Consider the following 55,500-nt stretch of genomic DNA (forward strand, 5'->3'; position numbering starts at 1 on the left):
TGCAGGAGCAGGAGCAGGTGCAGGAGCAGGTGCAGTGGTGGTCGAACTGGAGTAATCACACACCTTGACCTGATTCGGAAGGGGATCGCCACCGAAAGCTTCATTGCCGCAGCCGATACTGTCGGTGGCGGTGCGGTACAGCCAAGTTCCATCACCGCCATAGCGAACCTGACGGGTGCCGCTAAAGGTGCAAGTATTGTATTCACTTGCGCAGCGAGTCCAGCTCGTCGTGTTTTTAACGACTTTGCGTGCCGCCACTTGGGACTGCGAATCTGCCGATCCAGCGTCCGTCAAGGCATCTCCGGATCCGCCACCGCAGGCTGCGACCAGAACTGAAGCACATATAGTTGATATTGTCGGCATGGGCGCACGACGAAGATAGTGTTTTAACATCGCAGACTTCCTAAAATGGTCCCACTGTTTCCAATTGGTAAGACCTTGGAGAAGGCTGCTAACTGAAAGTTCCTGGTCGCAACAAGAATTATTTCCTCAATTCAATTAAGCGCTATCGATAGTGAAAAACAATGTCTAGCCATGGCCATTTTGGCTGCTATGGTTTGTCTTTTTCTGTTCCTGTAGTTGCGTCCCGTGCATATCGGCACACAAATCACAACACGCGATGATGTTTTTCGTGCAAATCGTGCTGCCGTTACATAAGAAAAATATGAGCGACGATGGGCCTCGATATGGTGCCGCTTTCAAAGTTCTGTCCGTTGCGCTTTATCAAAATGAAAACGTAACAGGCAGCAATACTTAGGCCCTGACAGCGATCTTGCGCTTGATATTTCCATTTCGTAATTCGTAATTCGATCGGGTCGGAGTGTCGGAGGGCCACTTGGTCATCCCGCAAAATCATGCAATTTGAATAAGAACCATATAGGCTCTCGACGATATTTATGGGCTTAGCACCCTACTTAGTCCGATCATTTGGCGATTTAGTCGCGTCTCGCGACAAGAGTGGCGGTCGTGTATGCATCATCAATTACCACCGGATACTGAGCGCGCCGGACCCTTTCTTTGAAAGCGAACCGGATGTGAAAACCTTTCGCTGGCACATGGAATTGTTGGCGAACTGCTTTAACGTGCTCCCGTTGGACGTTGCTTTGAAAGCCCTATCTTCTGGAGACGTGCCTCCTCGTGCTGTTTGCATCACGTTCGATGACGGCTACCGCAGTATCCATGATTTCGCGCTTCCGATTCTGCGTGAATTCGGATTGCCGGCAACCGTGTTTGTTACTACCGGAACAGTGGATGGCGGCACCATGTGGAACGATACGATTACAGAGGCAATTCGCCGCTTCCCTGGCAAGCAACTGGATTTGCGTGATATTGGCTTAGGGCAATATTCGGTTGCGACTGTCCATGAACGCAAGCACGTCGTTGGCGAGGTCACTAGGCATTCCAAATATTTATGCCCGCAGGAGCGTCTTAGCATTACCGGGAAGTTGGAAAACTTGGCAAACGCACCTCTTCCGAATGTGATGCTCTCCCGTGAAATGATCTTCAATCTCGCGCAGAACGGTATTGAGATTGGTGGCCATACTATTTCTCACCCGATTCTCACGAAAGTTGATAACGAGCAAGCCAGAGAAGAAATACGAGAAGGCAAACAGCAGCTTGAAGCAATCACACGAAAAAGTGTGCGATTTTTTGCTTACCCAAATGGCAAGCCCAAGGTCGATTTCGACCATCATCATGTTCAAATGGTCAAGGACGCCGGCTATAGCGCTGCCTTTACCACCGTAATTGGGCCTGCTACCGCAAGTCATGATCGATTTCATCTGCCACGAAGTCGGCCGTGGGACACGAACCCGCTAATGTTTTCGTCACGGCTATTAGCTTGGCTTGCAGGAAAGGCAATTTAATGTCCGCCTTACTCTTATTAATAGAGAAAAATCCTGCTTTGGTTGCGCGGATGACGTCGCTTCAACGAATTGATTCTGGATTGGCATTTGCCAATTTTCTTTACCTATTATAGGAGCTGCGCATGGCCAGCATGACATTAAGAGGTGAACTGGTTCCGGCTTCGCCACAGTTTAGCGTCGTGATCATCGCGTACAACAGCGAACCTTTCTTGATCGAAACGGTGCAGTCAGCACTCTCGCAGGATTTGCCAGATGTTGAAGTCATTGTGGTGGATGATGGATCGCGACGACCAGTCACTGAAACGTTGTCGCATGCAACACTCTCGCGTTGCATCGTGATTCAAAAAGAGAATGGAGGTATTGCCGCTGCGCGCAATACCGGTATTCGTGCTTGTCGCAGTCCATATGTCGCATTGCTAGATGGTGACGATTGTATGTTGCCGCACCATTGTCGCACTGCGTTGCAATGCTTTCGCGCTAATCCTGATATCGATGTAGTCGTCCCTGACGCCTATATTCTTGCGACAAATGTTGCACGGTGTACTGTGAAGCATTCTTCCCGTTATCCACGAACGAAGCCGATTACATTTAATAATTTTGTAACGGGAGTTAGCCCTTTGGCTGGCTGGTCGTCGATGCGACGCAACTGCTTCGACCGGTTTTGTTATCTGGATGATGAATTCCGTAATGGTGGGGAAGATTTTCACCATTTTGCAAAGCTGCTTGCGATGGGCGCTAATTTCGCCTATCTCCCAGAACCAACCTACGAGTATCGGCGTCATGATGGATCGATAACATTCTCGCAGCCGATCCACATGGCAAAGTGTATCTTGCGGGCGATTGAGAAGCTGGTAGTTGAGCCGATCTTTACCAACGAAATGCTGGAACTGCTTAGCGATTACCGATTTAAGACAACGCAATTACTTGCTTGGTATCATTTTCGGGAAAGCTTTTCAAAACGCGACTTCAGTGTCGCAGCAAAATGGCTTCCATCCATTCAGAGTCGATTCCTTCCCAGCCATGCATCACGGGTCAAATTTTTTTGTGCAGTGCTGTTTATGAAAGTTTTTCTGCGCGTTGGATCGCGGGGATGAATTGCCATTGGCAGAGATGAGAAAAGATGGAGAAGAAAAGGGTAGTGCTGAGTTGCTCCAAGAGAATTATTTTGGCAGGAGAGCCGGAAAAAATGTTTGTACCTTAAGAACAATCTGCTAAATATCCAATCGACGGACAGAGATATGGTATGCCTCGACCCCGAAAACTCATGAGTCTTTGTTGGCCACAGCCCAATACATTGTGAGTATCGAGAAGCAGCAATGACTCAGGGGGCGATTGTTCCGAAGAGATCGCATTCCTCAAGAATTATATTAATTCGGAACAACTTGAGACGCTTGCTCAGCCTTTGTTTTTGTATAAGAAGGACTACGGAAAATATCTAATGCAGATATTGGCCGACAGGGTTTTCTAGGGCCTAGCGCGCTGGCAGACTGTGCAACCACTCCAAGGTGATGCCTATTACCTGTTCCCGCCAGTCTCGGCGCGCGAATGTGTGATTTGCCCCCCGCAGATCGAACCGCTGCACACGCGATGCATGCATCAACTTGCGCCAAGAAGACGTACCCTGTGCTAGTTCTCTGAACTCTTGCGCAGTCAGGTCGTTCTCGCTCAGGATAATCAGCACTTTCCCTGAAAACTGCGTCAATCCGTAATGGAGCCGATCCGGAAGCGACATGCCTCCATTAGTATCCGTGCTTGCATTCGATGTGCTGAAGGCGCAATGGACCATTGTTCGCAGTGAGTGCATTGCTGCATAGGTCTGGAACTCACCGCGCATAATTTTCCTCCATAGCGCGGGGTCCGTCAGGCGTGTGCGGTAGTAATGCTTGAGATGCGCCTTTGCTGCGCCTTGCTCCGTATGCGCCCAGGGATTCACCAGCACCATCCCGCTGACACGCGCATCGCGGTATGCATAGAATAGCGATGCAGAGGCACCGTCGCATAAACCCCACATAACGACTTCGCAAATCGATGGGATGGCTGCCAGAAGTTGGTCAACCGCGACGCGCAGGTCATCGTCCACCCGCTCGAAATTGCGAGGCTCGCCCTCACTGTCGCCCATGCCGCGATAATCGAACCGCAGCACGGGATATCCATGTGATGCGAGTGCGCGTGCAAGCAGAACAAACTGCCGATGACTACCGGCCCGATATTGTGGGCCGCCCACGACAATGAGTACTGCGCGGGAGCGAGGTTGCCGCGGGACGCTGAGGATGCCATACAACGCAGCATCGTGGCAGGAAAAGCAGAGCGGGCGTTCTTCGACTGTCATGCTATTGCTTCCCGGAGCAGCTGCACGGACGTTGAAATCAATGCCGGGCATTCGACGACTTCCCGCGTTCCCCAGAAACTGGGGCCGGCAATGGATTGCACGCGCACATCGATCCCTCGGTCTATCCATGCGTTGACAGTGTCCATGCGCGCCGCAGGAATCGAAGCATTTTCGCTTCGCGTCATTTCGAGCCAATGCACCGGGCAGGGCAGCCCGTCTAGCGTGCCCAGGTCGATATGATCGAAATCTGCAACCAGCGCCGGGGGCAATTCATACCCGCCTACCTCGACTATTTTTCCTTCCTTGAGTGCTGTGCGCAACGTTTGTACTGTTCCGCCTTCCAGTGCCTCTGTAGCCACCATATCCGCTGCCTGGCGCATGCGCAGCAGCTGGGTGACGTACTGCTCGCCCGAAATTATCGGTTGCCAGGCAATGCAGCCCTCTACCGGATAAGGACTGCTGCGTGCAAGCTCAATGGCCAGCGTTGCGCCCAGTCGCAGCCCCCAAAGAATGATGCGTGACGATGCGTGATGACGCACCCACGCGATCGCGTGCACGAGGTCTTGCTTCCAGATTTCCCACTGTGCATCGCGCAAATCGCCGCTGCTGTCCCCGCATCCGAAAAGGTCGATTTGCAGCACGGCGAAGCCGATAGCGGTAAACGCTCTTGCCTGTTGCGCGGCCATGCGGCGCGACATGTTCATTTCTTCGCCGAACGGCGGCACATAAATGATCGCTCCGCGGCATTCAGTTTGTGGCGCCGGTGCATGGAAGAGCACAAATCGCCTGCCTGGAGAAGCGTCAAGAAAAAAGGGGCGCGCCGGTACTTGCAGTGCGCTCATTGCATGCATTTGCGCTCAATCACTGCGGACAAGGTTCCGACGGTTTCGAAGACGTCTGCATTGATGTCGTCATCCTCAAAAACGATGCCGAAGTGGTCTTCTATGGCGGTAATCACGCTGACGACGGCCATCGAGTCCAGTTCCGGCAGGCTGCCAAGTAATCGGGTATTTGCGGCCAGTGTGGCAGCGCGCTCTCCCAGACTTAATGCGTCGGCAAGGATAGCTTTGACTTGTTCGATTGATTGCATGGATGGCTCCGCAATGACGGCGTTAGCGTTGCATGCATTGGCCGGCGCAAAGCCAATTTCATAAACGCCGGGCAGCGAGCGGTGAATGAATGCGGTAAGCCAATGCAGTTGGGTATGTTGCCTCGAACAAAATTCCGTCCGTTGCGGTTTATCAAAACGTCAACATAACAGGCAGCAATACTTAGGCCCTGACAACGATCTTGTACAAAGCCTGTTACTGCCGAAGGAGAATCCCTTGCTTACCCGTGAATCGCTCTCGCCTGATATCCAGTCCGTCATCGACACCCAGTTGGCGCGTATCTCGCAATTGGACAATACCGCCGACGATGACGCTAAGGTTGTCGCCGTGGTCGGACTTGGGTATGTGGGGCTGCCCCTTGCGGTTGCCTTCGGCAAGCACGTGCACACGGTAGGTTTCGACTTGTCTGATTCTAAAGTCGAGAATTACCGTCGCTTTGTCGACCCGACGGGCGAAGTATCGACGGAGGAGTTGCGCGCCGCCCGCAAACTGGAGTGCAGCACCGATCCAGCCTGCCTGGCGCAAGCGGACTTCATCATCGTTGCCGTTCCAACTCCAGTCGATATCGCTCACCAGCCCGACTTTACGCCGCTTATCGGCGCCTCCCAGTCGGTCGGCAAGCACATGAAACGCGGAGCGATCGTGGTGTATGAATCGACCGTGTATCCAGGGGCCACGGAGGAAGTGTGCGTTCCTATCCTGGAAAAGTATTCTGGTATGCAATGGAAAAAAGATTTCCATGTCGGTTTTTCGCCAGAGCGTATCAATCCTGGCGACAAGGAACACACGCTGGCATCCATCGTCAAGATCGTCTCCGGAGACGATGAAGAAACACTGCAGCAGGTTGCCCGCCTGTACGAACGCGTGGTGGCAGCGGGCGTGCACCGTGCGTCCAGCATTAAGGTCGCTGAATCCGCGAAGGTGATCGAAAATACGCAGCGTGACCTTAACATCGCGCTGATGAACGAGCTCGCCATTATCTTCGACAAGCTCGGTATTGATACGTTGGAAGTACTCCAGGCAGCGGGCACCAAATGGAATTTCCTCAATTTTCGGCCCGGCCTCGTCGGAGGGCATTGCATCGGTGTCGACCCGTATTACCTGACGCACAAGGCGGAAATGATCGGCTACCACCCGCAAGTTATTCTCGCCGGGCGGCGCATCAACGACGGCATGGCGAAATTCGTCGCCGAGAAGACCGTGAAGGAACTGATTCGTGCCGGCTTCCCTGTCAAGGGGAGCAAGGTCAACGTGCTCGGCCTGACGTTCAAGGAAAATTGCCCTGATCTGCGCAACTCCAAGGTTGCCGACCTGGTGCAGGAGCTCAAATCCTACGGCGTCGAGGTGTATGTCCACGATCCGGTGGCCGCTCCGGAAGAAGCCGAGCACGAGTATGGCGTGAAATTGGTCGCTTGGGATGAACTGCCGCGCGCGGAGGCCGTCATCGCCGCGGTTGCCCATCGCGACTTGCTGGCGCGCCCGATCTCTGAAATCCATGCAAAGCTCGCAGACAAAGGCTGCTTCGTCGACGTGAAATCGCAGTTCGATTCGAAGACGCTCGAGAGTGCAGGTATTAGCGTGTGGAGACTTTGATGGAGTTTCCAAACAGTGCCGCATATCCCGCCCGCTACGAGCAGCTGCGTCGCCATTTGCAGTCGCACCGCTACCACTGGCTTGTCACTGGAGTAGCCGGCTTCATAGGCTCGTCCCTGCTGGAAGCCTTGCTGGGCCTGAACCAGAAAGTCACCGGCATCGACAATTTTTCGACCGGTTACCGGTATAACCTCGATCTGGTTCGCGAGTCGGTCGGGACGGATGCGTGGGAGAATTTTCAATTCATGCCCGGCGATATCCGAATGCTGGAGGATTGTGTTCGTGCATGCCAGGGCGTTGATTACGTATTGCATGAAGCTGCACTTGGCTCCGTGCCGCGCTCGCTTCACGATCCGATCCTGACGAACGCGAATAACGTCACCGGCTTCCTGAATGTGCTGGTGGCAGCGCGTGACGCGCGGGTGAAACGCTTTGTCTATGCGGCATCCAGCTCGACCTATGGCGATCATCCGGGTCTGCCCAAAGTGGAGTCGGCGATTGGCAAGCCGCTGTCGCCATATGCAGTGACCAAATACGTCAACGAGCTGTATGCCGACGTATTTGCGCGCTGCTACGAGGTCGAGTCGATCGGCCTACGCTACTTCAATGTCTTCGGTCCGCGTCAGGACCCCAACGGCGCTTATGCGTCGGTCATCCCGCAATGGATTGCTGCCCTGATCAATGAACAGCCGGTCAACATCAATGGCGACGGCCATACCAGCCGCGATTTCTGTTTTATCGACAATGTTGTTCAGGCGAATCTGCTCGCCGCATTGAGCGATAACCCGCGCGCGGTCAACCAAGTGTACAACGTGGCGCTGAACGATCGCACCAGCCTCAATGAGCTGTATGAAATGATGCGCGCGGAATTGATCGAATCCGTTCCAGGATTACGCGATCATCGTCCCCAATACCGGCCCTTCAGGGATGGCGACGTGAGGCATTCACAGGCGGATATTTCCAAGGCCAGGGAATTGCTCGGATTCGAGCCAACGGATCGCATCCGTGGCGGCCTGAAAAAGACCATTGCATGGTACAAGGAGCATCTCGCGGTGACTTGCTGAGCAGGAGATGGCGAATGGAACGCGTGGTGGTCTACGACAGTTTCGACAGCCTGCCCGCATCCTGCCAGACGCTGTTTCAGCGTAGTTGCGCGCAGGCAGGCGTTTTTCTGAGCCTGCCATGGTTTCGGACGCTTGCGGCCGGCGCTTTCAAAGAGTCTCTGGTTCGCATCTATGCGCTTCAATCCGACGCGAACCAGAGTGTTCATGCGCTGCTGCCGATGCGGGTCCTTATCTTAGCCGGCCGGTTTTTTTCTGTGCGACAGCTTACTGCGGCGGCGAATTTCTACACGCCGCTCTTTGGCCCATTGGTCGCCGGCTCCGTGCCTGTGCCGAGCAGTTTGAGGCGGTTGGCCAGGGAAATGGCGGCCGACCCGGGATGCTGGGATACCGTGGCGATATATCCGATGGATCGCGACAGCACGGTCTATGCTGCAATGCAGTCGGCCTTTCGGAGAGCAGGCATGGCTGTCCAGTCATACCGGTGCTTCGCCAACTGGTACCTGAAGGTAGACGGGCGTTCATATGACGAATATGCCGCGAGCCTGCCGCCACAACTTCGCAATACACTGAAACGCAAGGCGAAGCAGCTTCCTGCCGATCGGTTTTACATGGAAATCATCACTGACGGCAACGATCTGGAACGCGGCATACGCGCTTACCATGCCGTCTATCAGGCTAGCTGGAAGCAGCCGGAAGCCTTCCCGCAGTTCATGCCCGGGCTTATCCGCACCTGTGCCAGTGAGGGATGGCTGCGGCTGGGCGTTGCCTATATCGATGGACAACCGGCGGCCGCTCAAGTATGGATCGTCGCTGGCGGCGTGGCATCGATTTACAAGCTGGCATACGACCAAGATTTTGCAAAGTATTCCGTTGGAACATTGTTAACTGCGCATCTGATGCGGCACGTGATCGACCTCGATCGCGTGCGGGAAGTAGATTTCCTGTCCGGCGATGATGCCTACAAGAGCGATTGGATGTCGCACCGGCGGGAGCGCTGGGGCCTCATGGCGTTCAATCTGCGTAGCTTCAAGGGCATAATACTTGCCGTTGTGCATCTCGCTGGACGTCCTTCGAAGAACTTTCTGTTACGCCCGCTAAAATGGGGAAGGGCGGTGGGTAATCGGATATTTTCCGGGAAATTCTTTTCAGGCAAGCGCGATTCGCTTCAAGCTTGAGCCGCTGCAGTCATCTGAATGGCACAAGGGGAACCAGCAGACGGACAAGGCTATAATTCTGCAGGCGCGAAACTGTGCTCCCCATGAAATACGCATATCTGGCTGCCTTGCGGCCGGCCTTATTCGACGAACCGCTTTTGTGAAACTGCGCCAGACCGCTACCCATGTTGTGTTGGCCCTGTTGCTGCTGCTGTCGCAGCAGTTGGGGATAGCGCACGCGGTTTCCCACCTAACGACGCAGAGTACCTCCGGCGTTGCACAGCAAAAGCAGCTGCCGCCGGAATTGCAATGCGATCAATGTCTCGCATTCGCGGCCATCGGCTCGGCTGTCAATGCGGCACCGCATGCATTTTTCATCGGCCTTGCCGCCAACCCATTTGAGGTTGGTCTCGCGCCTTTCAGGCTGCTTCCTCCCACCATCCGCGCCTTCGATTCGCGCGCTCCACCTGTCGTCGTTCGTTAAGCGCTATTGAAGATCGGGCCCGCGCGCCATGCCGCGCAGGTTCTGCTTTGCTTTTCACCGACAGGAATTCAACATGTTGAAACACACCGTACTGGCGGCGGCGCTGGCTGCGGCCTTTGGCGCGCCATTCTCCGCCCGTGCCGCGGGCGACAAGGAACTGGCGCAACTGCGCGAAGAAATCCGGCAGATGAAGCAGGATTACGAAGCGCGCATCCAAGCACTGGAAAATAGGCTGCAGGCGGCCGAAGCGCAAGCCGTGCCGACGCCGGCCGGGCAGCCACCGGCGCCGGCTGCTGGCGCCACGGCAAATGCCAATGCCTTCAATCCTGAAATGTCCCTCATTCTTGGCGGTACCTATGCCAACTTGCAGCAAGATCCAAGGCAGTTCCGCATCCAGGGCTTCGTGCCGGGTGGGGAAGACATCGGGCCGGGCGCGCGCAGCTTCAACCTCGGCGAATCGGAGCTGACGCTGCGCGCCAACATCGATCCGCAGTTCGCCGGGCAGATGACCTTCGCGCTGGCAGCCGACAACAGTGTCGGCGTCGAGGAGGCATTTTTCCGCACGCGGGGGCTGTCGAACGGCCTCAACTTGAAGGGCGGCCGCTTCCTGTCGGCGATCGGCTACCTCAACAGCCAGCACGCGCATGCCTGGGATTTCGTCGATGCGCCGCTGGCATACCAGGCGTTTTTCGGCGGCCAGTTCAGGCCCGATGGCGTGCAGCTGACGTGGCTGGCGCCGGCCGAGCGCTTCGTCGAGCTGGGCGTCGAAGCCGGCAACGGCGCGGCCTTCCCCGGTAGCGACCGCAACAAGAACGGGATCGGCTCGTCGGCGTTGTTCGCCCATGTCGGCGACGACATCGGCGACAGCGCGAGCTGGCGGCTGGGCGCATCCTTGCTGCATACGAGCGCGGCGCAGCGCAGCTTTGACGACGGCGGCGTGACCAGCGCCTTCAGCGGCCGCTCCAATACCTGGATCGTCGATGGCATCTACAAGTGGGCGCCGAACGGCAACGCCGCGCAGACCAATTTCAAGCTGCAGGGCGAGTATTTCCGGCGCCGGGAAACGGGCACGCTGGACTTCGCTTCGACATCGCCGGCGGCCGTGACGGATGCCTATGCAAGCGCGCAATCCGGCTGGTACCTGCAGGGCGTCTATCAGTTCCGGCCGCTGTGGCGCGTCGGCCTGCGCTACGACAAGCTGTACTCCGGCACGCCGGACCTCGGCGCCACGCTCGATCGCGCCAGCTTGCCGCTGCTGACGTCCTACAACCCGTCGCGCAGCACCGTCATGCTCGATTATTCGCCGTCCGAATTCAGCCGCTTGCGCCTGCAGGTCGCGCGCGACAAGTCGCGCCCGGGCGCGAGCGACAACCAGATCTTCCTGCAGTACATCATGAGCCTCGGCGCGCACGGCGCGCATACGTTCTAAGGAGCCGCAAATGAAAAAGACATTATCCGTTGTGATCGCTTCGATCGCGATCCTGCTGGCGTTGCCGTCCCGTGCCGCCGTCAACGTGCTGGCGTGCGAGCCGGAATGGGCGGCGCTGGCGGTCGAAATCGGCGGCGACAAGGTCAAGGCGTCGAGCGCCACGACCGCGCTGCAGGACCCGCACCGCATCGAGGCTCGCCCCAGCCTGATCGCCAGAACGCGCAATGCCGACCTCTTGGTGTGCACCGGGCTGGACCTGGAAGCGGGATGGCTGCCGATCCTGCGCCAGCAATCGGGCAACCCGAAAATCGAGCCGGGCCAGCCGGGCAACCTCGAAGTCGGCAGCTTGGTGCCGCGCCTGGAAGTGCCGGCCCGCCTGGACCGTGCGGAAGGCGACGTGCACGCCGCCGGCAACCCGCACATCCAGCAGGACCCGCGCAATATCGCCAAGGCGGCCGATGCGCTGGCGCAGCGCCTGGCGCAGATCGACCACGCCAATGCCGCCTACTACCAGGCGCGTTACAAGGACTTCGCGGCGCGCTGGAATGCGGCCATCCAGAAGTGGGAACGGCAGGCTGCGCCATTGAAAGGTGCGGCCGTGGTCGCGCACCACAAGAACATGGAATACTTGCTGAACTGGCTGGGCATGCGCAGCGTCGGGATGCTCGAGCCGAAGCCGGGCGTGGAGCCGAGCGCTGCGCACCTGGCGGAGCTGGCCGCCCAGTTGCAGCGCCAGCCGGCGAAGATGGTGCTGCGCGCAGCCTATCAGGATGGGCGCGCGTCGCAATGGCTGTCTGAGCATGCGCACATTCCCGCCGTCGTGCTGCCGTTTACGGTGGGTGGCGACGATCAGGCGAAAGACTTGTTCAGCTTGTTCGACGACACCGTGCAACGCTTGCTGGACGGTGCGAAATGAACACCGACGCGATCGATCTCTCCATCATCGCGCCGGCCTTCGCGGCCGGTCTGCTGGTGCTCGCCACGCACGTGCCGCTCGGCGCGCAAGTGCTCAAGCGCGGCATCGTCTTCATCGACCTGGCGATTGCGCAGATCGCGGCGCTGGGCGTGATCGTGGCTGGCTTTGCCGGCATCGAGCAGGGCTGGCCGGTGCAGCTGGCTGCGGGAGCCGCCGCGGTGCTGGGCGCGTTCCTGCTGACCTGGACCGAACAGCGCTGGCCGGATGTGCAGGAAGCGCAGATCGGCGCGCTGTTCGTGCTGGCCGCCACCGGCGGCCTGCTGCTCTTGGCGCACAACCCGCACGGCGGAGAACACTTGCGCGACCTGCTCGCCGGGCAGATCCTGTGGGTGCGCTATGAGCAGCTGGGCGTGCCGCTGATTGCCACCATCGTCATCGCGGCGGCGATCTTCCTGTGCAAGGACCGGCTGGGGCGGCTGGCGTTCTACCTGCTGTTTGCGCTGGCCGTGACGGTATCGGTGCAGCTCGTCGGCGTGTACCTGGTGTTCGCCAGCCTGATCGTTCCTGCGCTCGGCGTGCGCAACCACCCGGAGCGCAGGCGCCTGCCGCTGGCGTATGCGATTGGAATGGCGGGTTATGCGCTCGGCCTGCTGCTGTCGATGGTGTTCGACCTGCCTTCCGGCGCGCTTGTCGTGTGGTGCCTCGCGCTGCTGGCGGTGGCCGCGCATGCGCTCGGGCCGGCGCGGCCGGCGCCATGAACCGGGGCGGGCTGCACGTCAGCTCACCGCGCCGTGCCACACCGTCTTGATATTGACGAACTCCCGGATTCCGAACGAAGACAGCTCTCGCCCGTAGCCTGAGTGCTTGACGCCGCCGAACGGCAGGCGCGCGTCCGACTTCACGAAGGCGTTCACGAACACGCTTCCTGCCTCGATGTCGCGCGCGATGCGATCGGCGCGCGCAGCGTCGCCGGTGAAGACCGCCGCGCCCAGGCCGTACTGCGACTGGTTCGCCAGCGCGACCGCCTGCTGCTCGCCGGGTGCCTCGATGATGGCCGCGACCGGGCCGAATATCTCTTCATCGAAGGCCGCCATGCCGGGCTTCACATCGGCCAGCACCGTGGCTGGATAGCAGGCGCTGCGCCCGGCGGGAATCTGGCCGCCGGCCAGCAGACGCGCGCCCTGCTGCACCGACTTTTGCACCTGGCCGTGCACGCCGTCGCGCAGGTCGTGACGTGCCAGCGGCCCGATATCGGTCTCGCCGTCTTTCGGGTCGCCGCAGCAAATCGCGTTGAATTCTTCCACGTAGCGCTGCACGAACTGCCCGTACAGGGCGGAGACCACGATGAAGCGCTTGGCCGCGATGCAGCTTTGCCCGGCATTGATCAGCCGGCTCTGCGCGCAGGTCCTGACCGCCAGTCCGAGGTCTGCGTCCTCCAGCACGACATAGGCATCGCTGCCGCCCAGTTCCAGCACCGTCTTCTTCAGTTCCGAGCCGGCGATGCCCGCCACCGACCTGCCGGCCGGCGTGCTGCCGGTGAGCGTGACGGCGCGCACCAGCGGATGGTGGATGATTTTTTCGACGCGCGCGCTCTCGACCAGCAGCGTGCCGAACACAGATTGCGCAAAGCCGGCCTGCTGAAATATTTCCTGGATGGCGAGCGCGCAGCCCGAGACATTCGACGCATGCTTGAGCACGGCGACATTGCCCGCCATCAGCGACGGGGCGGCAAAGCGGAACACTTGCCAGAACGGGAAATTCCACGGCATCACTGCCAGGATCACGCCGAGCGGATCGAAGGCGACATAGCTGTTGGCGGCATCGCTGTCGACGTGCTGGTTCGCAAGGAACGCTGGTGCATTGTTGGCGTAAAAGTCGCAGCAGGACGCGCACTTCTCGATTTCGCTCACGCCATCGCGCAGCACCTTGCCCATTTCATCGGCCATCAGGTCCGCCAGTTCGCGCTTGCGGTCGCGCAGCACGGCAGCCGCGGAATGCATGAGCCGCGCACGCTCCGCAAATGGCGTCTGGCGCCAGTCACGGAATGCCCGGTCGGCTGCGCGGATGCGCTGGTCGACCTGCTCGTCGCTTTCGGAAGGGTAAGTGCGGATTGTTTCTCCCGTGTAAGGGTTGACGCTTTGCATGGCGCCTCCTTGGCTGGGTTAAATGTGGTGGTGGAACATCACGGCATGCTGAAGCCGCCATTCATAGCTACGACTGCCTTGCCTGCGCGCCGTTCCGTCGCGCGTGGCGTTGAACCAAACACGGCGCGATTTATCACATGGCTCATGCTGTTTTGCCAGCAGCACCTGCATGAATAATTGCTGCAGGCGAAGAAAGACGGCATGTCCGCAACCTGGAGCTACGCCGATGAGCACCACTACCCGCCAAGCGATCGATGTCTTTTCACCCTACGCCATGGGGCCGCTGCAGCTGAAGAACCGGATGGTGATGGCGCCGTTGACCAGAAGCCGCGCCGGTGCGGGAAACGTGCCGTCGGACATGGCGCCGACCTATTACAGCCAGCGCGCCGGGGCCGGGCTGATCATTACCGAGGCCACGCAGGCCGGCGCCGGTGGCCAGGGCTATATCGCCACGCCCGGCATCCATAGCGAGGCGCAAGTGGCGCAATGGAAGAAGGTCACTGATGCGGTGCATCAGCAGGGCGGGCTGATTTTCGTGCAGCTGTGGCATGTGGGGCGCATCTCGCATCCGGATTTTCGCGGCGGTCAATTGCCGGTGGCCCCGTCCGCCATTGCCCCACGCGGCGTGCAGACCTATACCGCGCAAGGCTTGCAACCGATCCCGGCGCCGCGCGCGCTGCAACCAGATGAAATCCCCGGCATCGTCGCCGAATTCAGGCTGGCGGCAAAAAATGCGCAGGCCGCCGGCTTCGACGGTGTTGAAGTGCATGGTGCAAACGGCTACCTGCTCGACCAGTTTCTTGAAGACGGCACCAACCGGCGCACGGACGATTATGGCGGCAGCGTGGAAAATCGCGCGCGCCTGCTGTTCGAGGTGATCGACGCAGTGACCCAGGTCTGCGGCAGCGAGCGGGTCGGCGTGCGGCTGTCGCCGGGCGGCACCTTCAACGACATGTGCGATTGCCATCCGCAGGACACCTTCGGCTATGTCGTGCGGCGCCTTGCAACGCTGAACCTGGCCTACCTGCATCTGATCGAGCCGGCCCAGCCGCAGGGCGAGCATCCGATGCCAGACTTGAGTGCCCGCTTTTTCCGGCCGCTCTATCCGCGCACGCTGATCGTCGCCGGCGGCTACACGCTGGAGCGGGCAAACGCGGTGTTGCGCGATGGACTGGCCGACTTGGTCGCATTCGGTCAGCTATTTCTCGCCAACCCGGACCTGGTGGAGCGCTTCCGGCGCGGCGTGCCGCTCAACACGCCCGATTCGCAAACGTTCTACGGCGGCGGCGCCGAGGGATACATCGATTATCCGACCCTGGATCAGGCTGCTTGATGCGCCTGGCCAATGCAGGCGGTCAGCTCGTAGGAGCGCAGGCGCGCGGCGTGATCGAAAATCTGCGACGTGATCATCAGCTCGTCCGCGCCGGTGCGGCCAATGAATGACTGCAGTTCGCGCGCGACCGTGTCGGGCGCGCCGATGGCCGAGCAGGACAGCACGTGTTCCAGCAAGGCGCGCTCCTGCGGCCCGAGCTGGTCGCGGTAGCCGGCGAGCGGCGGCGGCAGGCGCGAAGGGCGGCCGCTGCGCAGATTGACGAAGGCTTGCTGCACCGAGCTGGCGAGGCACTGCGCTTCGTCGTCGCTGTCGGCTGCGATGACGTTAAAGCCAAGCATGACATACGGCTGTTGCAGCTGCGCCGACGGGCGGAAGGCCGCGCGGTACAGCGCGATGGCCTGCATCATCTGGGCCGGCGCGAAATGCGATGCGAATGCATACGGCAGGCCGAGCGCGGCCGCCAGTTGCGCGCCGAACAGGCTCGATCCCAGGATCCAGATCGGCACGTTCAGGCCGGCGCCGGGCACCGCGCGCACCGGCCGCCTGCCTTGCGCTGCAAAGTAATCCATCAGCTCGGCCACGTCTTGCGGGAATTCGTCCGGATCGGAATCGAGGTTGCGCCGCAGGGCGCGCGCCGTGGCCGGATCGGAACCGGGGGCGCGTCCCAGCCCGAGGTCGATGCGGCCCGGGTAGAGCGATTCGAGCGTGCCGAATTGTTCGGCAATCACGAGCGGCGAATGATTCGGCAACATGATGCCGCCGGCGCCGACCCGGATCTGCGAGGTGCCGCCGGCCACGTGGCCGATCAGCACGGCCGTCGCCGCGCTGGCGATGCCCGGCATGCCGTGGTGTTCGGCCAGCCAGTAGCGGCGGTAGCCCCAGCGCTCTGCATGCTGCGCCAGGTCCAGCGTATTGCGGAACGATTGCGCCGCGTCGCTGCCTTCGGCAATCGGGGAAAGGTCGAGGACGGAAAACGGGATCATGGCATCTTTCAACGATCAGCTGCGGCCGAGCCCGGTCAGCAGGTCCGGCTGGACGATTTCGATCCAGTATCCATCCGGGTCCTTGATGAAGGCGACATCCTTCATCTTGCCCTGCTCGGGGCGCTTGACGAACGCGACCTGGTTGTTGTCGAACCAGCGCACGGCGGCTGCCAGGTCCGGTACCGAAAAACAGATATGGCCGAAGCCCTGCGGCTGGGCGTTGCCGTCGTGGTAGCGGAAATCGGGATCGTTTTCAGTGCCCCAGTTATGGGTGAGCTCCAGGATGCCGCGCTGGCTGAAGGTCCAGGCGGTACGCTCGCCCGCCTCGTCCGGTGCAGCGGCGTCGTCATCCTTCATCAGGAAGTACAGCGAAAACTTCATTTCCGGGAAATCGAGCTTGCGCAGCACGCGCATGCCGAGCACGCCGGTGTAAAACGCGAGCGACACGGCCGGGTCCTTGACGCGCAGCATGCTGTGATTCAGCACGAAGCCGCGTGTGGCGGCGGGCATTTCGGCGCGCACGCCCGGGTGCGATTCTGTGGTGAAAGTCATCGTGAAAGATTCCTTGCAAATGAGTACGGGTCGCTTCGCTGTCAGACTGCGCAGCGACGAAAAAATGCCCGGCAGCGCGACCGCCGGGGCATGTCGCGCTGCCGGCCAAGGCAGCCATGCGCTGCTGCGCGTTACTCCGGGTTTTCCTCTTCGCCCGGCAGCGGGATCCAGTGGCCGAGCCGCGCCGCCTTGGTGCCAAGATAGCGCTCGTTGAACGGGTTGCGGTTGACGATGAGCGGCATGCGTTGCGCCACCGGGATGTGCGCGTCCTCCAGCGCCTTCATCTTGCGCGGATTGTTGGTCATCAGCTTGAGCGACTTGATGCCGAGCTGTTCCAGCATCGGCTTGACCAGCCGGTAGTCGCGCATGTCGGGCGCAAAGCCGAGCGCATGGTTGGCCTCGACCGTGTCGGCGCCGGCTTCCTGCAATTGGTACGCCCGGATCTTGTTGACCAGGCCGATGCCGCGCCCTTCCTGGCGTAGGTAGAGCACTGCGCCGCGGCCTTCCGCGGCGATGCGCTGCAGCGCCGTTTCCAGCTGCGCGCCGCAGTCGCAGCGCTGGCTGAAGAGCGCGTCGCCGGTCAGGCATTCGGAATGGATGCGCGCGAGCACCGGCTCGTCGCCACCGAGCTCGCCCAGCGTGATCGCCAGGTGTTCCTTGCCGGTAGCCTGCTCGACGAACGCATGCAGCGCGAACGTCGCCCAGGGCGTCGGCAGCTGGCACGGCGGGATGTACTGCAATTCGGTTTGCGCGTCCGCCGCTTGGTCGGACGTCGGAGTCGGCAGCGTGTCCAGTTCGTTCATGTCAAAGTGCCCATGGTGTAAAAGTGTTGATGAAGCCAAAGTCAATCCGGTCGCGGCTTCAGTGCCGGATACCCAGCAATGCGTATGTTGCGTCCAGCGCATCCTCCAGCGGCTGGCGCGTGCGGTGCACCTTGCCGAGGACGGTCGCGCCCAGCCACATCTGGTACAGCACCTGCGCAGTCTTTTGCGCGTCCAGCGCCGGCGCGATGGAGCCTTCCGCGATCCCGCGCCCGATGCAGGTCGCCAGCACGGCGGTCACGCGCGACGTGCCTTGCTGCAATGTGGCGCGCATCGTGTCCGACAGGTCGGCGACTTCGGCACCGAGCTTGACGACGACGCACTTGCCTTCGACCTCATGGCAGGACTGGGTGTCGATCCATTCCTTGAAAAAGCGCAACAGCTGCGCGCTCGCCGGCGCAGCGCCGGCCCGCAGCGCCAGCTCCAGGCGCGCCAGATACCTGTCGAAGTAATCCTGCAACAGCGTATTGCCGAAATCTTCCTTCGACTTGAAATAGTGATAGAAAGAACCTTTCGGCACGCCGGCCGATGTCAGGATTTCATTCAGGCCGACGGCGGCAAAACCCTTGCCGAGGATGATGGCGCGCGCCGTATTGAGAATATGCTGCCGGGTGTCGGGGAATTCCTTGTCCATGCAGCGCAGTATAGCAGGATTAGACCGGTCGTCTAGAAAGGCCGGATTTGCTGTGGGGCCATATTGCACCGAACGGTGCGGCAGGGGGCAGAGAGAAGCCGTTGCAGGGTTCCTATTGCACCATATCGCCACCATATTCCGCTTCTTCCTGTTTTTTCGAAGTAACCATGCGAGAGCAATCGGTTAATTCAAGCTCTTGTAACGCGTAAAATGGCCCCAAATTCTAGGCAAGCGCCTTTTCTTTCGGGGAAAGGCAATCTCCTCCGCGGTCTACCAAAGGAATCCTGGTGAATCCCAAGCACATCCGTCTCATTCTCTCCGCAGTCGCTGCATTTCTCCTTTTTTCCATGCTCAGCCAGCAGTTTCATCTGGGCGGGCAAGATACCTCCACATCGATCGCGTACTCGGACTTTTTGAGCCAAGTGAAGGCGAAATCGATTCGCGAGGTGGTCATCGAAGGCACCCGCGTTTCTGCGGAGACGACCGATGGCAAGAAGCTGACGACGAACACGACGCTGCTCGACCGCGGCCTCGTCAACGACCTGATCGGCAACGGCATCAAATTCGACGTGCGCAATCCGGAAGGCCCGTCCTTCCTTTCGCAGATCTTCGTGTCATGGTTCCCGATGCTGCTGCTGATCGGCGTCTGGGTATGGTTCATGAAGCGCCAGCAGGGCGGCAAGGGCGGCATGTTTTCGTTCGGTAAATCGAAGGCGCGCTTGCAGGATGCGGGCTCCAACACCATCACCTTCGCCGATGTGGCCGGCTGCGAAGAGGCGCGTGAAGAGGTCGACGAGATCGTCGAATTCTTGCGCGAGCCGCGCAAGTTTCAGCAGCTTGGCGGCCATGTGCCCAAGGGCGTGCTGCTGGTCGGCCCGCCGGGAACCGGCAAGACGCTGCTCGCACGCGCGATGGCCGGCGAAGCGGGCGTGCCGTTTTTCACCATCTCCGGCTCGGACTTTGTCGAAATGTTTGTCGGCGTGGGCGCTTCGCGTGTGCGCGACTTGTTCGAAACGGCCAAGAAACATGCGCCTTGCATCATCTTCATCGACGAAATCGACGCGGTCGGCCGCGCCCGGGGCACGGGCATGGGTGGCGGCAACGACGAGCGCGAGCAGACGCTGAACCAGATGCTGGTCGAAATGGACGGCTTCGAGCCGAATTCCGGCATCATCGTCGTCGCCGCGACCAATCGTGCCGACGTGCTGGACAAGGCGCTGTTACGGCCGGGCCGCTTCGACCGCCAGGTGATGGTCGGCTTGCCGGACATTCGCGGCCGCGAAAAGATCCTGCAAGTTCACATGCGCAAGGTGCCGATCTCGCCCGATGTGCGGCCCGACCTCCTCGCGCGCGGCACGCCCGGCTTTTCCGGTGCCGAATTAGCCAACCTGGTCAACGAAGCGGCATTGTTCGCCGCCCGGCGCAACAAGCGGGTGGTGGACATGCAGGATTTCGAGGATGCGAAGGACAAGATCATCATGGGCCCGGAGCGCAAGTCGGCCGTCATGCGCGAGGAAGAGCGCCGCAACACCGCGTACCACGAGTCCGGTCATGCGGTGGTGGCCAAGCTGCTGCCCAAGGCCGACCCCGTGCACAAGGTCACCATCATGCCGCGCGGTTATGCGCTTGGCCTGACCTGGCAACTGCCCGAGCATGATCGCGTGAACATGTACAAGGACAAGATGCTCGAAGATATCGCCATCCTGTTCGGCGGACGCATTGCCGAAGAAATGTTCATGCACCAGCAGTCGACGGGCGCATCGAACGACTTCGAGCGCGCGACCAAGCTGGCACGGGCGATGGTGACCCGTTTCGGCATGTCCGAGACGCTGGGCACGATGGTGTATACGGACGAGCAGGACGGCTTTGGCATGAGTTCGCGTACGGTGTCCGAAGAAACCCAGCAGAAGGTGGACGATGAAATCCGCCGTATCCTTGACGGCCAGTATGCACTGGCGCGTCAGCTGCTCGAGGATAATCAGGACAAAGTCGAGGTGATGGCGCAGGCGCTGCTTGATTGGGAAACGCTGGATGCGGACCAGGTGGACGACATCATGGCCGGCAGCGCGCCGCGTGCCCCCAAGTACCAGACCGAAAGGAAGCACACCCGTGGCGGTGGCGCGGGACCGGTCGTGCCGGCGGTGGCATAACTGCGCCGGTTGCCGCCCTCCTTGCCGGCCATGCTGTACAGCAGGCCGTGAAGCATGGCTATGCCGGATGGACGCTGCAGACATGGATGCCGGCCTGTTCGTCGAAGGCGAAGTGCACCGGCAGGAACGCTGATATCACATCTGCATTGGTCCGGGTGTGCTGTGACACCTGGATGGTGGTGAAGCGTCCGCCGCCGGCCAGCGCAAGCGGAATCATGAGCTGGTCGGCCAGATGTTCGCCGACGGCGGCATCGCCGCGCAGGTAGTGCTGCGCCTCCCGGATAGCCTGCAGCGCAACCTCTTCGGCGCGACGCCTTTTCTCGCCGATGGCGCTGAACACCTCGGTGACATGGCGGTATTCCAGCGTGATCAGCAGCGCGTTGCCCGGCCCCTGGTCGGGCGGCGCGGCGATCGCCCGCAGCTGTGCGTCGCTCCATCCCATTGCGCGGCGTACGCAGTCGAGCTCGCGCTGTGCGACCTGGGGCGGAATGCCAGCCACGATGCTTTCCGCATACTGCGCCACCGGTTCGCCGCGCTGCATCAGCTCGACCGGCTGCAAGCGGGAACAGGGCTGTATCTGCGCCCACAGTTCACCGCCGCCGGCGGGATAGAAGCCGAAGCGGCGCACCCGCAGCTCCACGCATGCACCCATTAGAACAAGCAAGCGCGCGTAGGCGCGCTGCAGGAATTGCGCAGGCGGCGCCATCGGATTGTGCGTGCCGCCAATGACGCGCACCGTTGACGGCCTATCCGCGTGCCACAGCGCCGGCAGCAGTGTTTGCAGTACCAGCGTGCTGCTGCCGGCAGTGCCAATGTCGAAATCGTAATGCCCGCCGGTGATTCTGCCCGGCGCAAACTCGAGCGTGCGCGAGCCGACCGCCATGTCGCCAAGATCGGCGCCACACACGCGTGCGGCTGCCTGCACCGCCACCAGGTGCTGGCGCCGCAGGCCCGGCTGCGTGCGGTTGGCGCGGATATGGACAATGCGAAAAGGGCGCCCGGTGATCATGGACAGTGTCAGCGCGGTGCGCAGGATCTGGCCGCCGCCTTCGCCTTGCGAGCCATCCAGTTCGATCATGGCGCTTGTCTCGACGTCAGCCCATCATGCCGTCAGCCCTTCACGCACACCACCTGCTTCAAGGTATGCACCACTTCCACCAGGTCCTGCTGCGCCTGCATCACCGCGTCGATATCCTTGTATGCCATCGGGATTTCATCGATCACGCCGGCATCCTTGCGGCATTCGACGCCTTGTGTCGCCCGGACCTGGTCGTCGACCGTGTAGCGCCGTTTCGCTTCGCTGCGGCTCATGGTGCGGCCGGCGCCGTGGCTGCAGCTGTGGAAGCTGTCCGGGTTGCCCTTGCCGCGCACGATGTAGCTTTTCGCGCCCATCGAGCCGGGGATGATGCCTAGCTCGCCGGCGCGCGCCGACACCGCGCCCTTGCGCGTGACAAGCACTTCGCGGCCGAAATGCGTTTCCTTCTGCACGTAGTTGTGATGGCAGTTGACCGCTTCCACGTGCGCGTCGAACGGTTTGGCGATCACGCCGCGCACGGCGGCCACGAGGTTCTGCATCATCACCTTGCGATTCATGCGCGCGAACTTCTGCGCCCAGCCGACCGCCTGCACATAGTCGTCGTAGTGCCGCGTTCCTTCCGACAGGTACGCGAGATCCTGGTCCGGCAGGTTGACCTGGTGCACGCGCATGTCTTGCCGGGCCAGCTCGATGAAGTGGGAGCCGATCGCATTGCCCACGCCGCGCGAGCCGGAATGCAGCATCAGCCACACGAAGCCGGCCTCGTCCAGGCAGATCTCGACGAAATGGTTGCCGCTGCCGAGCGTGCCGAGGTGGCGGTAGTTGTTGGTGTGCCTGAGCTTCGGCGTCTTGGCGCAGATGACGTCGAATTCCTCCTTCAGTTGCGCCCAGGCGGCGTCCACCGAGCGCGGCGGCGCGTCCCACGAACCCTCGTCGCCGCCCTTGCGTCTGCGGCCTTTCGACAGGCCGTGCGGGATTGCGCGCTCGATCGCACCGCGCAGCTTGCCGAGGTTGTCCGGCAGGTCGCGCGCGGTCAGCGTGGTCCTGGCCGCCATCATGCCGCAACCGATGTCGACGCCGACGGCGGCCGGAATGATGGCGCCGACGGTCGGGATCACGCTGCCGATGGTCGAGCCCTTGCCGAGATGCACATCCGGCATTGCCGCGATGTGCTTGTAAATGAAGGGCATCTGCGCGGTATTGGCCAGCTGGCGCTTCGCCGCCTCTTCCACCGGCACCCCGCGGGTCCACATCTTGACCGGCCGTCCACCGTCGACGGCCAGCACATCGTATTGCTCGTGCTTCATGATTTTCTTTCAAGCGGCATCAGATTGCTTCATGCAATAGACCGCCATTCGCGCCATAAATTGCATGGCGCGCCGGCCCTCGTCAGTCTTGCGCGTCGCGCGCCTGGTGCTTGAGTTCGGTGTATTTCTTCGCCGAGCCGTACGACTGCTCGACTGGATAGCGCAGCGCGTTCTTCCGGATCTTGTCCTGCGCTGCCGCGATCAGGTCGAAGCCGTTGTCTTCCGCAATCAGCAGCAGGTAATGCAGCACGTCGGCGCATTCTTCGCGCAGCTGCTGCCGGAATTTTTCCTCCGACTGCAGCGCTGCCAGCTCGGCGTCGCTCTTCCATTGCGTCAGCTCCAGCAGCTCGGCGGCTTCCAGGTTGAGGGAAATGATGAGGTTTTTCAGCGTGTGGAACTGCTTCCAGTTCCGCTCGTCGCGGAACCGGATCAGCAAGTCCCTGATCGTGTTGAGGTCGGACATCGGGCGCGCCTGGCGAATGCGGGGCTGCCAGTATAGCGCCGCGCTGTCAATTCCCGCGCAGGGCGGCCGGTCGTGCGGCCTCCTCGGCCCGGGGCGCTGCGCCGGCATGGCCGAAGCGGTAGTCCGGCAGGCGCACCCGCTTCATGCGCGCCCAGTACGAGAATGTGAACCCCGGCCACAGCGTGACATTCTTTCCGCTGGCATCCAGGTACCAGCTCTTGCAGCCTGTGGCCCACACCGTCTTGTGCATGCGCTGCTGCAGCCGCGCATTGAATTGTGCCTGCGCCTGCTGATCCACCTCGATCGAGGTCATGCCGTTTTTGTGCATGAGCTTCAGGCATTTCATCGCGTGGTTGATCTGCTGCTCGGCCATGAACACGACCGAATTGTGGCCAAGGCCGGTGTTCGGCCCCAGCAGCATGAACAGGTTGGGGTAGCCGGCCGCCATCAGGCCGCAATATGCCTGCACGCCGCCGCGCCAGGCATCGTTCAGGTCGACGCCGCCGCGCCCGACGAAACGCACCGGCGAAAGCAGGTCGGTGACGCGAAACCCGGTGCCGTAGATGATGGCGTCGGCCGCATGCCTGACGCCACGGCTGTCGACGATGCCGTCGTCGGTGACTTCGGCGATGGCGTCGGTGACGACGGCGACATTCGGCCGCGCCAGCGCCGGGTAGTAATCGTTCGACAGCAGGATGCGCTTGCAGCCGATGGTGTAGCGCGGCGTGAGCTTGTCGCGCAGCGCCGGGTCAGCGATGTGCTTGGCGATATGCTTGCGGCCCATCTTTTCGGCCAGCGCCATCAGTTTCGGATGCAGGAAGGCCAGCCCGCCCAGTTCCTGCCGCCAATACACAAAGCTGCGGAACAGGCCCATGGCGCCGGGCACGCGGCGCAGAATCGCCTGCGCGCGCCGGCCGATCGGATGGTCCATCTTCGGCAGCACCCACGCGGGCGTGCGCTGGAACAACGTCAGTTGCGCGGCGCGGGATGCGATCTGCGGCACGAACTGGATGGCGCTGGCGCCGGTGCCGATGACCGTCACGCGCTTGCCGGAAAAGTCATATCCGTGGTCCCACTCGGCCGAGTGAAACGCCACGCCGCGAAAACGCTCGATGCCGGGCAGTTGCGGGTAGGCCGGGCGATGCAATGCGCCCATGGCCGACACCACGATGCGCGCCGTCAGTAACCTGCCGTCGGCGGTACGCACGCGCCACAGATCGCTCGTCTCGTCGAATACCGCGTCCCGCATTTCGGCACCGAAGCAGATATGCGGCGCAAGCCGATACTTGTCGACGCAATGCTTCAGGTAGGCGAGGATTTCGGCCTGGCCGGAATACATGCGGCTCCAGTCGGCCTTGCGCTCGAATGAAAACGAATACATGTGCGACGGCACGTCGCATGCGCACCCCGGATAGGTGTTCTCGCGCCAGGTGCCGCCGATCTTGGTCGACTTTTCCAGCAGCAGGAAGGAGGCGATACCGGCCTGCTTGAGCCTGATCGCCATGCCCAGGCCGGAGAACCCGGTGCCGATGATGAGCGCATCGAAGTCCGGCCGCGCCGCATTGCCGGCGCTAGTGACCGCAGACGTGCGCGGACCGTCGGCGGCGAAGGCTGCCGTCTTTTTCAGGAAGACCGTCGCGGCTGCGAGCGATTCGCGCCCCTCCGGGATCAGCCAGTGGAACAGCTGCCACACATGCGGCACCGCCGGCCACAGGCGCAGGTCGACGGCTACGCCGGCCGCCTGCGCGCGCTGCGCCAGCTCGGTCGAATCGTCGCGCAAGACTTCGTCGGTGCCGACGTGGATCAACAGCGGCGGCAGGCCGCGCAGGTCGGCGCGCACCGGCGACGCCAGCGGCGAGCGCGGGTCGGCGCCGGCCAGATAAGCTTCGGCCGCCAGCGGCATGCGTTCGCCGATGAACATCGCGCAACGGCTGCTGTTGTGCATGCGCGAGGGCAGGGTGTTTTCCATGTCGGTCAGCGGCGAGAACAGGGCGGCCGCCGCCGGCATCGGCATGCGGTCGTCGCGCAGGCGCAGCAGCAGCGCCAGCGCCAGGCCGCCGCCGGCCGAATCGCCCGCCACCATCAGTCGCGTCGGGTCGCATCCGGCGCTCAGCAGCGCCGCGTACACCGATTCCGCATCCTCGATGGCGGCCGGGAACGGGAACTCGGGTGCCAGGCGGTAGTCCGGCACGAACACGCGCATGCCCTGCCGCGCAAAGAACGTCGTGACGGCGCGGTGGGTGCGCGGCGAACACGCAAAGTAGCCGCCGCCGTGCAGGTACAGCAGCGTGATGCTGCCGCTGCCGGCGCGCGACTCGACCCATTCTCCGGGCACGCCGCCCAGCGTGTGCGGTGTGACGATGACGTCCTTCGGGGTACGGTAGAGCACGCCACCCAGCACGCGGCGCGCGCTGGTGGCATCGGCGCACGTCGCCAGCCGGCGCTTGAATGTCTTGCGCAGCATCGCGCTGACGAAGCGTGCCTGCCAGCTGCTCATGACGGCCTCTTTTCATTGAGCGGGACCGGCGCGTTGGTCAGGCCGTGCGTTTCGAACAGGCGCCTGATGAGCGCCCAGTAGCCCAGCGGCGCCAGGCGCGACAGCCAGTCGAGCACGCGCGCATCCGGCCCGATCAGGATGCGCGGCGCGCGCCGCTCGATGCCGCGCACGATGCACAGCGCCGCCTGCTCGGGCGTGGTGCGCACCTCGCTGAAGAACTTGTCCGCCAGCTGCTGCGCCTCGCTGTCGCTGAACTGCGCGGTGCGCCGCGCCCGGTGCGCGATGCGCGTCTTGATGCCGCCCGGGTGCACCACCGACACGGTGAGCGCGCTGCCCGCCAGCTCGTGGCGCAGCGCATCGGTAAAGCCGCGCACGGCAAACTTGCTGGCGCAGTAGGGCCCTTGCCCGGCCGGCGCCACCAGGCCGAACACGCTCGACAGGTTCACCAGGTGCGATTGCGCCTCGCGCCGCAAAAGCGGCAGGAACGCCTTGGTGGTGCGCACCACGCCCCAGAAGTTGATGTCCATGAGCCATTCGATTTCTTCCAGCGCGAGCTGCTCGACGTTGCCCATCAGCGCCACGCCAGCGTTATTGATCAACAGGTTGACGCGCCCATGCTGGGCCAGGACGGACGCGGGCAGTGCGGCGACGGCGGCCGCGTCGGCAATGTCGAGCGGGTGCTCGCTCACGCGCACGCCAAGCGCGCGCACCGACTGCGCGGTGTGCGCCAGCTGCTGCGCATCGCGGTCCGCCAGCGCGACATGGCAGCCGCGGCGCCCCAGTTCGTGCGCCAGCGCGGCACCGATGCCGTGCGCCGCGCCAGTGACGACGGCAACGCTGTTCTTCAATTCGAATGCCATGCTGCTCCTCCGTCCATTTCAAATGGAAACATTTTTCTGCGGCTTGCCCGCGCAGCGTGCAACAATGACTTGCGCTGCGCCAGAATCTTTAGCGGGATTCAGTGTAAGGTGAATACCTTAGGATCATCAAAAGGATAATCATGACCTCAGAGGCCCTCAATACGCGCGAGCGAATTCTCGCAACATGTTTGCGCTTGTTCAATGAGTCCAACCCGGCGGCCGTCACCACCGCCGAAATCGCGCGCACCGTCGGCATCAACGAAGGCAACTTGTATTACTACTTCCGCAAGAAGGAAGACATCCTGGTCGCGCTGTTCGAGCAATTCGAGGCGGCGCTCGATGACGTGGCCAACGCGCCGCCGGCGGCGCACGATCTCGGGCCCGGCTATCTGGAGAAGTGGTTCAACCTGATGTGGGAGTGGCGCTTCTTTTACCGCGACACGGCCGCCATCAAGCGCATGGCGCCCGCGCTGCACGGCAAGGGCATGGCGCTGGCCGAGCGCGGGCAGGCCGACGTGCGGCGCGCGCTGCAGCAGATGGCCGACGCTGGCTTGCTCAAGGCGTCGCGCGGCGAGATCGAGCGGCTGGTGGTCAATGCCTGGATCGTGTCGAGCTACTGGCTGGACTACCTGCATTCGCGCCACAACGTCGAACGGGTCACGCGCGAGCACATCGGCTGGGGCTTTGCGCAAGTCATGAGCCTGTTCGAGCCGTATGCCGCCCGCACGACGGCAGCCGGCACGGCTCAAAAGAAATCGGCCTGAAGCCAGCGTACGCCGGCACCGGGGATTACACTATCGGGCCGACCGCCGCATGCCGCAAAGGAGTCTTCATGGCAACAACGATCACGCACAGAAACGTCCACATCGTCACGCTCGCCGCCGGTGAAACGATCGCCGACCAGTGCCGGCCGGGCGATATTGCCCTGGTGCAGGAAGGCGACGGCTGGTGGACCAATTTCGTCGGCGATGACGGCGCCGTCGACAGCTACGATGCGCCCTTCGACTCGTACAACGAAGCGCTGTGGGCGGCCAAGGCTGCCGCCGAATTCGGCGGCGGACTGGAGGAGTAAGCCGGCAGGGCCGTTCAGACGAAGCCGAACGCTCCCAACAGCGCGCCCGCGCCCAGCATCCACAGCAGGTGCAGGCGGGTGCGCCAGATGAGCAGGGTGACGGCAATCGTCAGCAGCCACTGGCGCCAGTTTTCCAGCGGATTGCCGTTGGCGCTGGCGAGAATCCAGCCGGTGGCAATCAGCAGCGCGACCACGATGGGCGCCATGCCCTGCTTGAAGGCGCGCACTGCGCGCAGGTCGCGGTTGCGCTGGCCCCAGCGCGCGGCGAGGTAGGTCAGCGTGGTGCTGGGAATCAGGATGCCGGCCATGGTTGCGCATACGCCGAGCAGCCCGTACCAGATGCCGCCGGCATTCATGCCGACGTTCCAGCCCATGAGCGCGACGAACAGCACGTTCGGGCCCGGCGCGGCCTGCGCGATCGCCACCGATGCATTGAACTGCGCGTCGGTGAGCCAGCGCTGCTCGCTCACCAGGTAGCGGTGCATTTCCGGCACCGTGGTAATGGCGCCGCCCACCGCCAAGAGCGACAGCGACAGGTAATGCAGGAAGAGGTGGAGCCAGTCGCTCCAGCCCAGGGAAAGGTGCAGCGTCTCGTTCATGGCGCCAGCTTCCGGTAGGCCAGCACGCAGGCGCCGCCGCCCAGCACCAGCAGCACGTACACGAGCGGCAAGCGCAGCAGCGCGATGGCCACCAGCGACAGGGTGAAAAAGACCAGGCAGGCAGCCATGCCGAGCACATTCTTCTTCAACGCGCCGAACAGCTTGAAGCCGGTGGCCGCGATCAGGCCGGCCGCCACCGAGCCCATGCCGCGCAGCGCGCCCGCCATGGCCGGGTGGGCCGCGTAGCGCGCGTACACCAGCGCCACCAGCAGCAGCACCGCCAGCGGCACCAGCAGCATGCCGGCCAACGCGGCCATGGCGCCGCGCAGACCGAAATGGCGCGCGCCGATCATCAGCGAAATATTCACCACGTTCGGCCCCGGCATGATCTGCGCCACCGCCCAGTCTTCCAGAAATTCTTCCTGCGTCAGCCAGCGGCGGCGCTCGACCAGCTCGCGCTGCACGATGGCCAGCACGCCGCCGAAGCCTTGCAGGGCAAGCAGCGTGAAGGCGACAAAGAGATGGGCAGGAGAGCGCGGGGCGGGGTGATCCGCGTCGGAACCGGGATTCATGGCGATGACAATACGTTAAGCCGCGGCCGGGCAGGGCCAGGACCGGGAATAAAAGATGCTTAAGGGAAATTGAGCCAAACAGCCTAACATATTTTGTCGGATTTATTGCGCCGCGAGCGCGGCGTAGGACGCTTGAGCAAAGGCAATCTTTTGCCTCTACAATCGCCTTACTACCGATTCCTGGCCTGACTTTCAAGCGATACCATGAACGATTTTCCCGAAGATATCTTTACCGAACCGTCCCAGATCGACGTCAACACTCTGCACAATCTGGGCCCCTTGCGCGGCATGGCCGGCGTGTGGCAGGGCACGCGCGGGCTGGATGTCAAGCCCAAGGCGGACGGCCCGCGCAAGCAAGCCTTTATCGAACGCATCGAGCTGCAGCCGATCGATCCGGTCACCAACGGGCCGCAACTGTTTTACGGCCTGCGTTATCACACCCATGTGACCAAGCCGGACCAGGTGAAGACCTATCACGACCAGGTCGGCTACTGGCTGTGGGAACCGGCCACCGGCACCGTGATCCAGACGCTGGCGATCCCGCGCGGGCAAATTGCCATGGCCAGCGGCAGCGCGCAGGCGGACGCCACCAGCTTCGAACTGGTCGCGCGCAAGGAATCGGACAACTGGGGCATCCGTTCCAACCCCTTCCTCGACTACGCGTTCAACACCGTGGAATACCGCATCAAGGTGACGATCAATGCCGACGGCAGCTGGTCGTACGACGAAGATACGGTGATGATGATCCGCGGCAAGGACGAGCCGTTCCACCATACCGATCGCAATACCCTCATCAAGCTGGCGGAACCCACGCCCAATCCGCTGGCCCGCTGAGCCGCGGGCCAACCGGTAGCCGTTAAGCCGGTAGCCGTTACTTGGCAGGCGCGGCTTCCTCGACCTTGCCGCTGGTGTAGGTCGTCGCCGCGCGTCGTTCATGCGGCGCCGGCTTGCCCGGCAGCGGCGGCAGCGCCTTGGCTTTTTCGAGGTCGATGCCGGCGGTTTGCGCCACGCGCCGGCCGTAGTCTTCATCGCAATGCCACAGGTGCCACACCATGCGCAGCTGGATCGGCTCCGGGCATTGGCGCAGGTCGCCGCCGATGTTGGCGATCAGCTCATCGCGTTCCCAATCCTGGAAGCTGCGGTAGCGCTCGCCGGCCTGCCGGTAGTCGTCTGCGGTGCGCGAGGTCTGGTAGCGCCCGAGGTGGCCTTCGACCCACTGGTGATATTCCTTGTCTGGCCTGGGTGCTTCCTGCAGACCGCCGACGGTGCTCGGCTCGTAGTTAATGTGCTTGTTGCCGGCATCCGCGTCGACGTAATACGCCATCTGGCCATCGCGCTGGTTGGTGTGCGCCTGCGCCTTTTCCTGCGGCGCGTTGACCGGCAGCTGCAGGTAGTTCGGGCCGACGCGGTAGCGCTGCGTGTCGGAATACGACAGCGTGCGCCCCTGCAGCATCTTGTCGTCCGAAAAATCCACGCCGTCGACCAAGACGCCGGTGCCGAAGGCCGATTGTTCCGTCTCGGTGAACACGTTGTCGGGATTGCGGTCGAGCACCATCCGGCCCACCGGCAGCAGCGGAAACTGGTCTTCCGGCCAGCGCTTGGTATCGTCCAGCGGGTCGAAGTCGAGCTCCGGATGATCGCCGTCGGCCATCAGCTGCACGCAGAATTCCCACTCCGGAAAGTCGCCGCGCGCGATCGCGTCGTACAAGTCTTTCGTCGCATGGCCGGTGTCGTGCGTCTGGATGTCGGCGGCCTGGGCCGCGGTCAGGTTGCGCACGCCCTGCTTGGGCCGCCAGTGGAATTTCACCAGGTGCGCCATGCCCTGGTCGTTGACCAGCTTGTAGGTATTGACGCCGGCGCCTTCCATTTCGCGGTAGTTGGCTGGAATGCCCCAAGGGCTTTTCACCCATGTCACCATGTGCAGCGTCTCCGGCGACTGCGACACGAAATCGTAGAAGCGCCACGGCTCCTGGCGGTTGGTCACCGGATCCGGCTTGAAGGCGTGGATCATGTCGGGGAACTTGATCGCGTCGCGGATGAAAAAGATTTTCAGGTTGTTGCCGACCAAGTCCCAGTTGCCGTCGACAGTTTTCAGCTTCACTGCAAAGCCGCGCGGGTCGCGTGCGGTTTCCGGCGAATCCTTGCCGCCGATGACCGTCGAGAAGCGCACGAAGACCGGGGTGCGTACGCCGGTCTGGGTGAGCACCTTTGCGCGCGTGTACTTGGAGGCCGGCTCGTTGCCGATCTTGCCGTACGCTTTGAAATAACCGTGCGCGCCGGTGCCGCGCGCATGCACCACGCGTTCCGGGATGCGCTCGCGGTCGAAGTGCGTGATCTTTTCGATGAACTGGTAGTTTTCCAGCGTGGCCGGGCCGCGTTCGCCCACCGAGCGCAGCGACTGGTTATCGCTGACAGGATGGCCTTGGCGGGTGGTAAGGGTCGGGCGCTTGTCGCTCATGACATTCCTTTCGAAGGCGAGAGGGAAGTCATATTGACAAGCCAGGCCTGTTTTCTATCCCGGCGCGGGATTGGCAGTTTGGATGGGGACGATAGCTTGCAATTCCGAAACTGCCTCGGCGCGAGAAGGCGATGGCGTCGCCACCCCGGCCTCGCTTGCCTGGGGCGCCAGCGTGGCCGGCACGTCCGCGTGGCGCAGCGTCGGCATCCACGCGACGATGTCGTAGTCGGCCACGCCCGCCTGCCGGAACGGATCGTCCGCCAGCCATCCGGCCACATCTTCGCGTGAGCCTGCGCGCGCCAGTATCGCGCCGCCGATGCGCGGCTCCTGCCGCCCCGACAGCAGGAAATGTCCCGCAGCATAATGTTGTTCAAGAAAGGCGCGGTGGGCATCGAGATGCCGGTCCACCTCGTCCAGGGCAGCGCGGTAGCGCAGCAGAATCAGGTAAAGCATGGTGTTCTCCTTTCCCAGTTATGGCCGCAACAACAGCGAGCCGGTCGTCTCGCCGGCTTCCAGCATGCGATGCGCCTGCGCCGCTTGCGCCAGCGTCAGCTCCTTGCCGATCATGATCTTCATTCCCGCCGACAAGTGTGCGAGCGTGGCGGCGGCGCCTTCGCGGTAGCGCTGCGCATCGCTCATGAAGCGCATCACGCCGGGACGCGCCAGCGCAATCGAACGGGACGGGCCGAGCAGCGCCGGATCAAGCGGCGCGACGGCGCCCGCGACCTGACCGACGCTGGCCGCCATGCCATATGCGCGCACCGCTTCCAGCGTGCGCAACAAGGTTTCGCCGCCGATGCCGTCGATGGCGTAATGCACGCCCGCGCCTTGGGTGAAGTCCTTCGCTGCGGCGACGAAGTCTTCTTCCCGGTACAGCACGGCGCGGTCCAGCCCGTGGGACAGGGCCAAGTCCGCCTTGGCGCGGCTGCCCACCGTGCCGATCACGCGCGCGCCCAGCGACTTGGCCCACTGCAGCAGCACCAGGCCGAGGCCGCCCGCGGCGGCATGCAGCAGCACGGTGTCTCCCGGCTGCAGGCTGCGCACATGGGCGAACAGCATGTGCGCAGTCATTCCCCGCAACATCGCCCCCGCGGCTTGTTCGGCCGTGATGCCGTCGGGCAGAGCAACAACGCGCTGGGCCGGAAGATTGCGCGCCGTGGCATAGGCGCCGACCACGCCGGCGTAGGCGACCCGCTGCCCGACCGTCAGCGCCTCGACCCCGGCGCCGATGGCTTCGATCACGCCGGCGCCTTCGACGCCCAATACCGCCGGCAGCGCCGGCAGGGGATAGAGTCCGGTGCGGTGGTAGATATCGACGAAGTTGACGCCGACGGCCGATTGCCGCACGCGGACTTCGCCCGGCCCCGGCAGCGGCAGTTCGGCCTGCTGCACGCGCAGGGCGGATGCGTCGCCGCAGGCATGGATGGCGACTTGTTGTACCAGCGATTTGCTCATGATGACTCCGGAAGTGAAGATTGCGTTGCCAGCTTATCAAGTGCAAAATTGCTCGAAAATAGAAATGCGTGAACAATTATTGTGCAAAAATTCGCAGATGACCCGAGCCACCCGGATGCGCTGCGCTGGGATGACGTGCGCTACTTCCTGGAACTGGCGCGCCAGGGCAGCCTGAGCGCCGCTGCGCGCAGCCTCGCGGTCGAGCACACCACGGTGGCGCGGCGCGTCGCGGCGCTGGAAAAACGGATCGGCATCCGCCTGTTCGACCGATTGCCCAAGAGCTGGTCGCTGACGCAGGATGGCGAGCAATTGCTGCAGCATGCGTACCGCATCGAAGAGGAAGCGCTCGCCTTCAGCCGCGCCACCGCCGGCGCGAGTAGCCTGCGCGGCACGGTGCGCCTGTCCGCGCCGCCGGTGTTCGGTAGCCATTTCCTGGTGCCGCGCCTGGCCGCCGTCAGGCGCCAGTGGCCGGGCATTGCCATCGACCTGGCCGGCGAATCGCGCGAGGCCAATTTGTACCGACGCGAAGCCGACCTGGCGCTGCGCCTGTCGCGTCCCGAGGCGCCCGGCCTTGCCGCGCGCCCGCTGGCGCAGATCGGCTACGGCTTGTATGGCGCCAGCGGCTGGATCGGCCGCGCCTCGCAGGAATGGGAATTTGTCGGCTACAACGACAGCCTGCGTGAGACGCCGCAGCAGCAGTGGCTGGAAAAGGTCGCCGGCGCGCGCCCCTTCGTTCTGCGCTCCAACGACCTGGCCGCCCTCTACCAGGCTTGCCGCGCCGGCCTTGGCATCGCCGTACTGCCGCACTTCCTGGCGCGCGACGACCCCGCGCTGGTCGCGCTGGCCGAATACCCCTGCCCGGTCGCCCGCCAGCTCTGGCTGGTGGTGCATCCCGACGTGCGCCGTTCACCCCGTGTCAAGGCGGTGGCCGATGCGCTGGTCACGCTGTTTCGCGAGAGCGCCGCAGTACTGGCGTAGCCCCGGCGGGGCATGCGCCGCAGCGTACCAGTGCAACAACGTCATTGCTTGCAGGAAACCTTGCCATGGGCGTATCGTACGCCTACACAGGGAGGATGCAATGGATTCCACGCGGGTGGAAAGCAACAGATTGGCGCGGTGCTTCATGCTGGGCATGGCGTTATGCGCCGCCGGTTTGGCCTGGGCCGACGAGGCCAGGATTTACCGCTCGTACGACGCTTCCGGGCGGCCCACGTTTTCCGACCGCCCGCTCAACCGGACCTCGCAGGTGTTTGCCGTATTCGACGGCAACCGGCTGTGGCCGCGCGCCGGCGGCACGCCGGTGACCACGGCGCAGCTGTCGGCGCGGCGCAGCGCGTTCGACCCGCTGGTGCGGCGCGTGGCGCAAGCACATGGCGTGCACGCGGCCCTGCTCAAGGCCGTCATCGAAGTCGAGTCCGGTTTCAATGCGCGCGCGCGTTCGCCCAAGGGCGCCATCGGCCTGATGCAGGTGATGCCGACCACCGCCGCGCGCTACGGGCAGTACGACCTGTACGCGCCGGAACAGAACGTCGAAGTCGGCGCGCGCTACCTGCGCGACTTGCTGTCGATGTTCGGCGGGAATGTGCAGCTCGCGGTAGCGGCCTACAACGCCGGCGAGAATGCGGTGATCCGGCATGGCCGGCGCATCCCGCCCTATCAGGAAACGCAGCGCTACGTGCCGATGGTGCTGGAGCGCTATCACCGCTTCCAGTCGCCCTCGCTCAACTGATCCGGATGCCCGCCGGGGGCGCCAGCGCCGGCGAAACAGTGTACCCTTGCCAACCATCGACACCCGCAGCGCGGCATTTCCCCGCACGCGCCGCAAGAGACAAAAAGGAGTAACCGATGGCGGCACAATTCGAGATCACCAGCATGGCGCTGTTCTGCGACTTCGAGAACATCGCATTGGGCGTGCGCGACGCCAAGTACGCGCATTTCGACATTCGCCGCGTGCTCGAGCGCCTGCTGCTCAAGGGCAGCATCGTGGTCAAGAAAGCCTATTGCGACTGGGAGCGCTACAAGGATTTCAAGGCGCCGATGCACGAAGCGGCCTTCGAGCTGATCGAGATCCCGCATGTGCGCCAGTCGGGCAAGAACTCGGCCGACATCCGCATGGTCGTCGACGCGCTCGACCTGTGCTACACCAAGTCGCATGTCGACTGCTTCGTCATCATCAGCGGCGACTCCGACTTTTCACCGCTGGTATCGAAGTTGCGCGAGAACAACAAGTACGTGATCGGCATCGGCGTCAAGGATTCTACTTCCGACCTGCTGGCCGCCAACTGCGACGAATTCATTTTCTACGACGACCTGGTGCGCGAGCAGAAACCCAAGCGCAAGCCGGCCGAAAAGAAGGCTGCAGCCAAGAAGCCCGCGAACGGCGCCTCGGCCAAGGCGCCGGCACAGAAGAGCGAGGATAAGAGCGAGGACAAGACGGACGAGGACCGCCGCCAGGACGCGCTCGACTTCGCCGTCGGGACGGTCGAGGCTTTGATCGCGGAGCGCGGCGAGGATGAAAAGATCTGGGGCTCGATGGTCAAGCAGACCATGAAGCGCCGGCGCCCCGGATTTTCCGAATCGGCTTACGGCTACCGCTCGTTCAAGGAACTGATGGAAGACGCGCAAAAGCACGGCTTGCTGCAGATTATCCGCGACGAGAAGACCGGCCAGTACAAGGTGCGGCTGGCCGCCGGCGAGGAGTGACGCCGGCGTCGCGCCGTTCCGGTCACGCCGACGGCATGGCCGCCGGCTTCGGCGCCCGGGCATGCGCCAGGATGCGCCTGATCACCGTCAGGTACTGCCTGGACAGGCTGCCGGTGTTGTAGTGCAGGCCGTACTTGCGGCACAGCGCTGCGAGCTGCGGCGCAACTTGCGGGTAGCGATGCGCCGGCATGTCGGGGAACAGGTGATGCTCGATCTGGTGGCTCAGGTGGCCGCTCATGATATGGAACAGGCGCCCGCCGGTCAGGTTGCTCGACCCGGTCAGCTGCCGGATGTACCAGTCGCCGCGCGTTTCATGGCGCGTGTCCTCTTCGCGGTAGATCGCCACGCCGTCGGTGAAGTGGCCGCAGAAAATGATCAGGTACGCCCACAGGTTGCGGATCAGGTTGGCCGTGAAATTGCCTGCCAATACGCGCGGCGCGCTCCATAGCGCCAGCGCCGGAAACAGCAGGTAATCCTTGAACCACTGCTTGCCGACCTTGGCAAGGAAGCGCTCCAGCCGCGACTTGAATTCCGGCTTGCTCATCTTGCCGTACTTGTAGCGCCCGATCTCGAGGTCGTGCGAGCCGACCGCGTACTGGAAGCCCAGCGCCAGCAGCAGGTTGGCCAGCGGCTGGAAGCGGTGGCGCGGCTTCCAGCGCTGGGCGTCGGACATGCGCAGCAGCGAATAGCCGATATCCCTGTCCTTGCCGAGAATGCCGGTGTGGGTGTGGTGCACCACGTTATGCGAGTGGCGCCATTGCTCGCCGTCGCAGGCGATATCCCACTCGAAGGTTTGCGAATGCAGCGCCGGGTCGCCGCACCAGTCGTACTGGCCATGCATGACGTTGTGGCCGATTTCCATGTTGTCGAGGATTTTGGCATTGGCCAGCGCCAGCACGCCGGCGACCCAGCTGAGCGGCCCGACGCCGAAATGCAGCAAGGCGCGCCCGCCGATTTCGCTGGCACGGGCAATCCGGATCATCTTGCGGATATGGTCGACATCCTGCTGGCCCAGGTCGTTCATGACGGCATTGCGGATCGCATCGACCTCGGCCTCGAATGCCGCGACTTGTTCGCGCGACAGCGCAACGGGCTTGGAAAGCTGCATGGCGTGTTCCTTTTCTGCGGGTATGAAAGTTCAAAGATCGAGCACGAGGTCAGAGCGTGCGGCGGAAATGCACAGGCGGATCTGTTCGTCGGGCGCGCCAGACACCTCGCCGGTCTGCAGGTTCTCGACGCTGCCCGACGCCTTCGTGCATTGGCACGAGTGGCAGATGCCGATGCGGCATCCATACTTGGGCGACAGCCCGGCGCGCTCGGCCTGCAGCAGCAGGGGGGCGCTGCCGCGCGCGACGAACTGCTTTCCGCTGGCGCGCAGGCGCACGGTCGACGCGACATCCGGCCCGCTGGCCAGGCGCAAGGGCGCGGCTGAAAAACGTTCGCTATGCAGCGGCGCCAGAAAATGCTCGCTTGTCCAGAGCGCCTGGACGGCGTCCATCATGCCGGTTGGCCCGCACATCCAGGTCGCATGCTTGCTCAGTTCGCGCATGTGGGCGCGCAGGGACGCGGCCTGCCAGCGGCCGGACTGCTCGCTGAAATGCGTCACCAGCCGCAGCGCCGGCCAGGTCTTGGCGAGCGCCTGCAGCTGCTGCGAGAAGATGAACTGCCGCGCATTCCTGCACACGTGGTAGAACACCACGTCGCCGCGGTACATGCGGGAACGCAGCTCGCCCAGCAAGGCCATCATCGGCGTGATGCCGCTGCCGGCCGACAGCAGCAGGATCTTGGGCGGCAAGCGGGCTGGCAACACGAATTCTCCGGCCGCCTGGCTCAACGTGAGCACCGTGCCGTGCTTGACGGCGTCATGCAGGTAGGGCGACACCAGACCGCCGTCCTGGCGCTTGACCGTGATCGCCAGGCGCCGCGCGCCGGGCGGCGAAGACAGGCTGTAGGCGCGCTCGCGCCGGCGTCCGTCGATTTCCACCTGCACCCGCACGAACTGGCCGGCCCGCGCGCCGAGCCACAATGCATTGGGGCGCATCACGAACGTCCGGGTGTCGGGCGTCTCGTCGATGACGCGGACCACGCGGGCACGGACCGACGACAAGGACAGCATCGGGTGCAGCGCGCGCAGCGCGTCTTCGACTGCGGCAAGTCCGACCACGGAGGCGATCCACGGATGCTGCAGCGACGTTTTCAATGCGCTGGCCGCCGCGTGCGGCCATGTTCGCGCAGCAGGCGCGGTATTCGGTAAGACGGGCATGAGATTTTCCTTGGGATAGGCCAACGCAACAGGTCTGGCGTATTGTGTACATTTGTACACTCAAAGTCTATTAATATTTAGACATCTAGAGGCACTTCTCAGGATGCTCTCAAGTAAAATTGCGGAAATCCCCGCGTATCGCTCATGCCGAGCGCGATACGCCTGTACACCCAACAGGATCTTCAATGCCATCCTCATCGTCCGCTCCGAAGCGGGTCGACAGCCTGAGCCGCCACGAGCGCAAGGACCTCACCCGCCGCAACCTGCTGCAGGCGGCGCTTCACCTGATCGGCGAAGGGCGCAGCTTCACCAGCCTGGGCATTCGAGAAATCGCGCGCGAGGCTGGCATCGTGCCGAACGCGTTTTACCGGCATTTCCGCAATACCGACGAACTCGGCCTGGCGCTGGTGGAGGAGGTCGGCATCACGCTGCGGCGCCTGCTGCGCGAAGCGCGCCAGGCCGGCATCAGCGAGGGCGACGTGTTGCGGCGCTCGGTGCAGGTGTACCACGCGTATGTGAAGCAGAACCGCCTGCAGTTCATGTTCATCTCCGGCGAACGCTCCGGCGGCAGCCGCCTGCTGCGACTGGCAATCCGCAACGACGTCAATCACTTCACCAGCGAAATGGCGCAGGATTTCCGGCAACTGGGCGTATACAAGGATCTGTCCACCGCCGGCTTGCAAATGGTGTGCGGCCTGATCGTCAACAGCATGCTGGCGGCGGCGATCGACATCCTGGATTTGCCGCCGGACCAGCCCTTGCTGGAAGCGGAAATGTCGGAAAATTTCGTCAAGCAGATGCGGGTGGTGCTGCTGGGCGCGGCGGCGTGGAAGGAAGAGGGCCGGCGCGCATAGGCTGGCTCCATTCCGGATAACAGACGTGAGGCAAGAAGGCGGTGTTGGCTTTGGAGATACCGCAGGTATTGCTGACGAGCACATCACGGGAACATCGTCGTCGCAATCGGCCGGACGCCGCTGTGCAGCCCATTGAGCCTGCTGCGCGCACCCGTCTCGCCATGCGAACTTCTCCCACGCCGGCGGCATCGAACAGCCATGCGGATTGCAACGCGACGCTTCGCGCATGAGCCGCCAGGACGCCGATCATGAAGCCCGATACCCTGTTACCCGTATTACTGATAGCGCAAGGCGTAATTGGCGGAATAGACACGCTGGTCAATCATGAACTGATCGTGCGGCTGCCGCACCGGGCGCAGGCGCGCACGGAAATCGGCATTCATGTGTTGCGCGAGGCGGCATACGGACTGTTGTTCGGATTGCTGGCCTGGCTCGCCTGGCATGGCATCTGGGCTGCGTTGATCGGCGCGTTGCTGATGGCCGTCATCGTCATCGATGCCTGGGACGAATTCGTTGAAAACAGGACGCGTGTGCTGCCGCAGAACGAGCGGCTGTTGCACTTTCTTTTGATCCTGAATCTGGGTTTCATTACCGTCGTGCTGGCGCCGACCCTGCTCGGGTGGTCAGCCAATCGAACCGGGGTGGCGCGCGCCGATCACGGAATGCTGTCGTGGATTCTGTCCGTGCTGGCGCTGGCGGCGATCGGCTGGTCGATCCGCGATTTCTTTTCATGGCGGGCATTGTGCCGGAAGGGAGGAAGACAATGATTGCCATCGGCAAGCGAAATCATCTTCGCTACGCGCCGGCCCAGTCGTGTTGCATGTACGTCGCCGCCACGATTGCCGGCACCGGGACATCGATGGCGGCGCAGATCGCACGCAGCAGATCTGCGGTGTCGACCGGCATGTCGCGCGTGCCGGCGATTGCCGTTGCAACCAGCGCCCGGATCAGCATGGGCTTGGCCAGCGGCGCCAACTGATTGGCGGCGGTCAGCGCGCTGCGCACGCGCTCGAAGCCAAGCAGGCTGACGTCGATCGGATCGCCGCCCATACTGGCTGCGGCAGCGCCGCGCGCATAGGCGGCGGAGGCCGGCTCGCCATTGCACTTGGCCGCCAGGTGCGCGACGAGCGAGAGCAGCACCGCCACTTCCTGCCGCAGCGATGCCATGTCGGCATAGCGTACCGGCACCGCGCGTCCCGCGTGCGCGTCGAGCCGGCGCTGCAGCACTGTCTGCAGCACGAATTCGGATAGCGTGACGCGGTTGTCGGCCGCAATCAGTCTTGCGGCCATGGCCAGCACGGCGTCGCGCGCCGGCTGCGGCAGCTGGCGCAGCGCCGGCATCGCCAGGTCCAGCAGGGGCAGGCGCGCGCTTTTCGGCATGGCGGCGATGGTGTCGGCGAGGTAAGCCACCAGCGCGCCTTGCCCGGCGTCGGCGTTGAGCACGGCCATTTGCGCGTCGCGCCCCGCCTCCTGGGCCAGCAGCAAGGCATACACGACGGCGCGCGCCGCATGCGGGTCGCGCACCGCGCTGTCGAGCTGCGGCGCCAGGTCGGTCAGCTCGCCTGCGCTGTTGCCAAACGCGGACGCCGAAGGCGCCGGCACGAAGCCGGTTGCGGCAAACGGGATATCGGGCAGCATCGGCTCCTGCTGCGGCGTTTCCTCCTGCACTGGCGCGTCGAGCAGTTCCACCTTCCTGCCATACACGCGGCGCAGGCGCTCCTCGATCGGCGGGTGCGTGGCGAACAGGCCGGCCACCAGGCTTGGCTTGACCGCACCGAGAAACAGGTGCGACAGCTGTTCGGCGTTCGGATGTGTGATGCGCGAACCGAGTTCCATCTCGCGCGACAGGCCGCCGATCTTGCGCAGCGCGCCGCCGATGCCGTCGGGATTGCGCGTGAACTGCACCGCGCTGGCGTCGGCCAGGAATTCGCGCTGGCGCGATACCGCCGACTTGATCAGGCGGCCGAAAAACACGCCGATATAGCCGATCGCAAACAGGGCTGCGCCGGTGACGAACACGACCAGCGCCGCCGACGGACCCTTGTCGTCGCGGTTGCGCGAACGCGCCGGCACGAAGTAGCGCGCGAAGTCCATCAGGTGCTGGCCGAAGCCGGCGATCATCTGGATGCCGAACAATACGCCGATCAGGCGCATGTTCAGGCGCATGTCGCCGTTGAGGATGTGGCTGAACTCGTGGCCGATCACGCCCTGCAGCTCGTCGCGCGTCAGGCGCTGTAGCGTGCCGCGCGTGACGGCCACCACCGCCTCGTTCGGGTTGTAGCCGGCGGCGAACGCATTGATCGCGTCTTCCCGGTCGAGCACATAGACTTTCGGACAGGCGATGCCGGAGGCAATGGCCATTTCCTCGACCACGTTGAGCAGGCGCCGCTCCAGCAGCACGGTGGAGGCCGGCGCGACCAGGCGTCCGCCCGCCATCTTCGCGACCGCGTCACCGCCGTCGCGCAGGTTGAACAGTTCAATGGCGGTACCGCCGCCGATCAGCGCGAGCGTCACCAGGGTGTTGGTGGCAAAGAAGCCGCGCGGATAGCCGTAGGGGCCATCCATGCGCACGCCCTTGGTCCACAGCCAGACGAAGGCCATGGCGGCGTTGACTGCAATGACGATGGCGATCACCGCAAGGATGAACAGGATGACCAGCGTGCGGGTCTGGCGCCGTGCCTGGTCCTGGTGCTCGAAGAAGTTCATGGCGGATGCGCGGCGCGCATCGGATCAGAACGACACCTTCACCGCCTTGCGCTCCTCGGGCGCCTCGGTCGACTGCAGCAGTTCGGCCGTCTTGAACGAGAACATGCCGGCGATGACCGAGCCGGGGAATTGCTCGGCCGTCGTGTTGTACTCCATGACGTTGTCGTTGTACGCCTGACGCGCGAATGCGATGCGGTTTTCGGTGCTGGTCAGCTCTTCGCTCAGCTGCATCATGTTCTGGTTCGCCTTCAGGTCGGGATAGGCTTCCGACAGCGCGAACAGGCGGCCCAGGCTCTGGTTCAGCGCGCCTTCGGCCGCCGCCATCTGGTGCACCGCCGCCGCATCGGTCGGGTCGGTCGCGGCGCGGGCATTGGCCGTTACGGCGCTGTTGCGCGCGGCGATCACGGCTTCGAGCGTGTCGCGTTCGTGCTTCATGTAGCCCTTGGCCGTCTCGACCAGGTTCGGGATCAGGTCGTAGCGCCGCTTCAATTGCACATCGATCTGCATGAAGGCATTCTTGAAGCGGTTGCGCAAGCCAACCAGCCGGTTGTAGACGCCCACGGCCCAGAACACCAGCACGAGCGCAAGAACCAGCAAGACGATGAGAGCGATCATGACTCCTCCAGAGAATAAGCAATGCGACGAATGGCGTGCGGCCTACTATAGCACCACCGCATCGCGCCGCCATGCCTGGGGAGAGGACTGTCACGCGCTTGCTGCCCATAAAAAAGGGCTGCACGTTTGTGCAGCCCTTGCGCCGTCATGCGCAGGCAGCGGTGCCAGTCAGTGCCGGCGGGAGACGCGCTCCGCGCCGAAGCGCACCGCGTCCTTCACCTTTTCCCAGGTGCTTTCGGGGTGGCTGGCTTCCCAGTCGCTGCGTAGTTGCGGTTCAACATCGTTCCACTGGTAATTCTGGTAGCGCCCGCTGCCGGCCATGGTCGATCCGTAGCGGTAAGCGGTGTCATAGTCTTCATAACGCCCGCCGGACGTGCCGTAGGCGGTTTGCCAGTGGCGGCGGTACTCCGAAGTGTCGTCCGCGGCAGTACCGATCGGCTCGGCGGCGGTTGTCGTGCGCACGGTCGAGGTCGACTGCACCGCGCCGGCCGGCCGGTAGATGTGCTGGCCGTTGAGGCTGCGCCACTGCTGTTCGATGTAGTCGGCATCGGCTTCCGAACGCGGCCGCACGCCGATCAGGATGCCGCCTTGCTTGATGCCGCTCTCGTAGTGCTTGACGCGCTCCTCCGGAATGCCCCATCCGACCAGCGCGCCCAGCAAGCCGCCGGTGGCTGCGCCGGCCCCGGCGCCGGCCAGCGCGGCGGCGATCGGACCCGCGATCACGAGCCCCAGGCCGGGCAGGGCCAGGCTGGTGCCGGTGGCCGCGACAGCGGCGAGGATCGCGCCCAGCGTGCCGCCGAGGGCGCCACCAATGCCCGCTCCCTCCGCCGCCTTGTTGCCGAGCTCGGTCTGCTGCGCACCGGTTTGCGAAAACTGCTTCGACCGCGTTTCGTCGGACATCACGACATTGATGTCGTCTTTGGCATAGCCGCGATCGGACACGACCTGGTAGGCGCGTTCGGCGCTGTCGCGGTCGGTAAACAATGCGGTGAGCATGCCAGCCGTATCGTTGGAAGAAATTGCCATGATGGATCTCCTTATCAATTCACGGGAAAGTCAATGCGTTGCGTAGTCCGTTGCGCGGCAGCCCGATCGCATCCGACCGGCGGTGCAGCACGTACAGGCATACACGCATTGCTTTCCACCTCGGTTGTGAAAACGTCAATGGTTCTATAGGAGAGGGAAATGGCCGCAGAGTTCCATTCCGTTGTTTAAAGCAAGAAATGGGAATGCGCGGGGCAAGACGGCGTTGCCCCGGGGAAGGGACTGCCGCTCAGCCGGCGCTTACCGTCTGCACGCCTTGTACCGCGTCCGGCAGCGGCGGCGCATCCGCGCGGTGCGGGTCGATGAACAGTTGCACGAGGTTGGTATCGGACGAGGTGCCTAGGTGGGCAGCACCGCCGCCGTCGGTCGCGCCGGCCAGCCATTTTTTCGCCACGTCGCGCCCCAGCGCTTTCAAATGCAGCAGGAAGGGCAGGGCCGTGTTGCTCTTGCTGGCCACGCCGAAGCTCGCCATGTCGGCATGCGGCGGGATGTAGTGGAGCAGGATTTCTTCCTTGTCGTGCAGCTTGCCGCCGGACTGCCTGGCGCGCGCATCGTGCGGCACCTGGCGCAGCAGTTCGTTGACTTCGTGGATGCGCTTGATTTCCGCGATGAGCGATGCGTTGAAGGTGATTTCGTTGATGCGGTCGATGATTTTCCACGCCGTGTCGGGCGGTGTATCGGTCTTTCGCATCACGATCGGGTTGACGCCGACGATCACCATGTCGCGCGTTTGCTGCTTGTGATGCTCGATCAGCGGCGCCAGTGCCGGGTCGGCGACGTAGCCGCCATCCCAGTAGTATTCGCCATCGATGCACACGGCACGGTCGACCATCGGCAGGCAGGCCGACGCGAGCAGGTGGGGGATCTGGATCTCGTCCTTGCTGAAGCTTTTCGGCTGGCTGGTGCGCACGTTGGTCGCGCACACGTACAAGGCGGGGCCGGTCGTGCTGCGGTTGAGCGCATCGAGGTCGATGCAGTCCGCAATCGCCTGTGCGATCGGGTTCTGGCGCGGGCCGCCCCACGACTGGTAGGGCGAGGTGATGAGCGACAGCGCGTTGAGTGCGACCGGCACCGGCAGCCCATCGATGTTCCAGGAACGGTGGAACAGGTTGGGCGTAAAGCGGTACGGATTCAAGTAGGCGTCGCCGAGTTCCGCCACCCGGCGCCAGAACGTGTCGAGCAATTCTCGCGCATGGGTGCGGCGCGCCGCATCGTCGAGCCGGCGGCCGCGAGCGTCGCGTTCCAGGCTCAGGCCATAGGCCAGCACGGCGGCGATCATGGCGCCGCCGCTGGTGCCGCTCACCGCGACGATGTCCACCCCGTCCTGCTGCAGCAGGTAGTCCAGCACGCCCCACACATAGGCGGAATGCGCGCCGCCGCCCTGCAGCGCCAGCGTGACTTTCTTGGTGTCGGTATTGTGTGCTGTCGTCATGAGGGTCATCGGGGGCTTGTGGTTCTTGCGGGAATGGATTTGCGCAGCCGGGCAGGCCGTCGGCACAGGATGAATGTAATGAACCGCACGCGCGCTTGCAAGCCGCAGCGCACGTCACCCGAGATGCATCAACGCAGGCGCGTCAGATGCTTACCACCAGGCGCTGCGCAAAACGGCCGTTTTCCCAGACCAGCTGCTCGGGCGCCTGCGCTGCGCGGCGGTTGAGCGCGTAGCCGCGCGGATTGGTGACGACCCGCGTGCCCGCGACAGCGTAGTCGAAGCTGTCGTGCACATGACCGTGGATCCACAAGTCGGCCTGCTCGACGAGCGGCGTCAGATCGCTGATGAACGCGGCATTCAGCCGCACGCCGGCATAGCGCGGATGGACGGACTGCGGATGCGGACCATGATGCGTGACCACGACGGTGCGCCCGGCGAAGCGCTCTGCCAGTTTTTCCGCCAGCCAGGCGCGCGACTGATGGTGCAGCTGCAATGCGTCCTGCGCCGTGAAGGGCCCGTGCGCGGTATGGATGACGCGATGGTCTCTCAGCGTCAGTTCGGCCTCCTGCATTGCCTCGCGCTGGTGCTCCGGGTCCAGCAGGTAATCGGTCCACAGGCAGCAGCCGAGAAAGCGCACGCCGTTGAGGACGTATTCGCCGCGCTCCAGATAATGTACGTTGGTGCCGAGGCAGGCAGCGCGCAGCTTGTCTTCCAGCGCGCCATACTGTTCATGGTAAGCCTCATGGTTGCCGTGCACGTAGACCACCGGCACCGGCCAATCGGCAAAGGCCGCTACGGCCTCGGTCGAACGATGGATGTCGCCGGCGAGCACCAGCACATCGGCATCGGCCGGTTCGACGGCGCGATAGCCGGGGAACTGCTTTTCCAAGAGTTCCAGATGCAGGTCGGAAGCGATTTGTATTTTCATGCGTAGGGGCTCTTTAACGGCGAGATGATTCCAGGCTTGAAGGGTGTGCGTTTCATGATAAAGAGCGACGGACAAGATGTCGACGGCGCGCTTGGCGGATCTGCTTGACATGAGTCATTTCGACCGATGCACAGGTATCCTATATCCTGCAGGCAGGGCAGGCGTCATGATGTGGCATCGTTTCACCCCGGGTTCCCGCCGTCTGCCCTACCTCCCTCGTTAAACTCTGGACTATTCCTATGGTCGCAGCCGGCAAAGTCTTGGCAAGCGCAGCTTCGATGATTCTAATCGCCTGCATGGTCGTGCCGCAGACGCCGGACATCCCAAGAACTGATCCGGGCGTCATGTCCGACGGCCCGGCCGCAGAACTGTTTGTTTCAGTCAATTATGGCGCGTATCGGGACAGCCGGAGCCTGGAAGGATTCTCCGTGATTGTGGATGGCAAGGTGCGCGGATGGATTCCCGAAATGGGCAGTTATATGACTTTGCGCGTTGCACCAGGTGAACACCGTGTCACGGTATCGTATCCCTGGAAGCACGTCGGCATTTTTGGGGGCATCCCGCTGCCGGAGTCAGGCGAGGTGCGTGCAGAAATCCCGGTGGCCTGTTTGCCGTCGCATTATTGCGGCGTCACCGTCGCGCCGGTCATCGACCGAGAGCGCGGGCTCGTGCTCGCCGCTGAAGTGGTGCTCCATGAGGACATTCCCGCGCATATTCGAGGATTGCAGCTTGTCGAACAAAAGGACTGAGTGAAGCCTGATGCTTTGGGATGGATGGCGACGGCAGAATGGAAAATGTAAAAAACCCGGAGCGCCTTGACGACGTTCCGGGTTTTTGAATTCTGGTGGGGCGGCGGGAATCGAATCAAGGCCGCTCTACCATAAATGATTCAATAAGTTAGGCATGGTTTTTACTGGAGGGATTTTAAAAAATACCCCCAAAAATACCCCCGGGTGGCTTGGCTGTCTTTGGACGAATAGCGCCCGGGAAACAAGAAGCACCATCCCCCAGCGTCCTTCACCGGATCACAGCAGGTCCTCTCTAGTGCTGTACAACCGCGAAGCTTTTACTCACTAGTTTTTCTGGTGAAAGCACCCTCCAGCCGGCTTTGCCATGCACTCCTTGCCCAATCTAATAATTTTTTGAAATGCAAACGTGCAGCGCCGTAATTGCGGACGCATGATTCACTTTTAATATTGCAAAATATGCAATTTATCCTCTATGTGGAAATGTATAATTTGCAATGTTTTCATAATGCTAAATCCCAATTGAGTCTGCGAAATAATAAATCAGCGATGCTTGCGTAAAACTGATCCGGAATGGCCTCAGTGAAGCATATCGATCAGCACTATGTGATAGCAGGGCGTGCTCGGTGAGCCGCAAAACCGTGAAAAAAGAAGCTGTGACTTGCTAAGAAGCGGGAAGCCTAGCGTGTGTCGTGGGGGCGTCTTCTGCCGCTGATTCTGAACGAGCGGGGCAATGTGGTTCAATTTCAACGTAAATCATAGGGTGGAAAAAAATGGCAGCTGACCAGTTGCAGGATGAAAATCTTGGGAGACGTATTGATGTGGCAGGGTTAGATAGGTACGAAACCTTTTTGGTCTGCATGTCCTATATGGTTCATCCTAACGATGCTGAGAAACGCGAACGTCTAAAAGCGTGGCTCGAGGCGAGGATTGCTGAAAAAAAGGGAAGCCTTCACCAGCTATCGCCGAAGACTATTAGCCTTCTGATCGAGGCCGGAAGGGAGGGTGTTGGGGACGATTTGACCGACGCTGCGCAGGGGGGAGGCACAGCTGGGCAAGTGCTTATCGCCGTACTTGCGTTGCAGGAAAGTGGCGTTGAGGATGCCGGGCTAGACAAAGCCTTTCACGTTATCAGTGAGATCCACCGAGGCGGGACCGACTACCGTGGTACTCCGTTGCGCCTAGGCCGCGATACGATAAAAAATAATTGGAAGAAATACGGTGCCGTCGCTCACCTTTGGGCAGCATATGTCTCGCTTCTCGGCCAGGCGAAAGAAAACGGCACGTTTTCCGATTTCGCCGAATGGATAAATGGCCATAAGCTGGCCGCCGTTGCCCGCGCCATTCAAGAGATGGCAGCGCAGCGTGTACTTCCGCGGAACACCCGTCCTCTTCTGCGAAGTGACACATTACTGATAGAAGGGGTTGACGCCGCGGTTTGGCGTGCGCCAGAGCTTCAAGAACATATTCATCGAGCCCTTTCCAGCTTCACCTCCCGTTATCGTTGATGCAACTGGAGGAAAGTAATTTTCCTCCATTCCGCGAGTTGGCTTACAGCTTCAGGATGGCTCCTTGTTCCCGGATAGGCCGGGGACGATCAACAAGGAGCCATTATGACGAAACAAATCCAAAGCGTACTGCTCGCACTGGTGATTCTTCGCCTTCCCGTCGTACTCAAACGCCGCGGCCGCTCCCGCGCCGCGCATTACCTGGACATCCAGCAGGGCTTGTTCACCCCGCCAGTGCCTATCGGCTTGCGTGCCGTTGGCTGGCCGGAATATGAAGTCGACGCGCTGAATGCAGCGCGTATTGCCGGCAAGAACGACGATGAAATCCGCGCCTTGGTAGCGGAGCTGATGGCGGCCCGCAAGGTCGCGTACTAGGAGGAGTTTACGATGCGCTATGTAAGCTCTTCGTCGGGCGTAATCAAGCCGGTGTGCGCCTTCAGACGCGACCGGCTTCCGCTGCCCACCAAGTATTATCAGGAACAGGGCCTGGTGCTGAAGGGGGGCGGCGAGTGGAAGTCCGCGGTATGCCCGTTTCACGATGACAGCACGCCCAGCCTCCGAGTGAAAACCGAGACTGGTGCATTCCGCTGCATGGTTTGCAGCGCTCATGGCGGCGATGTTCTCGCCTTTCACATGCAGCGTTACAACTTGCCCTTCGTCGCCGCGGCACGCGCGCTGGGTGCGTGGGGACTGCCGAAATGACCGAAACCCCACAACAAGCCGCATACCGCTTTGCCAAGCCGGCCATCGGTGAAGGCTTCACGCCGCAAGCCTTGCATGAATATTCCAGGGCGGACGGCCATCCCTTGCATTGGGTCATCCGCCTGAAGCACCCGGACAGCGGCGACAAGTGGATCAGGCCCATGAAGCGTAACGGCGATGACTACTCCCTGGGTGAACCCAATTATCAGGCGGGCAAGCCGCTTTATCGCTTGCACGAATTGGTTGCACGCCCCGATGATCCGGTGATGGTGTGCGAGGGGGAATGGTGCGCTGACGCGCTGGCGAAATCCGGCGTGCTTGCGACCACAAGCGGGGCAGCCGATTCCACCCGCAAGGCGGACTGGCGCCCGCTCGCTGGCCGTGCCGTCATCATCTGGCCGGACAACGACGAGGCCGGGCAGCGCTATGCGCAAGCCGTGGCCGGCACGTTAATTGATCTCGGCTGTTCGGTGCGCCTGGTGGACGTGGCGGCCCTGAGCTTGCCTCCGAAGGGCGACGCCGTGAATTGGCTGGAATTGCATCCGAATGCGACGGCGGTGGATATTGTGGCTCTGCCCACCGTCAGCTTTACGCCGTCGCCGAAACTTGCTGCCGCCCGCGCCTCAGGCACGGCGGTATTTTCCGACTGGCCGGACCCGAAGCCGATCCTGGCACCGTTGCACCCCGTTCCCGCGTTCGACCCCGACGCGTTGCTGCCCACGCCGCTGCGCGGCTGGGTCATGGACGAGGCGGACCGCATGCCGTGTCCTCCGGATTTCATTGCGGATACGGTGCTGGTTGCGCTCGGTACAGTCGTCGGCGCACGTTGTGCCATTAAACCCAAAATGCTCGACACCCGGCTCATTGTTCCCAACCTCTGGGGCGGAATTGTCGGGCTGCCTTCGGCAAAGAAATCTCCAGCGATCAGCGCGGCGCTGAAACCGCTGGAGCGCCTGATCGCGCAGGCAAGGGAGGCGCATCAGGCGGACCTGGAGGCATTTGATGCCGACAAGATGATTTTCGAGGCAAAGCGGGACGCCATCGAGGCGCGCATCAAAGCGGCGGCAAAGGATCCGAAAAAAGGCGACCTGGACAGCCTCGCCAAGGAACTGCAAGGCCATCGTCAGCAGGCGCCGGAGGAGCCGGTACTGCGTCGCTACAAGTCCAACGACACGACCGTCGAAAAGTTGGGTGAATTGCTTCGCGACAATCCGGCGGGATTGCTGGTGCTGCGCGATGAACTGGTCGGCTTGATCGCTTCCTGGGACCGCGAGGGGTGCGAGGGCGACCGCGCCTTCTATTTGGAGGCGTGGAACGGAAACTCCAGCTTTGACACCGACCGCATCGGACGCGGCTCCATCATCATCCCCAACTTGTGCGTGTCGGTTTTCGGCGGCATTCAGCCGGAAAAGCTGATCGGTTACCTGGAACAGGCGGCCCACTCGCTGGCGAACGACGGGATGCTGCAGCGCTTTCAGATGCTCGTCTATCCCGACCATCGCGCTTGGGAGTGGCGTGACCGTGCGCCAGCGAAGGAAGCGCGCAACCAGGCATTTGCGGTGTTTGAGAAGCTGGCCGTGTTTGACTCGGTGGCGTGGGGAGCCGCGCCTGCTGATGAGATCGTGAAATTCCCGTATTTCCGTTTTAGCGAGGCGGCGCAGGAAATTTACATTAAGTGGGCGCACGATTTGCATTGTTCGCGCCTCGCTCGCGAGGATAACCCGCTCATCGCCCAGCATTTGGCCAAATTCGACAAGCTGTTTCCGGCGCTGGCGCTCATTTTGCATTTGGTCGATTGCGCGGCGACCGGGCAATATGGCGCTGTGACGGTGGAAGCCGCCCTTCGCGCGGCAGCGTGGTGCGATTACCTGGAAGCCCACGCGCGGCGCTGTTATGGCTTGCTAGCCGACGCTGGCCTTCGCGCGGCACAAACACTGGCTGACAAGGTGCGCCAAGATGCGCTGCCAGACGGTTTTACGGCCCGTGATCTGCGCCGAAATCAATGGCGTGGCCTGACCACCGACGAGGCCGTGCAGGCCGCGCTCGACTGGCTTGAGGATGAGAGCTGGTTGTTGGGAGTGGAGACCGGCGGCACGGGGCCGGGAAGCGGGCGGCGCACCGTGCGCTATTTCATCAATCCGAAAGTGGTGAAGGCAGGCAAGCCGGAGAGCGAACATGAATGATCGCTTCGACCCGTCATGGTTGCAGTTCCCCTCGCATCGCGGTCGGACTACTGCCGTTACTGCCGAAAGAAATCCAACGGCAGTAATGGCAGTGCTTGATCCGGGCGAGGCGATGATTGCGCGAGGCTCTAACGGCAGTAATGGCAGTACCCCGGAAGGGAGTTTTCAGAAATTTCCGAATATCGTTGACCTGACGGGAGCCGAAGAGCACGCGATCCGGGCCTGGCTGGCGCATATTGGTGAAACCGACAAGGAGGTCATCGGTGCGGTATTGGAACAGTGCCGTGGCGATGCGCAGGCGCGTAGCTATTTTCTGCGTTGGGCTGATGAGACAGTCCGTCCCGCCCTTATTGACGACGACCGGCGTCGCTGCGATCAGTGCGCGAACCTTACGCCTCGCGGGCTGTGCCTCGCAGCACGCCGTGGTGAGATTGTTGCGAGCCGGGTCTATGAACCGGTGACCAATATTCCCCAGCGTTGCGAAGGCTATATGCCCGGGGCAGATGACATGGATCGCAGACCGGGGTGGGAGCGCTGGCCGGGGCTGGCGCGGATCACGGGCAACCCTATAGCCGAGTAAGGCCACTTCTTTCTCCTTCGCCACCCACGTACAAGACGCGTACGTCCCATGTGTTAGCGGTCGTCACGCCCCAGATGCGCGGGGTACGGTGGCCGCACCTTTGATTTGGAGGGCGAGAGCTGAAACCCACGGTAAAGCGCCAAGCAACGTTGCTTGGCGATGCGACAGCACATCGTGATAAATATGCTCGGGCCCAAGCTATGTCTTGCTCGGCGCAGGGAGGCAGTCGCGGTAGTTCATCGATGCAGTCGCGCGCCCAAATCTGTAATGTTTCGAGGGCGAAGCTGGTGTAATCCTTCAAGTGTGAGTGCGCAAGCTAGGTGGTATCGGCAGCGCCACCTAAAAGAACGCCGTCGCGCCCGGTTAATAGAAACCCCGCCCACTCTACCGGAGGACGCCCCTGCCGCGCCTTTTGTAGCTTGGCCTGCCGCAGCGCCTCCGCCAGTGGAAGTCCGAGGCTGATGTTCTGGTAGAACGAGGCCATCAGTTCAGTTGTCGCTTGGCTCGGGACGGCCCACAGAGACGTCACCGAACTTCTGGCGCCCGCAAGCTCGACCGAACGGCGCAGACTGGCGACACCTTCGCCCTGGACCACATCTCCGTTGCCGGTGTTGCAGGCAGACAGGACGACCAGTGCGGTATCCTGCAGCGGCAGGCGCGCAATGTCCTTGGCTAGCAGGAGCTCCGGTCCGTTTTCGCCGGACAGCACCAGACCGGCATGACGGCCTGGGAGCACCAGGTCGACCGCGCGGTAGGGGTCATCCATGGCACCGTCATTGTCCATCTTGTTCGGCGAAAAAATCATCGCGTGCGACGCGACGTGCAGTACGGCTGGCGATTGCAGGGTTCGCAGCGCTTCACTGGTCGCGCGCGCACCTTCGAACCGCTCTGCCGAAATCCCGATGCGTGCAAGCGCGCCGGCCACGGCCTGGGCTTCCTGAGCCGTATCCGGCAATGCCGTCACCGGAATGTCGCGCAGATCTAACAGGTTTGCGGATTGTAGGAACCGCGTCTGTCCGTTCGCTGCGGAGGAATCGGGTTCGTGGCTGCCATACGCGGGGTTCGCAATGATCCCCGCGCGGGCTTGCTGTTTGGTTTGTGGCGGCAGTGCCTGGACCTGTTCGAGCGACGTCACATAACGATAGGAACGAAGCACGATCCCCGGGCGAGCATCCAGCTCCGGTAGCGCTTCAAATGGAACCAGGCAGAGCGCACCATCCGGATCGATGATCCACTGTTTCGCCGTTTCGACACTGCGCGGCAGGCCGCTTAACAGTCGTTGCGCGAGCACCTTTCCTGTCTGAGTCCCGTTGTCACCACTGATCAGATCCATGCGGAAGGCCCGTACGGCCCGGTCGAGCCCACGCTGTTCCCCGACATCCTGCAGCTGGACCTGGTCTGCCGTGATGCAATAGCGCAGGTAGCGCGTCGGTGCAACGCCGAACGTGTCCGTGGCAAGTGGCGAGTAGAGGATGAAACCGATTACAGCCTGGCCGTGGAGATTGCGACGTAATTGCGGCAGGTCCAGAGCATTGAAACTGTCGAAATCGAGCGAAGCGGGCGCGTCCAATTCGCGGATCGCCTCAATCGTGTGAAAGCCATGCTGCGCAGCATAGTAAAGCAATAGCTTCAACCCCGCCTGCGTAGCCGGAAGGGCGGCCATTTGGTCTTCGATTGCGAAGATTTGAGTGCGTAGGCGCCGCACCTTTTCGTTGTCAGACCGGTACAGAAGTTGATTGAGTCGCTCGAAATAGCGAACGGCGCCACCTTTCGAACGAAGCAGATGCGTCAGTAGTTGAACGGATTTCGGCGCGTCCAGGGCAGTCTGGCTGGCCACCTGGAATAACGCGGACGCGATGACTCGTTGCCTGATGAAGGAGGACCAAACCAGCTCCACAGGCGCGCCCGCAATGCGCACCTGGCGGAAGCGATCCGTATTCATCTGCAGGGTCAGTTCAAGTGCCTTCTCCGCTAAATCCGGCCTGCCGGCCTGGAAGAGGAGCACCGCGAACTTAAACAACCGATACTCCCGGGTGATGGCCGCATTGCTGTCAATTTTTATCCCGTCCTGCGGCCTGATATATTTCTCATACAGCGATACCAGCTCCGGCGTGCGGTTGGTTTCGCGAAAGGCCCGGCCCAGTGAGAAAACGAAGTCCGCCGCACCGGTTTTGCGATCGAACATCAGGTCGGCCACCCTCGAAAGGGGGCCGGACGGCGTGGTAACGATCGTCAATAGTTGTCGATTAAATTCCAGCCTGATCGCGTCCTTTCCTTCGTTGTTTTCCAGGCGGGCGAGGACCTGCTTGACAGTGGTTAGGTTTTCGGCCTGGACCCGTTCATAGACCTGTAATGCCTGCGACAGCACTTCCACGGCTTCCTCGTTGCGCCCGAGTTCGAGCAGCGTGAATCCAAACGCGGGGAATACGTAGAGGCGAAAGGGCCATCGCTCCTTAGGGTCCTCTTCAATGTAAGCCCGCGCCTCAGTAAGCAGTTTTAAGGCGTGAGTGAATTTTTTTTCTTGCAGGAACAATAACGCGGGTCGTACCAGCGTCTGTAGCCGCCAATAATGGGCGCTTATGTTGTATGAAGGCGTGTCTGCGGCCGCCGAGAGAGGCGTGACGTTAGGGCCAAGAAATGATTGCGGAGCGGGGAACCTGTCGGCAAGGACACGTCCCGGCTGCAGCAGAGCTGCGATCGCCACCAGTCCCAAGCGCCGCCGGGGTAAAAACGTCTCGTGCCCCATTACTGCTTGCGGGCCTGTTCGTACAACGTCACCCAGCGTTTCCAGTCGCTCTCCGCCAGCGCCTGCCCGCGCGCTTTCGTAATACAGCCCTTGAGGGTTTGCACGTCCGCAGAGGACGCCAGGCACTCGCGCGCGCGCTCGGTTTCCAGCGCGATGCGGCGCTGCCTGGCAGTCATGAGCGACGCGACGATTTCACCAACAAAGCGGGTCGAGCCAGGATCACGCGAGGCGCTGCTGATGCACCCCTCCGCTGCCTGGCTTACCTGAGCCTCGAAACGCGCCGAAGCGAAGGCACGATCGGCTGGTGGCATTAGAAGTGCCTGCGCCCCAACAACCTTGCTGTCAACGCAAAAGCCGATGTCGGGCGCTAAGGGCTTGCCCATCACGGCGTCATACCGCAAAAGCCGCTCGACCGTCTGCCACTGTTCCGCGTCCATGTCGGTACTGGTTACCGGCGCTTCCCCTGCATGCGGGGACGACATAGCGGTGATCGCAACGACCGTCAGGATCATGCGCTTGGGCGGGAACCATCGTTGCGGTGAGACACCGGCGCGGTGCTGGGGAGTGTACCGTGAAACAGATGTGACCATCGGGGCGCAATCAGGCGGGTGGCCGTTCCAATGTTACTAATGAGCAAAAGTATAACAGACGGGGTTGGGCTTTCCAGTGCAATCCGCTCAATGTCGGCCGGGGTTTATCCTTCAGATGCCCGGTTTCCTCCCGCTGCGGCCCGGATTCGTCGCAAACCGGATGAAGCACCTGTGCCGGATGCGGATGATGGCGCCATCAATCAACCGGGAGAAAAAACCATGACATTGCCGAACTTCGCACAACACGCGCTCTATCTGGCCACTCTGGGCACAGCGCTCGCCCTGACAGGATGTGGCGGGGGCGCCGGCGCATTGGGCGGGGGCGCGGGCGCTCCCAGCGCGCCGGTCGCCGATGCCGCTGCTTATGACGACATGATGTCCTACTGCGGCATCACCGCGCCGACTGGCATGGATGCCACCCAGGATGGCTGGAGCAGCAATTACGGTGTGCTCCAGGGCGCCGGCACGGTCTATTACGGCAGCACCATCATTTCACCGGCAGGGAGCGCCCATGCTTGGTCGACGCCGCTGACAATGTCGGTCCCGTTCACCAACTACAAAGGTGTCACTGGACCGGTCGTGTCGAGCGGCTACGCCAAACCGGAGTGGAAGATGGGGGTGGCGATCCCGACCGTGCTGAGTCCCCGCTCGGTGGGGTGCGTGACCGAAACGGCGCGCGTGTATACGCCGCCGACCATCGACCTGAGTCCGGGCTATCCCACGCTACCGCAGCCGCAATCGTCACTGATCTGGACGAGTTACTGGAGCAGCAAGGTCCCGGTGTCGCAGCTGCAGGGAACTCCAGTTGACGGCTTCGAATTGGTCAGCAACTTTGCCCCGGCTTCTGGCGTCGTGTACTTCGTCATCGACAAGGCGAGTTTCGCCGCCCCGCAGACCCTGTCGATTTGCCGGCTCGCACCAAAGGCCACGCAATGGAACTGCGTGCAGCCGTCGGTGGCTGATGCCGGCGAAAACTGGTCTGTGACCACCAGCAGCCCTGCTCCTGGCGTCTATGTGCTGC

54 protein-coding genes and 1 pseudogene (1 of these 55 cut by a window edge) are annotated in these 55,500 nt (G+C 62.4%); 26 read left to right on the forward strand and 29 right to left on the reverse strand.

Going from position 1 to position 55,500, the window contains the following annotated elements; genetic code table 11:
• A pseudogene (locus tag TSA66_RS27790) lies at positions 1-294 on the reverse strand (hypothetical protein); the annotation flags it as partial.
• Between the two features lie 740 nt (positions 295-1,034).
• On the opposite strand from TSA66_RS27790, the gene TSA66_RS15205 reads away from it, so the two are divergent.
• Both TSA66_RS15205 and TSA66_RS26280 read left to right on the forward strand, forming a co-directional pair.
• The gene (locus TSA66_RS15205) at positions 1,035-1,865 is read left to right on the forward strand and encodes a polysaccharide deacetylase family protein (RefSeq protein ID WP_232429480.1); all 831 of its coding nucleotides are present in this window, start codon (positions 1,035-1,037) and stop codon (positions 1,863-1,865) included.
• 122 nt (positions 1,866-1,987) lie between these two features.
• Positions 1,988-2,959 (forward strand): glycosyltransferase family 2 protein, encoded by a 972-nt coding sequence (locus tag TSA66_RS26280; protein ID WP_084199638.1) that lies wholly within the window; start codon positions 1,988-1,990, stop codon positions 2,957-2,959.
• 377 nt (positions 2,960-3,336) lie between these two features.
• Here TSA66_RS26280 and TSA66_RS15215 read toward each other — a convergent pair whose 3' ends face one another.
• From TSA66_RS15215 to TSA66_RS15225, 3 genes are read right to left on the reverse strand one after another with little or no spacing between them, the layout of a single operon-like run.
• Positions 3,337-4,194 (reverse strand): hydrolase 1, exosortase A system-associated, encoded by an 858-nt coding sequence (locus TSA66_RS15215; RefSeq protein WP_040040599.1) that lies wholly within the window; start codon positions 4,192-4,194, stop codon positions 3,337-3,339.
• Entirely contained in the window at positions 4,191-5,045 is an 855-nt protein-coding gene (locus tag TSA66_RS15220) for a hydrolase 2, exosortase A system-associated (RefSeq protein ID WP_084199640.1), read from the reverse strand. The genes TSA66_RS15215 and TSA66_RS15220 overlap by 4 nt, the downstream gene beginning before the upstream one ends.
• On the reverse strand, positions 5,033-5,284 hold the full coding sequence (locus TSA66_RS15225; RefSeq protein ID WP_040040601.1) for an acyl carrier protein: 252 nt from the start codon (positions 5,282-5,284) through the stop codon (positions 5,033-5,035). The genes TSA66_RS15220 and TSA66_RS15225 overlap by 13 nt, the downstream gene beginning before the upstream one ends.
• A gap of 85 nt (positions 5,285-5,369) precedes the next feature.
• On the opposite strand from TSA66_RS15225, the gene TSA66_RS15230 reads away from it, so the two are divergent.
• From TSA66_RS15230 to TSA66_RS15260, 7 genes are all read left to right on the forward strand, one after another.
• Complete coding sequence (locus tag TSA66_RS15230) at positions 5,370-6,896, forward strand: nucleotide sugar dehydrogenase (RefSeq protein ID WP_232429481.1); 1,527 nt, start codon at positions 5,370-5,372, stop codon at positions 6,894-6,896.
• The gene (locus TSA66_RS15235; protein WP_040040602.1) at positions 6,896-7,960 is read left to right on the forward strand and encodes an NAD-dependent epimerase/dehydratase family protein; all 1,065 of its coding nucleotides are present in this window, start codon (positions 6,896-6,898) and stop codon (positions 7,958-7,960) included. The genes TSA66_RS15230 and TSA66_RS15235 overlap by 1 nt, the downstream gene beginning before the upstream one ends.
• A gap of 14 nt (positions 7,961-7,974) precedes the next feature.
• Complete coding sequence (locus tag TSA66_RS15240) at positions 7,975-9,135, forward strand: GNAT family N-acetyltransferase (RefSeq protein ID WP_052452357.1); 1,161 nt, start codon at positions 7,975-7,977, stop codon at positions 9,133-9,135.
• 139 nt (positions 9,136-9,274) lie between these two features.
• Positions 9,275-9,598 carry a hypothetical protein gene (locus tag TSA66_RS15245; protein WP_040040603.1) on the forward strand — a complete coding sequence of 108 codons (324 nt, stop codon included), beginning with the start codon at positions 9,275-9,277 and terminating at the stop codon, positions 9,596-9,598.
• 73 nt (positions 9,599-9,671) lie between these two features.
• On the forward strand, positions 9,672-11,027 hold the full coding sequence (locus tag TSA66_RS15250; RefSeq protein WP_040042641.1) for a hypothetical protein: 1,356 nt from the start codon (positions 9,672-9,674) through the stop codon (positions 11,025-11,027).
• Positions 11,028-11,037: 10 nt separating this feature from the next.
• The gene (locus TSA66_RS15255; protein ID WP_040040604.1) at positions 11,038-11,943 is read left to right on the forward strand and encodes a metal ABC transporter substrate-binding protein; all 906 of its coding nucleotides are present in this window, start codon (positions 11,038-11,040) and stop codon (positions 11,941-11,943) included.
• The gene (locus TSA66_RS15260) at positions 11,940-12,701 is read left to right on the forward strand and encodes a metal ABC transporter permease (RefSeq protein WP_040040605.1); all 762 of its coding nucleotides are present in this window, start codon (positions 11,940-11,942) and stop codon (positions 12,699-12,701) included. The genes TSA66_RS15255 and TSA66_RS15260 overlap by 4 nt, the downstream gene beginning before the upstream one ends.
• Before the next feature lie 18 nt (positions 12,702-12,719).
• Here the strand turns inward: TSA66_RS15260 and TSA66_RS15265 are convergent, their stop codons facing one another.
• Both TSA66_RS15265 and TSA66_RS27025 read right to left on the reverse strand, forming a co-directional pair.
• Complete coding sequence (locus TSA66_RS15265; protein WP_040040606.1) at positions 12,720-14,087, reverse strand: NAD-dependent succinate-semialdehyde dehydrogenase; 1,368 nt, start codon at positions 14,085-14,087, stop codon at positions 12,720-12,722.
• Positions 14,088-14,105: 18 nt separating this feature from the next.
• A complete protein-coding gene (locus TSA66_RS27025; protein ID WP_198358824.1) occupies positions 14,106-14,324 on the reverse strand; it encodes a hypothetical protein in 219 nt (72 codons plus the stop codon).
• On the opposite strand from TSA66_RS27025, the gene TSA66_RS15270 reads away from it, so the two are divergent.
• Positions 14,314-15,420 (forward strand): alkene reductase, encoded by a 1,107-nt coding sequence (locus TSA66_RS15270; protein ID WP_040040607.1) that lies wholly within the window; start codon positions 14,314-14,316, stop codon positions 15,418-15,420. The genes TSA66_RS27025 and TSA66_RS15270 overlap by 11 nt on opposite strands.
• Here TSA66_RS15270 and TSA66_RS15275 read toward each other — a convergent pair.
• From TSA66_RS15275 to TSA66_RS15290, 4 genes are all read right to left on the reverse strand, one after another.
• Complete coding sequence (locus tag TSA66_RS15275) at positions 15,408-16,403, reverse strand: LLM class flavin-dependent oxidoreductase (protein WP_040040608.1); 996 nt, start codon at positions 16,401-16,403, stop codon at positions 15,408-15,410. The genes TSA66_RS15270 and TSA66_RS15275 overlap by 13 nt on opposite strands.
• Before the next feature lie 15 nt (positions 16,404-16,418).
• Positions 16,419-16,955, reverse strand: a complete 537-nt coding sequence (gloA, locus tag TSA66_RS15280; protein WP_040040609.1) for a lactoylglutathione lyase — start codon at positions 16,953-16,955, stop codon at positions 16,419-16,421.
• A gap of 131 nt (positions 16,956-17,086) precedes the next feature.
• Positions 17,087-17,758, reverse strand: coding sequence for a GTP cyclohydrolase II (gene ribA / locus TSA66_RS15285; protein ID WP_052452359.1), 672 nt, complete (start codon positions 17,756-17,758; stop codon positions 17,087-17,089).
• Positions 17,759-17,816: 58 nt separating this feature from the next.
• On the reverse strand, positions 17,817-18,410 hold the full coding sequence (locus TSA66_RS15290) for a TetR/AcrR family transcriptional regulator (protein WP_040040610.1): 594 nt from the start codon (positions 18,408-18,410) through the stop codon (positions 17,817-17,819).
• A gap of 347 nt (positions 18,411-18,757) precedes the next feature.
• Between TSA66_RS15290 and ftsH the strand changes: the two genes are divergently transcribed.
• On the forward strand, positions 18,758-20,560 hold the full coding sequence (ftsH, locus tag TSA66_RS15295) for an ATP-dependent zinc metalloprotease FtsH (RefSeq protein WP_084200018.1): 1,803 nt from the start codon (positions 18,758-18,760) through the stop codon (positions 20,558-20,560).
• Between the two features lie 58 nt (positions 20,561-20,618).
• On the opposite strand, the gene rtcA is transcribed toward ftsH, so the two are convergent.
• The 5 genes from rtcA to TSA66_RS15320 all read right to left on the reverse strand — a co-directional run bounded on the left by rtcA (position 20,619) and on the right by TSA66_RS15320 (position 26,723).
• Positions 20,619-21,638 carry an RNA 3'-terminal phosphate cyclase gene (gene rtcA / locus TSA66_RS15300; protein WP_040040611.1) on the reverse strand — a complete coding sequence of 340 codons (1,020 nt, stop codon included), beginning with the start codon at positions 21,636-21,638 and terminating at the stop codon, positions 20,619-20,621.
• Positions 21,639-21,670: 32 nt separating this feature from the next.
• Positions 21,671-22,903 (reverse strand): RtcB family protein, encoded by a 1,233-nt coding sequence (locus TSA66_RS15305; protein WP_040040612.1) that lies wholly within the window; start codon positions 22,901-22,903, stop codon positions 21,671-21,673.
• Positions 22,904-22,985: 82 nt separating this feature from the next.
• A complete protein-coding gene (locus TSA66_RS15310) occupies positions 22,986-23,366 on the reverse strand; it encodes a nucleotide pyrophosphohydrolase (RefSeq protein ID WP_040040613.1) in 381 nt (126 codons plus the stop codon).
• Between the two features lie 46 nt (positions 23,367-23,412).
• Complete coding sequence (locus tag TSA66_RS26285; protein WP_084199644.1) at positions 23,413-25,863, reverse strand: alpha/beta hydrolase fold domain-containing protein; 2,451 nt, start codon at positions 25,861-25,863, stop codon at positions 23,413-23,415.
• Positions 25,860-26,723 carry an SDR family NAD(P)-dependent oxidoreductase gene (locus tag TSA66_RS15320; protein ID WP_052452360.1) on the reverse strand — a complete coding sequence of 288 codons (864 nt, stop codon included), beginning with the start codon at positions 26,721-26,723 and terminating at the stop codon, positions 25,860-25,862. The genes TSA66_RS26285 and TSA66_RS15320 overlap by 4 nt, the downstream gene beginning before the upstream one ends.
• 140 nt (positions 26,724-26,863) lie before the next feature.
• On the opposite strand from TSA66_RS15320, the gene TSA66_RS15325 reads away from it, so the two are divergent.
• Both TSA66_RS15325 and TSA66_RS15330 read left to right on the forward strand, forming a co-directional pair.
• The gene (locus TSA66_RS15325; protein WP_052452361.1) at positions 26,864-27,487 is read left to right on the forward strand and encodes a TetR/AcrR family transcriptional regulator; all 624 of its coding nucleotides are present in this window, start codon (positions 26,864-26,866) and stop codon (positions 27,485-27,487) included.
• A gap of 68 nt (positions 27,488-27,555) precedes the next feature.
• Positions 27,556-27,795 carry a hypothetical protein gene (locus TSA66_RS15330; protein ID WP_040040614.1) on the forward strand — a complete coding sequence of 80 codons (240 nt, stop codon included), beginning with the start codon at positions 27,556-27,558 and terminating at the stop codon, positions 27,793-27,795.
• A 14-nt stretch (positions 27,796-27,809) separates the two neighbouring features.
• Here TSA66_RS15330 and TSA66_RS15335 read toward each other — a convergent pair whose 3' ends face one another.
• Both TSA66_RS15335 and TSA66_RS15340 read right to left on the reverse strand, forming a co-directional pair.
• Complete coding sequence (locus TSA66_RS15335; RefSeq protein WP_040040615.1) at positions 27,810-28,394, reverse strand: chromate transporter; 585 nt, start codon at positions 28,392-28,394, stop codon at positions 27,810-27,812.
• Positions 28,391-28,966: a chromate transporter gene (locus TSA66_RS15340; protein WP_040040616.1), complete on the reverse strand. Its 576-nt coding sequence runs from the start codon at positions 28,964-28,966 to the stop codon at positions 28,391-28,393. Before TSA66_RS15340 ends, TSA66_RS15335 begins: the two co-directional genes overlap by 4 nt.
• A gap of 204 nt (positions 28,967-29,170) precedes the next feature.
• Between TSA66_RS15340 and TSA66_RS15345 the strand changes: the two genes are divergently transcribed.
• Positions 29,171-29,800 (forward strand): FABP family protein, encoded by a 630-nt coding sequence (locus TSA66_RS15345; protein WP_040040617.1) that lies wholly within the window; start codon positions 29,171-29,173, stop codon positions 29,798-29,800.
• Between the two features lie 37 nt (positions 29,801-29,837).
• On the opposite strand, the gene TSA66_RS15350 is transcribed toward TSA66_RS15345, so the two are convergent.
• Genes TSA66_RS15350 through TSA66_RS15360 form a run of 3 tightly spaced genes read right to left on the reverse strand, consistent with a single transcriptional unit; the run spans position 29,838 to position 32,879 of the window.
• Positions 29,838-31,424: a catalase gene (locus TSA66_RS15350; protein ID WP_040040618.1), complete on the reverse strand. Its 1,587-nt coding sequence runs from the start codon at positions 31,422-31,424 to the stop codon at positions 29,838-29,840.
• Positions 31,425-31,478: 54 nt separating this feature from the next.
• Entirely contained in the window at positions 31,479-31,877 is a 399-nt protein-coding gene (locus TSA66_RS15355; RefSeq protein WP_084199646.1) for a YciI family protein, read from the reverse strand.
• Positions 31,878-31,895: 18 nt separating this feature from the next.
• Complete coding sequence (locus TSA66_RS15360; protein ID WP_040040619.1) at positions 31,896-32,879, reverse strand: quinone oxidoreductase family protein; 984 nt, start codon at positions 32,877-32,879, stop codon at positions 31,896-31,898.
• Between the two features lie 120 nt (positions 32,880-32,999).
• Here TSA66_RS15360 and TSA66_RS15365 point away from each other — a divergent pair, with 120 nt between their 5' ends.
• The 3 genes from TSA66_RS15365 to TSA66_RS15375 all read left to right on the forward strand — a co-directional run bounded on the left by TSA66_RS15365 (position 33,000) and on the right by TSA66_RS15375 (position 35,582).
• The gene (locus tag TSA66_RS15365) at positions 33,000-33,857 is read left to right on the forward strand and encodes a LysR family transcriptional regulator (protein ID WP_040042648.1); all 858 of its coding nucleotides are present in this window, start codon (positions 33,000-33,002) and stop codon (positions 33,855-33,857) included.
• 100 nt (positions 33,858-33,957) lie between these two features.
• Entirely contained in the window at positions 33,958-34,608 is a 651-nt protein-coding gene (locus TSA66_RS15370) for a lytic transglycosylase domain-containing protein (RefSeq protein WP_052452362.1), read from the forward strand.
• Between the two features lie 116 nt (positions 34,609-34,724).
• Complete coding sequence (locus TSA66_RS15375) at positions 34,725-35,582, forward strand: NYN domain-containing protein (protein ID WP_040040620.1); 858 nt, start codon at positions 34,725-34,727, stop codon at positions 35,580-35,582.
• A gap of 22 nt (positions 35,583-35,604) precedes the next feature.
• Here TSA66_RS15375 and TSA66_RS15380 read toward each other — a convergent pair whose 3' ends face one another.
• Both TSA66_RS15380 and TSA66_RS15385 read right to left on the reverse strand, forming a co-directional pair.
• Complete coding sequence (locus TSA66_RS15380) at positions 35,605-36,690, reverse strand: fatty acid desaturase family protein (RefSeq protein WP_040040621.1); 1,086 nt, start codon at positions 36,688-36,690, stop codon at positions 35,605-35,607.
• A 30-nt stretch (positions 36,691-36,720) separates the two neighbouring features.
• Positions 36,721-37,845, reverse strand: coding sequence for a ferredoxin reductase (locus tag TSA66_RS15385; RefSeq protein WP_052452363.1), 1,125 nt, complete (start codon positions 37,843-37,845; stop codon positions 36,721-36,723).
• 185 nt (positions 37,846-38,030) lie between these two features.
• On the opposite strand from TSA66_RS15385, the gene fabR reads away from it, so the two are divergent.
• Together fabR and TSA66_RS15395 are read left to right on the forward strand one after the other, a co-directional pair.
• Positions 38,031-38,699 carry an HTH-type transcriptional repressor FabR gene (gene fabR / locus TSA66_RS15390; protein WP_040040622.1) on the forward strand — a complete coding sequence of 223 codons (669 nt, stop codon included), beginning with the start codon at positions 38,031-38,033 and terminating at the stop codon, positions 38,697-38,699.
• Between the two features lie 248 nt (positions 38,700-38,947).
• Positions 38,948-39,466 (forward strand): hypothetical protein, encoded by a 519-nt coding sequence (locus TSA66_RS15395; protein ID WP_040040623.1) that lies wholly within the window; start codon positions 38,948-38,950, stop codon positions 39,464-39,466.
• 28 nt (positions 39,467-39,494) lie between these two features.
• Here the strand turns inward: TSA66_RS15395 and TSA66_RS15400 are convergent, their stop codons facing one another.
• The 5 genes from TSA66_RS15400 to TSA66_RS15420 all read right to left on the reverse strand — a co-directional run bounded on the left by TSA66_RS15400 (position 39,495) and on the right by TSA66_RS15420 (position 45,424).
• A complete protein-coding gene (locus tag TSA66_RS15400; RefSeq protein WP_040040624.1) occupies positions 39,495-41,405 on the reverse strand; it encodes a M48 family metallopeptidase in 1,911 nt (636 codons plus the stop codon).
• Positions 41,406-41,429: 24 nt separating this feature from the next.
• Positions 41,430-42,020 (reverse strand): LemA family protein, encoded by a 591-nt coding sequence (locus tag TSA66_RS15405; RefSeq protein WP_040040625.1) that lies wholly within the window; start codon positions 42,018-42,020, stop codon positions 41,430-41,432.
• Positions 42,021-42,188: 168 nt separating this feature from the next.
• Complete coding sequence (locus tag TSA66_RS27795; protein WP_232429482.1) at positions 42,189-43,046, reverse strand: hypothetical protein; 858 nt, start codon at positions 43,044-43,046, stop codon at positions 42,189-42,191.
• A 247-nt stretch (positions 43,047-43,293) separates the two neighbouring features.
• Complete coding sequence (locus TSA66_RS15415; RefSeq protein WP_157691711.1) at positions 43,294-44,496, reverse strand: patatin-like phospholipase family protein; 1,203 nt, start codon at positions 44,494-44,496, stop codon at positions 43,294-43,296.
• Positions 44,497-44,638: 142 nt separating this feature from the next.
• A complete protein-coding gene (locus TSA66_RS15420) occupies positions 44,639-45,424 on the reverse strand; it encodes a metallophosphoesterase (protein WP_040040626.1) in 786 nt (261 codons plus the stop codon).
• A 239-nt stretch (positions 45,425-45,663) separates the two neighbouring features.
• Between TSA66_RS15420 and TSA66_RS15425 the strand changes: the two genes are divergently transcribed.
• The 6 genes from TSA66_RS15425 to TSA66_RS15450 all read left to right on the forward strand — a co-directional run bounded on the left by TSA66_RS15425 (position 45,664) and on the right by TSA66_RS15450 (position 51,143).
• Complete coding sequence (locus tag TSA66_RS15425) at positions 45,664-46,173, forward strand: hypothetical protein (RefSeq protein WP_157691712.1); 510 nt, start codon at positions 45,664-45,666, stop codon at positions 46,171-46,173.
• A 770-nt stretch (positions 46,174-46,943) separates the two neighbouring features.
• On the forward strand, positions 46,944-47,678 hold the full coding sequence (locus TSA66_RS15430; RefSeq protein WP_040040628.1) for a hypothetical protein: 735 nt from the start codon (positions 46,944-46,946) through the stop codon (positions 47,676-47,678).
• A gap of 105 nt (positions 47,679-47,783) precedes the next feature.
• Positions 47,784-48,053 carry a helix-turn-helix transcriptional regulator gene (locus TSA66_RS15435; RefSeq protein WP_052452365.1) on the forward strand — a complete coding sequence of 90 codons (270 nt, stop codon included), beginning with the start codon at positions 47,784-47,786 and terminating at the stop codon, positions 48,051-48,053.
• Positions 48,054-48,065: 12 nt separating this feature from the next.
• Positions 48,066-48,380: a CHC2 zinc finger domain-containing protein gene (locus tag TSA66_RS15440; RefSeq protein WP_040040629.1), complete on the forward strand. Its 315-nt coding sequence runs from the start codon at positions 48,066-48,068 to the stop codon at positions 48,378-48,380.
• A complete protein-coding gene (locus TSA66_RS15445) occupies positions 48,377-50,563 on the forward strand; it encodes a YfjI family protein (protein WP_052452366.1) in 2,187 nt (728 codons plus the stop codon). Before TSA66_RS15440 ends, TSA66_RS15445 begins: the two co-directional genes overlap by 4 nt.
• Positions 50,556-51,143 (forward strand): hypothetical protein, encoded by a 588-nt coding sequence (locus TSA66_RS15450; protein WP_157691713.1) that lies wholly within the window; start codon positions 50,556-50,558, stop codon positions 51,141-51,143. The genes TSA66_RS15445 and TSA66_RS15450 overlap by 8 nt, the downstream gene beginning before the upstream one ends.
• A 316-nt stretch (positions 51,144-51,459) precedes the next feature.
• Here TSA66_RS15450 and TSA66_RS15455 read toward each other — a convergent pair whose 3' ends face one another.
• Both TSA66_RS15455 and TSA66_RS15460 read right to left on the reverse strand, forming a co-directional pair.
• Positions 51,460-53,889 carry a CHAT domain-containing protein gene (locus TSA66_RS15455; protein WP_084199648.1) on the reverse strand — a complete coding sequence of 810 codons (2,430 nt, stop codon included), beginning with the start codon at positions 53,887-53,889 and terminating at the stop codon, positions 51,460-51,462.
• Entirely contained in the window at positions 53,889-54,479 is a 591-nt protein-coding gene (locus TSA66_RS15460; RefSeq protein ID WP_157691714.1) for a hypothetical protein, read from the reverse strand. The genes TSA66_RS15455 and TSA66_RS15460 overlap by 1 nt, the downstream gene beginning before the upstream one ends.
• Before the next feature lie 219 nt (positions 54,480-54,698).
• On the opposite strand from TSA66_RS15460, the gene TSA66_RS15465 reads away from it, so the two are divergent.
• On the forward strand, positions 54,699-55,500 hold the 5' portion of the coding sequence (locus TSA66_RS15465; RefSeq protein ID WP_157691715.1) for a hypothetical protein. 20 nt of this gene lie beyond the right edge of the window; 802 of the gene's 822 nt are visible here — the first part of the coding sequence; its start codon is at positions 54,699-54,701; its stop codon lies beyond the right edge, outside the window.

The sequence above is a fragment of the Noviherbaspirillum autotrophicum genome, from assembly GCF_000818395.1.
Taxonomy (GTDB): Bacteria; Pseudomonadota; Gammaproteobacteria; order Burkholderiales; family Burkholderiaceae_D; genus Noviherbaspirillum; species Noviherbaspirillum autotrophicum.

What these genes read in the sequence shown, in the direction of transcription:
- TSA66_RS26280 (WP_084199638.1), top strand. Translation starts at nt 1,988, where the DNA reads ATGGCCAGCATGACATTAAGAGGTGAACTGGTTCCGGCTTCGCCACAG.
- TSA66_RS15215 (WP_040040599.1), bottom strand. Translation starts at nt 4,194, where the DNA reads ATGACAGTCGAAGAACGCCCGCTCTGCTTTTCCTGCCACGATGCTGCG.
- TSA66_RS15220 (WP_084199640.1), bottom strand. Translation starts at nt 5,045, where the DNA reads ATGCATGCAATGAGCGCACTGCAAGTACCGGCGCGCCCCTTTTTTCTT.
- TSA66_RS15225 (WP_040040601.1), bottom strand. Translation starts at nt 5,284, where the DNA reads ATGCAATCAATCGAACAAGTCAAAGCTATCCTTGCCGACGCATTAAGT.
- TSA66_RS15230 (WP_232429481.1), top strand. Translation starts at nt 5,370, where the DNA reads ATGAATGCGGTAAGCCAATGCAGTTGGGTATGTTGCCTCGAACAAAAT.
- TSA66_RS15235 (WP_040040602.1), top strand. Translation starts at nt 6,896, where the DNA reads ATGGAGTTTCCAAACAGTGCCGCATATCCCGCCCGCTACGAGCAGCTG.
- TSA66_RS15240 (WP_052452357.1), top strand. Translation starts at nt 7,975, where the DNA reads ATGGAACGCGTGGTGGTCTACGACAGTTTCGACAGCCTGCCCGCATCC.
- TSA66_RS15250 (WP_040042641.1), top strand. Translation starts at nt 9,672, where the DNA reads ATGTTGAAACACACCGTACTGGCGGCGGCGCTGGCTGCGGCCTTTGGC.
- TSA66_RS15255 (WP_040040604.1), top strand. Translation starts at nt 11,038, where the DNA reads ATGAAAAAGACATTATCCGTTGTGATCGCTTCGATCGCGATCCTGCTG.
- TSA66_RS15260 (WP_040040605.1), top strand. Translation starts at nt 11,940, where the DNA reads ATGAACACCGACGCGATCGATCTCTCCATCATCGCGCCGGCCTTCGCG.
- TSA66_RS15265 (WP_040040606.1), bottom strand. Translation starts at nt 14,087, where the DNA reads ATGCAAAGCGTCAACCCTTACACGGGAGAAACAATCCGCACTTACCCT.
- TSA66_RS15270 (WP_040040607.1), top strand. Translation starts at nt 14,314, where the DNA reads ATGAGCACCACTACCCGCCAAGCGATCGATGTCTTTTCACCCTACGCC.
- TSA66_RS15275 (WP_040040608.1), bottom strand. Translation starts at nt 16,403, where the DNA reads ATGATCCCGTTTTCCGTCCTCGACCTTTCCCCGATTGCCGAAGGCAGC.
- gloA (WP_040040609.1), bottom strand. Translation starts at nt 16,955, where the DNA reads ATGACTTTCACCACAGAATCGCACCCGGGCGTGCGCGCCGAAATGCCC.
- ribA (WP_052452359.1), bottom strand. Translation starts at nt 17,758, where the DNA reads ATGAACGAACTGGACACGCTGCCGACTCCGACGTCCGACCAAGCGGCG.
- TSA66_RS15290 (WP_040040610.1), bottom strand. Translation starts at nt 18,410, where the DNA reads ATGGACAAGGAATTCCCCGACACCCGGCAGCATATTCTCAATACGGCG.
- ftsH (WP_084200018.1), top strand. Translation starts at nt 18,758, where the DNA reads ATGCTCAGCCAGCAGTTTCATCTGGGCGGGCAAGATACCTCCACATCG.
- rtcA (WP_040040611.1), bottom strand. Translation starts at nt 21,638, where the DNA reads ATGATCGAACTGGATGGCTCGCAAGGCGAAGGCGGCGGCCAGATCCTG.
- TSA66_RS15305 (WP_040040612.1), bottom strand. Translation starts at nt 22,903, where the DNA reads ATGAAGCACGAGCAATACGATGTGCTGGCCGTCGACGGTGGACGGCCG.
- TSA66_RS15310 (WP_040040613.1), bottom strand. Translation starts at nt 23,366, where the DNA reads ATGTCCGACCTCAACACGATCAGGGACTTGCTGATCCGGTTCCGCGAC.
- TSA66_RS26285 (WP_084199644.1), bottom strand. Translation starts at nt 25,863, where the DNA reads ATGAGCAGCTGGCAGGCACGCTTCGTCAGCGCGATGCTGCGCAAGACA.
- TSA66_RS15320 (WP_052452360.1), bottom strand. Translation starts at nt 26,723, where the DNA reads ATGGCATTCGAATTGAAGAACAGCGTTGCCGTCGTCACTGGCGCGGCG.
- TSA66_RS15325 (WP_052452361.1), top strand. Translation starts at nt 26,864, where the DNA reads ATGACCTCAGAGGCCCTCAATACGCGCGAGCGAATTCTCGCAACATGT.
- TSA66_RS15330 (WP_040040614.1), top strand. Translation starts at nt 27,556, where the DNA reads ATGGCAACAACGATCACGCACAGAAACGTCCACATCGTCACGCTCGCC.
- TSA66_RS15335 (WP_040040615.1), bottom strand. Translation starts at nt 28,394, where the DNA reads ATGAACGAGACGCTGCACCTTTCCCTGGGCTGGAGCGACTGGCTCCAC.
- TSA66_RS15340 (WP_040040616.1), bottom strand. Translation starts at nt 28,966, where the DNA reads ATGAATCCCGGTTCCGACGCGGATCACCCCGCCCCGCGCTCTCCTGCC.
- TSA66_RS15345 (WP_040040617.1), top strand. Translation starts at nt 29,171, where the DNA reads ATGAACGATTTTCCCGAAGATATCTTTACCGAACCGTCCCAGATCGAC.
- TSA66_RS15350 (WP_040040618.1), bottom strand. Translation starts at nt 31,424, where the DNA reads ATGAGCGACAAGCGCCCGACCCTTACCACCCGCCAAGGCCATCCTGTC.
- TSA66_RS15355 (WP_084199646.1), bottom strand. Translation starts at nt 31,877, where the DNA reads ATGCTTTACCTGATTCTGCTGCGCTACCGCGCTGCCCTGGACGAGGTG.
- TSA66_RS15360 (WP_040040619.1), bottom strand. Translation starts at nt 32,879, where the DNA reads ATGAGCAAATCGCTGGTACAACAAGTCGCCATCCATGCCTGCGGCGAC.
- TSA66_RS15370 (WP_052452362.1), top strand. Translation starts at nt 33,958, where the DNA reads ATGGATTCCACGCGGGTGGAAAGCAACAGATTGGCGCGGTGCTTCATG.
- TSA66_RS15375 (WP_040040620.1), top strand. Translation starts at nt 34,725, where the DNA reads ATGGCGGCACAATTCGAGATCACCAGCATGGCGCTGTTCTGCGACTTC.
- TSA66_RS15380 (WP_040040621.1), bottom strand. Translation starts at nt 36,690, where the DNA reads ATGCAGCTTTCCAAGCCCGTTGCGCTGTCGCGCGAACAAGTCGCGGCA.
- TSA66_RS15385 (WP_052452363.1), bottom strand. Translation starts at nt 37,845, where the DNA reads ATGCCCGTCTTACCGAATACCGCGCCTGCTGCGCGAACATGGCCGCAC.
- fabR (WP_040040622.1), top strand. Translation starts at nt 38,031, where the DNA reads ATGCCATCCTCATCGTCCGCTCCGAAGCGGGTCGACAGCCTGAGCCGC.
- TSA66_RS15395 (WP_040040623.1), top strand. Translation starts at nt 38,948, where the DNA reads ATGAAGCCCGATACCCTGTTACCCGTATTACTGATAGCGCAAGGCGTA.
- TSA66_RS15400 (WP_040040624.1), bottom strand. Translation starts at nt 41,405, where the DNA reads ATGAACTTCTTCGAGCACCAGGACCAGGCACGGCGCCAGACCCGCACG.
- TSA66_RS15405 (WP_040040625.1), bottom strand. Translation starts at nt 42,020, where the DNA reads ATGATCGCTCTCATCGTCTTGCTGGTTCTTGCGCTCGTGCTGGTGTTC.
- TSA66_RS27795 (WP_232429482.1), bottom strand. Translation starts at nt 43,046, where the DNA reads ATGGCAATTTCTTCCAACGATACGGCTGGCATGCTCACCGCATTGTTT.
- TSA66_RS15415 (WP_157691711.1), bottom strand. Translation starts at nt 44,496, where the DNA reads ATGACGACAGCACACAATACCGACACCAAGAAAGTCACGCTGGCGCTG.
- TSA66_RS15420 (WP_040040626.1), bottom strand. Translation starts at nt 45,424, where the DNA reads ATGAAAATACAAATCGCTTCCGACCTGCATCTGGAACTCTTGGAAAAG.
- TSA66_RS15425 (WP_157691712.1), top strand. Translation starts at nt 45,664, where the DNA reads ATGGTCGCAGCCGGCAAAGTCTTGGCAAGCGCAGCTTCGATGATTCTA.
- TSA66_RS15430 (WP_040040628.1), top strand. Translation starts at nt 46,944, where the DNA reads ATGGCAGCTGACCAGTTGCAGGATGAAAATCTTGGGAGACGTATTGAT.
- TSA66_RS15435 (WP_052452365.1), top strand. Translation starts at nt 47,784, where the DNA reads ATGACGAAACAAATCCAAAGCGTACTGCTCGCACTGGTGATTCTTCGC.
- TSA66_RS15440 (WP_040040629.1), top strand. Translation starts at nt 48,066, where the DNA reads ATGCGCTATGTAAGCTCTTCGTCGGGCGTAATCAAGCCGGTGTGCGCC.
- TSA66_RS15445 (WP_052452366.1), top strand. Translation starts at nt 48,377, where the DNA reads ATGACCGAAACCCCACAACAAGCCGCATACCGCTTTGCCAAGCCGGCC.
- TSA66_RS15450 (WP_157691713.1), top strand. Translation starts at nt 50,556, where the DNA reads ATGAATGATCGCTTCGACCCGTCATGGTTGCAGTTCCCCTCGCATCGC.
- TSA66_RS15455 (WP_084199648.1), bottom strand. Translation starts at nt 53,889, where the DNA reads ATGGGGCACGAGACGTTTTTACCCCGGCGGCGCTTGGGACTGGTGGCG.
- TSA66_RS15460 (WP_157691714.1), bottom strand. Translation starts at nt 54,479, where the DNA reads ATGGTCACATCTGTTTCACGGTACACTCCCCAGCACCGCGCCGGTGTC.